Here is a 57,671-nt window from a genome sequence, read left to right as displayed (position 1 = left end):
GCTCCAGCGCATGCGTGGGCACGCACAGCACATGGCCGGCCTCGCCGGGTCGGTGTTTGGCGCGGCCGGCGCGCTGCAGCAGCCGCGCCACGCCCTTTGGACTGCCGATCTGCAGTACCTGGTCGACCGCGGGAAAATCCACGCCCAGGTCCAGGCTCGAGGTGGCGACCACGCAGCGCAGGCTGCCGTCGCGCAGGCCCTGTTCGGCGGCGCTACGCAGCGCCGGGTCCAGCGAGCCGTGGTGCAGGGCCAGCGTATGCGCGTCTTCCGGCCACACCGATTCCAGCGCCTGGTGCCACAGTTCGGCCTGCGCGCGGGTGTTGGTGAACAGCAGGCTGGTGCGCACCGCGAACAGTTTTTCCAGCACTCGCGGCAGTTGTGCCAGGCCGAGGTGGCCGGCCCAGGGGAAGCGCTCGCCGCTGGCCGGGGTCAGCGTTTCCAGGGTCAGCGTGCGCGGCTTGACCCCAGCCACGATCGGCGCATTCGGCACATGCGGCAGCAGCACGTCGCGCGCCTCGTCCAGGTTGCCGAGCGTGGCCGACAGCCCCCATGTGCGCAGCGCCGGCGCCCAGGCGCGCAGCCGCGCCAGGCACAGTTGCAGCAGCACGCCGCGCTTGTTGCCGAGCAGTTCGTGCCATTCGTCGACGATCACGCAACGCAGCGTCGCCAGCTGCGGCGCGGTGTCCGGATAGGACAGCAGCAGCGCCAGCGATTCGGGCGTGGTCACCAGCACGTCGAGCTTGCCGCTGCGCGCCAGGCGCTTGTCGCGCGCGCTGGCGTCGCCGGTGCGCAGGCCGATCTGCCAGTCCAGGCCGAGCGCTTCCGCCGGTTCGCGCAACGCGCGCAAGGTGTCGGCGGCGAGCGCGCGCAGCGGGGTGATCCACAGCACTTTCAGGTCGCGCTGCGCTTGGCGGCGCGACCTAGGTGTCGACACGGCCTTGTCGGCAGCGGCTGCCTTCGCGCGCCGCGGCCGCTTGTCTGCCGCCGCCTGCCACGCGGCTTGGTCGCGCAGGCCTTCCAGCAGCGGGCCGCCGAACGCGGCCAGGGTCTTGCCGCTGCCGGTGGGCGTGTGCAACAGGCCCGAGCCGCCGTCCAGGTAGTGCCGCCACAGGTCGCGCTGGAACGGCAGCGGTTGCCAGCCTTGCGCGGCGAACCATGCGTACAGCGGCGCATCGGCCGGGCGCTTGCGCGCCTGCGCCGTGGTCATCGCGCCAGCGCCTGCAGCGTGGTGAGTCGGTCGGCCTCGGCGAACGGCTTGTCGTGGCGCCAGCGCAGGATGCGCGGGAAACGTACCGCGATGCCGGACTTGTGCCGGCTGCTCTTGTTCACCGCTTCGAAGCCGAGTTCGAACACGTGGTACGGCGTCACCGCACGCACCGGGCCGAAGCGCTCGGTGGTGTGCGCGCGGATCCAGCGGTCCAGCGCCAGGATCTCGCTGTCGTCCAGGCCCGAATACGCCTTCGCCACCGGCACCAACTGCTCGCCGTCCCACAGCCCGAAGGTGTAGTCGGTGTACAGCGTGCTGCGGCGGCCGTGGCCGGCCTGTGCGTACAGCAGCACCGCGTCGATGGTCAGCGGTTCGATTTTCCACTTCCACCAGTCGCCGCGGCGGCGCCCGGATTGGTAGGGCGACGCGGCGCGCTTGAGCATCAGCCCTTCCACGCCGCGCTCGCGCGAATCCTCGCGCAGCGTCGCGGCCGCCTCCCACGACGCGGGCTGCACCAGTGGCGACAGCACGATGCGCGGATCGGCATGCGCGTCGAGCAGGGCCCGCAGTTGCGTGCGGCGCTGCGCCAGCGGCTGTTCGCGCAGGTCGATGCCGTCCAGTTCCAGCAGGTCGTAGGCGAGCACGCGCGCTGGCGTGTCGGCCAGTGTCTTGGCGCCGGGCTTGCGGCGCTGGATGCGGGTCTGCAGCGCGGTGAATGGCAGCGGCGCGATGTCGCCGTCGCGCCAGCCCAGCAGTTCGCCGTCGATCACCGCATCGCGCGGCAGCGTGGCCGCGGCGGTCTCGATCTCGGGGAAGCGGCCGTCCAGGCGTTCTTCGCCGCGCGACCACAGCGCCGTCTCGCCATCGCGGCGGATCAACTGCAGGCGGATGCCGTCCCACTTCCATTCCAGTTGCCAGTCGTCGATCGCGCCCAGCGTGGCCACGTCGTTTTCCAGCGGCGAGGCCAGGAAGAACGGGTAGGGCTGCTGGCGGTCGCTGGCCAGCACCTCGTGCGACAACAGGTCTTCCAAGGCGGCCGGAGTCGGCGACCACGCGCCGAGCATGCGCTGCGCGATGCGTGCGATGTCGATGCCCGACATCGCCGCCAGCGCCTGCTGCACCAACCGCTGCGACACGCCCACGCGCAGCGCGCCGGTGAGCAGCTTGTTGAACAGCAGGCGCTCGTCGAAGGCCAGGCTGCGCCAGCCGGCGAGCACCGCGGCGTGGCGCGCGGCCTCGTCCTGCGCGGCGACCGGCAACAGCCGTTCCTCGATCCAGTCGCGCAGCGGCGCCGGATCGGAGGCGGCGGCCGGATCGTCGAGCAGCAAGGTGAGGGTTTCGGCGAGGTCGCCAACGTGGTCGTAGCTGTCGTCGACCAGCCAGCCGGGCAGGCCGCTTTCCTGCGCAATCCACTCGCGCAGTTCGCGCGTGTTGGCGATGCGCCGCAGCTTGCCGCCGCTCAGCAGCCAGATCGCCCAGGCCGCGTCGGCCGGTGGCGCCTGCTCGAAATACGCGACCAACGCGGCGCGCTTGTCCAGCGTCGCGGTGCTCTGGTCCAGCTGCCGGTACAACGCGGCGAAGCGCTTCATTCCTCGGCACCGTAGTCGGTGCGGAACGTCTCGGCGGCGACGCCGCGTTCGTTCAAGGCGCGGATGATCGCGTCGGTGTTGCCATGCGTGGCGATGACCCGGCGCGCGCCGGTTTCCTCGATCGTGCGCAGCAGGTCCGGCCAATCGGCATGGTCGGAGACCACGAAGCCGCGGTCGTAGTTGCGGCGGCGACGGTTGCCGCGCAACCGCATCCAACCCGATGCGAAACCGAGTTGCGCATGGCGGAAGCGGCGCAGCCACGGGCTGCCCGCGGCCGACGGCGGCGCCAGCACCAGCTGCCCGGCATAGTCGGCGCGCTTGTCCATCTCGGCGACCGGGTGCGTGTCCAGCATCGCCACGCCGGCGTCGCGGTACACCGCCACGCCGGCGGCGACCGCGCCATGCAGCAGCGCCGGTTGGTCGTCCCACGGCTGCAGTTCGGCCAGCACCCGCTGCGCCTTGCCCAGCGCATAGCAGAACAGCACCGCGGCCTCGCCGCGCGCGGCGCATTCGTGGCGCCAGGCGACGATTTCGCGCGCCACTGCGGCGGTGTCCGGCCAGCGGTACACCGGCAGGCCGAAGGTGGCCTCGGTGATGAAGGTGTCGCAGCGCACCACTTCGAACGCCGCGCAGGTCGGGTCGGGCTGGCGTTTGTAGTCGCCCGACGCCACCCACACTTCGCCGTCCACTTCGATGCGCACCTGCGCCGAGCCGAGCACGTGCCCAGCTGGATGCAGCGATACCGTCGCTGCGCCCAGCGCGAAGCGTTCGCCGTAGTTGTAGGCGCGATAGGCCTGGTCGCCGAGGCGCCAGCGCAGGATCGGCAGGCCGGCGGCGGCGCAGTGGTATTCGCCCATGCCGGCACGGGCGTGGTCGCCGTGGCCATGGGTGATGACCGCGCGCGGCACCGGCCGCCAGGGATCGATGTGGAAGTCGCCGGCGGGGCAGTACAGCCCTTCCGGGCGCAGCACCACCAGGTCCTGGGAAGCGGGTTTCGGCATGCCCTCCACTGTGTCCAATGCGCTGTGCAGGAGATGAGAATCCACGCCGGGCGGTTCACCGCACGTATGCGGATCGGCCACAATGCGGCACGCACTTCTGGGAGGGAGATGCATGCAACGGGACCTGCCCGCCTTCGCCACGCACGTGGTCGACAACCAGCCGCCGCCGTTCGAGCCGCGCGACCTGTGGCGCGACGATGCGGTGCTGCGCGCCGCGGTCGCATGCGAGGGCGGCGAAGCGTTCGCCGCGCAGCTGGCGACGTATGGCGCGCTCGCCGGGGACACGCTGTACCGGCTCGGTTTCGATGCCAATCGCGACCGGCCGCGGCTGCGCACGCACGACCGCTACGGCCACCGCATCGACACGGTCGAATTCCATCCGGCCTATCACCAGCTGCTGGATGCGGCCAAGACCCACGGCGTGGCCGGCCTGTCCTGGCACACGCCGCAGCCGGGCGCGCATGTGGCGCGGGCGGCGCTGAGCTACCTGCATCACCAGGCCGAGGCCGGCACCAGCTGTCCGTTGACGATGACCCATGCCGCGGTCGCGGTGCTGCGCCAGGAACCGGCGCTGCGAGACTGGGCGGACAAGGCCGCCGCGCCGCACTACGACCCGCGCGACGTGCCGATCGCCGACAAGGCCGGCATCACCCTGGGCATGGGCATGACCGAGAAGCAGGGCGGCTCGGACGTACGCAGCAACGCCACCGTCGCCACGCCGCTGGGCGCCGACGGCGAGTACGCGCTGGTCGGGCACAAGTGGTTCTTCTCCGCGCCGATGTCCGATGGGTTCCTGGTGCTGGCGCAGGCGCCGGGCGGGCTGAGTTGCTTCCTGCTGCCACGGCGCCTGCCCGACGGCCGGCTCAACGCGCTGCGGCTGATGCGCTTGAAGGACAAGCTCGGCGACTGGTCGAACGCCTCCAGCGAAATCGAATTCGCCGGCGCCTGGGCGCAACGCATCGGCGCGGAAGGGCGCGGCGTGGCGCGCATCATCGGCATGGTGATGCTGACCCGGCTGGACTGCATGCTCGCCGCCGCTGCGCAGATGCGCATGGCGCTGGCGCAGGCGTTGCATCACGCGCGGCATCGCGTGGCGTTCGGCAAGCGCCTGGTCGAGCAGCCGCTGATGCGCAATGTGCTCGCCGACCTGGCGATCGAATCCGAGGCCGCCACCGCGTTCGCCATGCGCGTGGCGCGCGCGGTGGATGCGGCCGAGCGCGATCCGGCCGAGGCCGCATTCGCGCGTATCGCCACCGCGCTGGGAAAGTATTGGCTGTGCAAGCGCGCGCCGGCCTTCGTCAACGAAGCGCAGGAATGCCTGGGCGGTGCGGGTTATGTCGAGGAATCGATGTTGCCGCGACTGTACCGGCAGGCGCCGCTGAATTCGATCTGGGAAGGCAGCGGCAACATCCAGTGCCTGGACGTGCTGCGTGCGCTGGCGCGCGAGCCGGCCAGCGCGGCGGCGCTGCTGGCCGAGTTGGAGACCGCGGCGGGTGCGAACGCGGACTACGACAAGGCATTGGACGCGCTGCGCGCGCCGCTGGCCGGCAACGGCGAGGTGGACGAATACGCCGCGCGCCGCATCAGCGAGCGCATCGCGCTGGCGTTGCAGGCGGCGCTGCTGTTGCGCAGCGCCAGTCCTGCTGCCGAGGCATTCGTGCGCAGTCGCCTGGCCGGCGCGCACGGGCTGGCGTTCGGCACGCTGGACGCGGATGTGCCGGTGGAGGAGTTGTTGGCGCGGGTGTTGCCCTGACTGGTGGGTGAGACAGCGGGCGCCGTACCCTCACCCCAACCCCTCTCCCGGTGGGAGACGGGCTAGTCGGCTGTTCCTTCTCTCCTCAGGAGAAGGTGCCCCGAAGGGGCGGATGAGGGTACGGGCGCAGCCTCGTGCACCCAAACTCCGCGAGTCGCTTCGCGTCGTACCCTCACCCCAACCCCTCTCCCGGCGGGAGAGGGGCTAGTCGGCTGTTCCTTCTCCCCTCGGGAGAAGGTGCCCCGAAGGGGCGGATGAGGGTACGGGCGCAGCCTCGTGCACCCAATTCCGCGAGACGCTTCGCGCCGTACCCTCACCCCAACCCCTCTCCCGGCGGGAGAGGGGCTAGCCGCTGTTCCTTCTCCCGTCGGGAGAAGGTGCCCTGCAGGGGCGGATGAGGGTACCGCCAGCCAGTGCGGCTAATGCCGCGTCCCGCGCTTGCCGCCGCCCTTGGCCTGGGTCGCCTCCACCGACAGGGTGAAGCTGCGTTCCTCGCCGTCCAGCATCGCGCCGACGCCGACCAGTTGGCGCTTGATTTCCTCGCCGCGGCCGTTGCGGATCGTCACCACCACCGTGTACTCCCACGCGGTGCCGTCGGCAGGATGCTGGATGGTGCCCTGCACGCGCAGCGGCACCGTCGCGGTCGCCGCCGATTGCTGCAGCACCGCCGAGTCGAAGCGCAGGTGGTGCTTGCAGGCCGGGCAGACGCTGGCGCTTTCCAGGATCGTCGCCTTGCAGTGGGGACAGGTCCGGGTCGCCCCCGGGGTGCCGGGACGCGGCGTGCTCATGCGCCGGCGTCGGGCTCCGTGGTCGGCTTGCCGCCCTTGCGACCCTTGTCGTCTTCCCAGCCGAAGTCGGCCTGGCCGCGCATCCGCGCGCCGGAGGCCACGGTCAGCGAGCCGGCCTTGACGTCGCCGATCAGCGCGCCGGAGGCCAGCAACTCCACCTGCGAGGCCGATTCGATGTTGCCTTCCAGCTCGCCGGCGATGATCACCTTGTTGGCGCGCACGCCGCCGCTGAGCTTGGCCCCGGTCTCGATGGTCAGGTCGCCCTGCACGTTGACGTCGCCCTTGAACTTGCCGGCGATGCGGATGTGGCCGGTGCCTTCGATCTTGCCTTCGATGGTGATGTCGGCAGCGATCAGCGACTCCTTTGCCGCCGGCGCTGCGGCGCGTACGGGGAGGGGAGCGGCCGCGGCGACGCTGACCGCGGACTCGCCGAGCGCCGGTTCGGTGACCGGCCGTGGCTCGGGCACTGCGGTGCCGCCGGGCGTGCCAGGCAGCGGCAGGCCATCCTTGCGCGGGGTACCCTGATCTTTCCAGATGGACATGCGAAGACGTCTCCAGTCGGGGGAAAGCCGACTATCCCCGCTCTACCGCTCAGGTTTTGTGACAACCATCGCTAAAGCGCGCTTCGTACGCCGCGAGCGGATCCACGGCCTGCAGCGCGATCGAATGGGACGCTTTCCCTTATCCGGCGGTCTGGGCGGCAGGCACCCAGGCGCAGCGCGCCTTCCGCCTTCTCATTGGGACGCGATTGTCCTCAGCCCATACCGTCCAGCGCCGGATCGAACTGCTGCACCTGGTTGCGGCCGCTGCGCTTGGCCCGGTACAGCGCCGCATCGGCCTTGCGCAGCAGGGTGGTGGCGACCACGCCGTCGCGCGAATAGCTGGCCAGCCCGATCGAGAGCGTCACCCCCGGCAGCGCCTTGCCGTCCAGCGTGGTGCTCATCTGCTGCGCGGCGCTGCGGATCTGCTCGGCGATCGCCAGCGCCGCCTCCGCGCCGGTTTCCGGCAGGATCACGGTGAATTCCTCGCCGCCGTAGCGGCAGGCGATGTCCTCGCCGCGCAGCCGCGAGGCGAGCATCTGCCCGACCGCGGCGAGCAGGCTGTCGCCGCCGCCATGGCCGTGCAGGTCGTTGAAGTGCTTGAAGTGGTCCACGTCCAGCATCAGCAGCGACAGCGGCACCGAGCGGCGTGCGCAGCGCGCCAGTTCGTGGTTCAGCGACTCCTCCAGATAGCGGCGGTTGAACAGGCCGGTGAGCGGGTCGCGGATCGACTGCATGCGCAGCGATTCGCGCAGGCGCAGGTTGCTCAGCGCCAACGACAGCTGCTCGGCGGCCGCCTCGGCGATGGCGATGCGCGGCAGCGGCCCGGGGCCGGGACCGGCCAGGAACACGAAGCCCAGTTGCGTGCCCTGCGCGGACAGCGGAATGCAGGCGCTGCTGGCGCCGACCGCCTGCGGATCGTCGAGCAGATGCGCGCACGCCGAGTCGTGGCGCAGCGCGTGCACGAAGTGCGCCTTGTCGCGACGCAGCGCCCAGCATTCCTCCGGCGCCACCGCCGGTTCGCTGCGCACCGGCGCCTGGCCCCAGGCGACGATGGATTCGGCGCGATCGCGCGACGCGCGCAGCAGGTACACGCTGCCGCCGGCGTCGGGCATCAGCGCGGCGAGCATGCGCGCGGTCACCTCCAGCGCTTCCTTGGGGTCCACGCAGCTCTGCAGCAGACCGGTGTAGCGGCTGAGCGCGTTGAGATCGGCGCTGGTGCGCTCCAGGTCGCGGATACTGGCGGCCAGCTTTTCGTTGGCGACCGAGGCGGCCTGCTCGGCATTGCTGCGGCTGCGCAATTCGCGGAACAGCAACGCGTAGACCACGCCCACGCTGCCCAGGCCGAACGGAATCCCGGCCAGGGCCAGCGCGAGCAGAAGATCGGAACTGCGCTGGTTGGAACGGTCGCGGCTCTGCAGCAGCTGTTGCTCCAGCTCGGTCATCTGCTGCACGTGGTCGCGGATCGCGCTGGAATCCTTGAACACGCTCGGCGCCATCGCGCGTTGCAGCGCGTCCAATCCGTCGCGCTGGTAGATCTCGAGCATCTGCTGCATCTGCGTCAGCCGCGCCTGCACGATGCGTTGCAGGATGTCCAGGTTCGCGATCTGTACCGGGTTGTCGACCACCAGGCCGCGCAGCTGCGCCAGATGCCGCGGCACGCGTTCGGCGCTGTCGCGGTAGTTGCTGAGGTAGGCCTGGTTGCCGGTGAGTTCGTAGCCGCGCGCCGCGGTTTCGGCCAGCAGCAGGGTCGATTGCACTTCGTCGATGCTGCGCAGCACCTGGTGAGTGTGGGCCACGCGCGCCGCATCGGAGATCGAACGCTGTGCGCCGGAAAACACCCCGAACCCGATCGAGACGAAGACCAGGGCGGAAAACAGAAGCGCTAGGCGGGTTCTGATCCGCACGCGTTGGAACGTCGACATGGGGGAATTGTAACCAGGGACCGGATCGGCAGAACCCTCGCGTGCAAAAGGTGGCGTAGGTCACGCCACGGCGCGGCCGGGTTGCGACATCGGCGCAGCAACGCCGGTTTTACTGGGGACGTGGCGGCGCGGTTCGCGGCGCCGCCACGCTAGCCGCCGCACTCGTGCGCAATGCGCGAGTGCGGCGGGCGAATGCGATCAATGCTTCTCTTTGTCGCCGTTGTGCGGATCTTCGTTGGCGTTCTCGCGCGCCTTGTCGGCGAGCTTCTGCGCCGCGCTGGCGGTGGCCTCGCTGGCGTCGGCCGCGGCTTCCTTGGCAGCGGCCGAGGCATCCTGCACCGCCTCGGAGTTGGCGGCGCGGTGCGCCGCGTCGCGGGCGTCGGTGGCGATTTCGTGGCCGGTCTGCGCGGCCTGGTCGGCGGCTTCCTTGGCCGCTTCGCCGGTCTGCTCCGCAGCCACCTTGGCGTCGCGCTGCGCTTGCTGCGCTTCCGGGCCTTGGCAGGCGGCCAGCGCCAGGGCGCCCAGCAGGGCCACTGCCACGATCGGGGTCTTGTTCATGCGCGTTCTCCATTGCGGGTTGATGCGGCGCAGCCTAGGCGGGCGCGCATGCAGCCGGTGTCAATGCCGGCGATCGCCACCGGCTCGCGTTCAGGAACTTCGCCGGCGCAGCCGATGGTGGCGCAGCAGATCCCACGTCCACAAACCCAGCGCCAGTGCCGCGCTGAGCGGGACCGGGATCGACTGGGCCATGCTGGGGGTCAGGAAGGCCAGCCAGAGAATGGTGCTGTTCGGGCGGTAGGGGCGCCCGCTTCGCCGCCATAGCCGCACCATCGACAAGAACAACGCGATGGTGGCGATGACGCCGCCGGCCAGCTGCTGTCCGGGGATCTCGCTCACGCCCAGGCCGATACCGGCCAGCAGCGGAACGAACGACCAGCGTAGCCAGTGCGGTGCCGGCGAACGAGTGTCCGACTCCGCTTCGCCCTGCCAGCGCAGCAGCGTGCCGGCGAGCAGCCACGCGGCCCACAGCGCCAGGATCGCCAAGGCGGCCAGGCCGCTGCGCGCCAGCGCGAAGGTCATCGGCACCGGATCCGGCGACCAGGCGCTGGCGGCGCTCGCCAGCAGCACCACACTGGCCACCAGCAGCGCGGTGGCGGCGCAACGCAGCAGGCCGACCAACAGCCGCGCCCGGGTCAGGTAGCCGGCCTCGCTGGCGCTCATCCAGAAATCGATCTGTTGCGGGTCCACCGGTGCGGGCAGGGTGTGCAGACGGCCCTGATCCAGGCGCAGCAGCAATCGGCGCAGCGCCAGCGGCCGCCCCGGCATCAAGCTCGCCCATAGCGCCTGCGGCAGCGCAAACGGACGGGTCAGCTGGCGCATCAGCGCGGGCACCCGATATTCGTCGGCGGTGGCGGGATACACCCGCCGAGCCAGCGTCTCGGCGTTTGCCGGCTGCATTTCCCAGGCCAGGTGCAGGCGCTCCTGCAGCATCGGCAAGGCCTGCGCCGCAGGGCCGGCGGCGATGTCGTCCAGGCCGAAGAAGCCGAGCAGGATCGCGAAATTGTCGCGCTGGATCGGTGGCAGTCGCTGCTGCAATCGATGGCTCAACAGCCAGCCGACCTGCGCCTTGTCGCGTAGCGACCACAGCGTAGGTTGACCTTCCAGCCACTGCTGCAGCGCCTGCGGCTCGGCGCGCGTGGCCACGGCGAGGAGATCGTCGCACAGCGCTTCGGGGTCGCACGGCGGCGGCGTAGCCGCGTCGACCTGCGGCGCTGGCGTCGGCGGGTGCTGCGTCGGGTGTGGGGCCTCACCCTCGGTCTCGGGGCGTGGCCGGTGGCTGTCGAGGAAATCGCCGTGCGTGGCGGACGCCGCTGCCGGAGTCGACTGCGCGTCGCGCCGATCGTCGCCGTCGCCATCGTTGGCGGCAAGGTTGCCAGCAACGGTCGCGGTCTGCGCAGCTGCACGAGCAGTGTTGTCTTCAACCTCTTCGATATCCTCGTCGGCATCGGCATCGGCATCGGCATCGGCATCGGCATCGTCGCCGCGCGCTCGCGCCCAGGCCAGCGCGGCCTGGTAGGCCGCGTGCAGTTGCTGGAAACCTTCCGGGTCGGTGTCCGGGCGATGCTGGCGCAGCAGCTTGGCGTAGCTGCGCTTGATCGCGGTTTCGTCGGCATCCGGCGGCAGTTGCAGCCACCGCAACGCCCAGTTCAAGCGCGACGCTCCAATGCGTCCAGCGCCTCGCCGAGCTGTCGGCGATGATCGTCGATCAGGCGCAGGTCCTGGGTGTCGAGCGCGCCGCGGAAGGCGACGATCCAGGCCTGGATCTGTTCGCGCAGGTCCAGGCATTCCTCGTACATGCGTTCGGCGCGCGCCAGCAGGCTCAGGTTGTCCTGCTGTTCGCGCGGATGGATCTTCAGCGCCTGCAACGCGGCCAGCCGTTCGCGGATCTGTTCGGTGCCGAGCAGGCCGGGATTCTGTTCCAGGATCAGTTCGTGCTTGAGGCCGCTGTGGTGCTCGGTCACTTCCACCTGCAGCAGGCCGTTGTTGTCGTAGGTGAAGCGGGTGGTGACGCCTTTCTCGGCAGTGGGCAGGTGTTTGGGCAGCGGCACCCGCAGTTCGCCGAGCTTGATGTTCTTGGCCACCAGCGGACTCTCGCCCTGGTAGACATCGATCACCAGGTGTTCCTGCTCGTCGTGGACCGGGTAGAAGCTGTCCTCGCGGCTGATCGGCACGGTGCTGTTGCGCTGGATGATCGGATGGAACAGGCCGGTGCGCAGCTGGCCGTGCGCGTCGCGCGCGGCGACTTCGGTACCGAGCGTATACGGGCACACGTCGGTGAGGATCACTTCTTCCAGCGCGGCATCGCGCGCCTTCATCCCGGCCGCCACCGCCGCGCCCAGCGCCACCGCCTGGTCGGGATTGATGTGGCGCATCGGCAGCCGCCCGAACATGCGCGTGACCAGCTTGGCGACCAGCGGCATCCGCGTCGCGCCGCCGACCAGCACGATCTCGTCCAGCTGCGCCGGCTGCAGCCGCGCATCGCGCATCGCCCGTTCCAGTGGCGCGCGCATGCGCTGCACCAGCGGTTCGGCCAGGCGGTTGAAGCGTTCCTCGTGCAGCGTCCAGTGCAAGGCCTGGCCGGCCACGCCGATCTGTACGGTCGCTTCCTGGCCGCTGGACAGCGCGCGCTTGGCCGCTTCCAGCCGCCGCCGCAGCTGGCCGCTCTCCTGCACGCTCAGCGCCTGCGGCGCGAGCGCATGGTCGGCCAGGAAGGCCTGCAGCAGCAGTTCCAGGAAATCCTCGCCGCCGAGGAAGTTGTCGCCGGCGCTGGCGTGGACCTCGATGACGCCTTCGAACATCTCCAGGATCGACACGTCGAAGGTGCCGCCGCCCAGGTCCAGCACCAGGAAGCGGCCATGGCCCTGGCGTTCCTGCAGGCCGTAGGCGAGGGCAGCCGCGGTGGGTTCGTTGATCAGCCGCTCGACGCGGATGCCGGCCAGTTCGCCGGCCGCGCGGGTCGCCTTGCGCTGGGCATCGGAGAAATACGCGGGCACGCTGATGACGGCCTCGTGCACTTTTTCGCCGAGTGCGGCTTCGGCATCGGCCAGCAACGAGCGCAGCACCATCGCCGACAGTTCTTCCGGGCGGAAGCGATGCTCGCCCAGCACGGTTTCGCGGTCGCTGCCCATCCAGCGCTTGAACGCCGCCACGCTGCGCTGCGGATGGCTGACCAGGCGTTCGCGCGCGGCCTGGCCGACCAGGATGCCGCTGTCGTCGACGCTGACCACCGACGGGGTCAGCAACTCGCCGAGCGCGTTGGGAAACAAGCGGCTGCCTTGCTCGAAGTAGGCGCCGATCAGCGAATGGGTGGTGCCGAGGTCGATACCGACGATCATTGGCAAGTCCGTTGCGAAAGAAATTCGGCCTGGAGGTGACAGCGCCGATGGCGCCGGCCAAGCGCTCGCGCTCGCCAATGATAGCGTCGGCCGAAAGCCTGGCGCAGCGGGCAGCGCCGGTATCGCGCATGCGCTTGGGCGAATCGCGGGCAAAGAAAAAGCCGCTGGCGAACCAGCGGCTTCTTCAGACGTGCCTGAAGCGAGAAGTTATTACTTCTTGGCTTCTTCGGCAGCGTCCTTGGCCTTGTCGGCGGTGTCGTCAGCAGCCTTGGCGGTGTCGGCAGCCTTGTCGGCAGCGGCATCGGTCGGGGCAGCGGCGGCGGCCTGCGAAGCGTCGGCAGCGGTGTTGGCAGCGGTAGCGGCCGTGTCGGCAGCAGCCTGGGCGGAATCGGCGGTGGCGGCACCGGCGGCCGAAGCCTGGTCGGCAGCAGCCTGCGCGTCGGTGGCGGCTTCGTTAGCCGAAGCAGCGGCGTCCTGCGCCTGCTCCTGCTTCGAGCATGCGGCCAGGGCCAGGCCCAGGGCCATTGCGATCAGCAGCTTGTTGATGCTCATGTGTGTCTATCCTCGTCGTTTAGTTAGGCAACGCGCTATTGCGCGCCCTCAACATGATGACAAGCCAAAGTCGGCTGTCAAGCGCACGCGCATTCATTTTTGTGTTTTAAGGGTTAATTCCAATCAAATCAATTCGATGGCGACCGCTGTCGCCTCGCCACCGCCGATGCACAGGGTTGCGATTCCGCGGCGTCCGCCGCGCGTGCGCAACGCGTTTAGCAATGTCACCACCAGCCGCGCGCCGGATGCGCCGATCGGATGGCCGAGCGCGCAGGCGCCGCCGTTGACGTTGACCTTGGCCGGGTCCAGTCCCAGTTCCTTGATCGGCACCATCGGCACCACCGCGAAGGCTTCGTTGATTTCGAACAGGTCGACCTGGTCCAGGCTCCAGCCGACCTGCTCGAGCAGCTTCTTGATCGCGCCGACCGGAGCGGTGGTGAACCACTCCGGCGCCTGCGAGAACGTGGCGTGGCCGGCGATCCGCGCCAGCGGCACCACGCCGCGGCGGGCCGCGTCGTTGGCGCTGAGCAGTACCGTGGCGGCGGCGCCGTCGGAGATGCTGGAGGAGCTGGCGGCGGTGACCGTGCCATCCTTCTTGAACGCCGGTTTCAGCGTGGGGATCTTGGCGATGTCGGACTTGCCTGGTTGCTCGTCGCTGGCGAACACCGCCTCGCCCTTGCGGGTGGCCACGCGCACCGGAACGATCTCCGCGTCGAACGCGCCATCGCGCTGCGCGGCCTGCGCACGCGTCACCGACTCGATCGCGTAGGCGTCCTGGTCCTGGCGGCTGAAGCCGAACTTCTCCGCAGTGGCCTCGCCGAACACGCCCATGGCCTGGCCGTCGTCGGGGTTGGTCAGGCCGTCCCAGGCCATGTGGTCGACCGCCTGGAAGTTGCCGTAGCGGTTGCCGGTGCGCGAATTCGGCAGCAGGTGCGGGGCGTTGCTCATCGATTCCATGCCGCCGGCGACGACGATGCTGGCCGAGCCGGCCTTGATCAGGTCGTGGCCGAGCATGATCGCCTTCATGCCCGAGCCGCAGACCTTGTTGATCGTGGTGGCGCCGGTGGCGTCGGGCACGCCGGCGGCGCGCGCGGCCTGGCGCGCCGGCGCCTGGCCGAGGTTGGCCGGCAGCACACAGCCCATGATCACTTCCGACACGTCGGCGGCGGGGATGCCGGACTGCTCCAGCGCGGCGCGGATGGCCGTGGCGCCGAGTTCCGGCGTGGGCACGCCGTTGAACTGGCCCAGGAAGGCGCCGATGGCGGTGCGCTTGGCCGCGGCGATGACGATCTCGGTCATGGCAAACCTTTACGAAAGATTAGTCGCCGATTATCTGCCTCGGGGCGACTTCTGCCAATCGCGGCGCGTTGGCAGGATCGTGGCGGCGTAGATTGTCGATGTGGATTCCGGTGTAGATTCATGCCAATTCAGGCCGCCTGTTTGCGGCCGCTAACGCAACGTTGCCTGCCGACTTGGCCGGTGTGCTTATCTTCGGAGAGAGATCATGCGGAAGTTGATGGCCCGGTCGCTGCTGGCGACCGCACTGGCGATGGCGTTGACCTCGTGCGGCGGTGGCGGCGGTGGCGGGCTGACCCGCAGCGATCCGCCGCCGACCTCGCCGCCGCCGAGCTCACCCCCGCCGCCGCCGCCGCCGACCTCTCCCCCCACCTCGCCGCCGACCTCGCCGCCACCGCCGCAGCCGGCGTTCGACGCGCATCTGGCGCTGACCAACACGCTGGCCGCGCACAACGCCGGCTACGACGGCAGCGGCTATCGCATCGGCGTGGTCGACACCGGCGTGAACCGCAACCACCCGGCCCTGGCCGGACGCGTGGTGTCCAACCTGATCTATGTCGATCCGGCCAAGAACAACGTCAACGTCGACGATGTCGACGGCCACGGCACCACGGTCGCGCAGCTGGCCGCGGGCAAGGCGGTGGGCGCGTGGCCCGGCGGCATCGCGCCCGGCGCGCAGATCGTGTCGGCGCGCATCATCAGCGACACCTCGCCCGACGACGACGGCAGCGGCGAGGGCAACCAGACCAGCGGCGCGCTGGGCCTGGCCTCCGTCCACCAGGACCTGATCAATGCCGGGGTCAAGGTGATGAACAATTCCTGGGGCGGCATCTACTGGACCGATCCGACCGCGACCAACGCCATCGCCAACGAATACCGCCCGTTCGTGCTGAGCAATGGCGGGCTGGTGGTGTTCGCCGCCGGCAACGAAGCCAAGGCCGATCCGTCGGACGTCGCCGCGCTGCCCAGCCAGCCCGGCCCCGGCGGCAGCCGTCCGGCGGCGGACCTGGAGCGCGGCTGGCTGGTGGTGGCCGCGGTGGATGCGAGTACCGGGACCAAGCTGGAGTCGTATTCCAATGCCTGCGGCGTGGCCATGCATTACTGCCTGGTGGCGCCGGGCACGGAAGTGTTCGTCGATCCCAAGGCGACCACCGCCACCGCCAATCCTGACTACTACTACGGCAGCGGCACCTCGTACGCGGCGCCGTTGGTCTCCGGCGCCGCGGCGCTGGTGTGGCAGGCGTTTCCCTACTTCAGCAACGACCTGCTGCGGCAGACCCTGCTCGGCACCGCCACCGACCTGGGCACGCCCGGGGTGGATGCCACCTTCGGCTACGGTCTGCTCAACGTCGGCAAGGCGGTGCTGGGGCCGGCCAGGTTCGACTGGGGCGACGTCAGCGTGTCGTTCAGCGGCAGCTCGACCTGGGCCAACGACATCGCCGGCAGCGGCGGCCTGATCAAGCAGGGCAGCGGCACCTTGACCCTGAGCGGCACCCAGAACAGCTACAGCGGCACGACCCAGGTGCAGGCCGGTACGCTCAGCGCGGCCAGCCTGGGCGGCTCCAACGTGACGATCAGCAACGGCGCCACCTTCATCGGTACCGGGCCGCTGCGCGGCAACGTCAGCAATGCCGGCACCTTCCAGGTCGGTGCCGCGGCGCTGAGCCTGAGCGGCAACTACGTGCAGGACAGCAACGGCCGGTTGGCGCTGCTGGTCGGCGACAAGCTCTCGGTGACCGGTACGGCGACGCTGCAGGGCGGCTCGCTGTACGTGCTCGGCAAGCGCGACTACGTGGTCAACAACACCGCCTACAAGGTGCTCGAAACCAGCGGCGGACTCAGCGGCACGTTCGCCTCGGTGACCACGCCGTCGAACGTGTTCCTGACCTCGTCGCTGGCCTACGACAGCACCAGCGCCTCGATCACCGTGCAGGCGCTGAGCGTCACCGCCACGGCGGCGAGTTTCGGCAGCATCACCGCTGCCACGCTCGCCTCCGCCACGCGGGTGGATGCGGCGTTCGCGCAGCTTGATTCGCAACTGAGCCGGGATCCGGCGACGGTCGATGCGTCGCTGCTGAAGGCGGCCGGCGCGGTGCAGCAGTCGCCAAGCGCGGCCGCTGCGGCGGCGACGCTGCGCAGCCTGTCCGGCGAAGCGCATGCGGCCGCTACCGCGATGACCTTCGACAGCATCGACCTGCAGCGGCGCGCGCTGTCCGGCCGCTTCGACAGCCTGGTCGCGCAGCCGCGTGCGATCGGCGCGTGGAGCCAGCGCATGGGCGACACCGGGCAGGGCAGCTTCGCCGGCAGCCAGTTCCAGCTCGACGGCTGGATGATGGGCCAGGACCTGCGCCTGGGCGAGCACGGCGTGGCCGGTTTCGCCTTCGGCGAGAGCCGCGCCGACGGTGGCGGCGACGGCGGCCTGGACCACAGCCGCGACCGCCAGGTGCAGGGCCAGGCCTATCTCGGTGCGGTCGCCGGCAATGCCTACGCGCTGGCGCAGCTGGGCAGCGGGCAGTACCGGCGCCAGCTCGACCGCAGCCTGCTGCTCGGCGATAGCGTCGCCGATGCGTCCAGCCGCTACGCCGGACGCTTCCTGTCCAGCAGCGTCGAAGTCGGCTACCGCTTCGGGCGCGGCAAGGCGTCGCTGACCCCGTACGCCGGCGCCGACTACAGTCGCATCGACAGCGACGGCTTCCGCGAGCAGGGCGGCGACGGCTTCGGACTGATGGCCGCGGCCGCGTCCTCTTCGCGCAGCCAGGCGTTGGCCGGTCTGCGTGCTAGCTACGGCGGGCGCGGCTGGTCGCTGCAGGGCTATGCCGAATGGCAACAGACCCTGGCCGCGCAAGGACTGCAGCGCCAGGCCAGCTTCGTCGGCGTGGACGCCTGGGCGCCGCTGGTGGATCTGCAGCCGGCGCGTTCGGGCGGGCTGTTCGGCGCGAGCCTGGATCGGCGCTGGGGCAGCAGCGCGCTGGGCATCGGCTACGACCGGCGCTTCGGCCCGCGCGGCGACGATCATGCGATGTCGCTGCGGTATCGGTTGGGGTTCTGATGTAGCGCGGGCTTGGTGCGGCCCGCGCTTTATTCGCAGAGGAGGCTTCGGCCTTGACGCGCTGAGGTAGCGCCAGGTTTCCCGCTTCGCTTGTCGCGGCTGAAGCCGCTCCTACAGGGGCGCTTGGGCCAGGCGATGCGGTGCCGGCTTATCGTCGGCAGGCGCTCTTGATTCGTGGAGGAGGCTGCGGCTGACGCGCCGAGGCAGCGTCAGGTTCCCTCTTCGTTTGTCGCGGTTGAAGCCGCTCCTACAGGGGCATTCGGCTGCCGATGGCGTGCCGGCTCTTGTGGGAGGGACTTCAGTCCCGACGCGCTGCGCGTCGGGAGTTCTGTTGTTGGCTCGTCTACTCGCCGCGCAGATGCCCCATCGAGCGCGGGGCGGTGCGGCCCAGCGGCAGCTTGAGCTTGCCGATGGCGTGCATGCGCGCTTCGGCGATGCGGTCGGCGGCCTGCTGCGGCGGGATGTTGTCGCGCTCGGACAGGTCGAAGATCTTGCCGAGGTTGTGGTACAGGCTGCGGATCAGGCGCATCGCGCGTTCGCGGTTGTAGCCGTCGATCTCCAGCGACACGTTCATCACTCCGCCGGCGTTGACCGCGTAGTCCGGGGCGTAGAGGATGCCGCGGCGATGCAATTCTTCGCCCACTGCGGCGTTGGCCAGCTGGTTGTTGGCGGTGCCGCAGATGATCTTCGCCTTCAGCCGCGGCAGGGTGGCTTCGTCGATCGCGCTTTCCAGCGCGCACGGCGCCAGCACGTCGGCGGCCACGTCGTAGATCTCGTCCGGCTTGACCGCCTCGGCGCCGTATTCGGCGACCGCGCGTTCCACCAGCGCCTGGTCCAGGTCGGTGACGTACAGCTTGGCGCCGCGCTCCTTCAGCAGCTTCACCAGCTCCATGCCGATGTGGCCCAGGCCCTGCACGGCGATGCTGGTCTTGCCGATCTCCTCGTGGCCGAGCTTGCGCTGCAGCGAAGCCATCAGCGCCTGCAGCGCGCCATAGGCGGTGAACGGGGCCGGATCGCCGGAGCCGCCGTGCACCTGGTGCACGCCGGTGACGTATTCGGTCTCCAGGTAGATCTGTTCCATGTCGTTGACGTCGGTGCCGACGTCCTCGGCGGTGATGTAGCGCCCGCCCAGCGAATCCACGTAGCGGCCGAAGGCGCGGAACAGGGCCTCGGCCTTGTCGGCCTTGGGATCGCCGATGATCACCGCCTTGCCGCCGCCGATGTTCAGCCCGGCCAGCGCGTTCTTGTAGGTCATGGTGCGGCTGAGCCGCAGCGCGTCGTGCAGCGCGGCCTCGGTGTTGGGATAGGGGCGCATGCGCACGCCACCCAGCGCGGGGCCGAGCACGGTGTTGTGGATGGCGATGATCGCCTGCAGGCCCACGTCGCGGTTGTTGCAGAAGACGACTTGTTCGTGGCCGGTGGTGGCTAGCGTTTCGAAAAGCATGGGGGCTCCGCTGGCGTTGCAGGTGTAGGACACCTTGGTTCCAGGAACTTGCCTAGTGAGGGTGCGCAAAACGAAAAACGCGACGGGTTCCGGAACGGGTCCTGATCGTCGCGATAGGCGCATTTTAAAGCAATTGCCTGCGGACCGTGCACTCTGCGGGCGGACTCTGCAGACCCGCGCGGCATAGGCATCTCGGTGCCGGCTGCGACGCTCCGATGGCGCCGGGGCGCGGTGCGGAGGGCATCTTTCTCCACCCGGCGCCGATCGCTGCGCCGTTCAGCGCGTGGCGGTCTCGTCGGCGAAGAGGGTGCCGGCCGCTTGCGGTCCGAGCAGGCGTTCGCGCAGTGCGCGGGTCTGCTGCGCTTGCTGTTCCTGGTCGATGCCGTGCGGCGCGCCTGCCGCTTCGGCCTGCAGATATGCGGCGTAGCGATCGAACCAGGCAAGGATCTGACCCGCCTGCGCCGCGGGCATCGCGGCCAGGTCGCGTTCCAGGTCCTGGCGCTGCGTCGCCACGGCCTGTGCATCCACTGGCGTCAGATGGCGGTCCAGGTAGCGCCGCAATGCCGGATCCGGCAGCAGCTGGCCTTGCCGATCGAAGCTGGGTTCGTCGATGGTCGGGGAGGCGCTCGGCGCAGCCGGCGCGCTGGCGACGGGCGTGGCGATGCGTTTGCGCGCCGCGACGGTCTTCGCCGTGGCGTCGATGGCGTCGCCGAGTCCGCGGTGCGAGGCCGCATCGGTGGGACGTTCGCGCCATGCGGCGACGCTGGCGATCGCCACCGCCAGCACGGTGATGGCGATCGCATAGGTGCCTGGCGGAACGCGCGACGGCATCGCTAGGACGCCATGCGCAGACAGCCCGCGCCACGGAAGGCTGGCGCCGACGACGACGGCTGGAACGCACGCGACAGCGAATGCCTGGACATGCGTTATCTCGGGAACCGGCGGGTGCCGTGGTTCGCGCACTATCGCAAAGCGCGATGAAGACGGTCACGACGCCACGCAGCATTGTGGCGGCGCGGACCGTTGCCGCGCCGCCAGGCCGCGGCCTAGCGATGCACCCAATAGCCGCCGTGGAAGCGGTAGGCCGGGCCGCGATGCTCCCAGCGCGGGCCGACATAGACATAGCCCGGGCGTGCGGCCACGTAGCGGCCGGCGACCCAGACATGGCGGCGGCCGTTCCACTGCCAGTAGCCCGGCGCCCAGACGTAGCCCGGCCGCACCACCACGCGTTCGAAGCGCGGCGGCGGCGGCGCGGTCCGCACCGACAGTTCCACCACCGAGCGCGCCTGCGCGGGCGCGGCCAGCATGCCGCCGGCGAGCGCGCTGCCGAGCAGGGAGGCCAGCAACAAGGGACGAATGGACATGCGATTCTCCAGGGACATCGGCGGTGTGCCGACGTCAACGCAAACGCGGCAGGCGCCGCCGCTGTTGACGCATCGCGTTGCCGCATTCATGTCCCGGATAGCTACGCGCGCCACGGCATCCGGCGGCACGTCCATCGCCAGCGCGCCGGTCGCCGCATGTTGCAGCGCAACCTGCCCACGCTGCGCTGCGCGCCTAGAATTGCGGCATTCTCTTGCCGATGTCTTCCCGATGAGCATTCCCGCGTCCCGCGTGCCGCTGCCGCAAGCCGACACCAGCCCGCTGCGCTTCGTCACCGCTGCCAGCCTGTTCGACGGCCACGATGCGGCGATCAACATCATGCGCCGGCTGATCCAGGCGCAAGGCGCGGAGGTGATCCATCTTGGCCACAACCGCAGCGTCGAGGACGTGGTGCGCGCGGCATTGCAGGAGGACGCCGACGCGATCGCGCTGTCCTCCTACCAGGGCGGCCACGTCGAGTATTTCAAGTACATGGTGGACATGCTGCGCGAACGCGGCGCCGGCCACGTGCGGGTGTTCGGCGGCGGTGGCGGCACCATCACCCCGGAGGAGATCGCCGAGCTGCAGGCCTACGGCGTGGAGCGCATCTACCACCCCAACGACGGGATGAAGATGGGCCTGGTGGAGATGATCGAGGACGTGGTGGCGCGCGCTTCGCGCGCGCGGGACTCGGGATTTTCGCGGGACTCGGGACCCGGGACTCGGGACCCGGGGCAAGCCGGCGCCTCGCTGCCGCACATCGACGACGAGATCGGCATCGGCAAGGTGTTGTCGGCGATCGAGGATGGCGCGTTCTCCGAATCCGAGTTGGCCCTGCTGCGCAAGCAGTGGCAATCCGGCCTGCCAGGCACCTCCGAGTCCCGAGTCCCCAATTCCGAATCCCGCACCCGGCACGCAGCGCCGGTGCTGGGCCTGACCGGTACCGGCGGCGCCGGCAAGTCGTCGGTCACCGACGAATTGCTCAACCGCTTCCTGGCCGGCTTCCCGCAGATGCGCATCGCGGTGGTGTCGGTGGATCCGAGCCGGCGCCGCACCGGCGGCGCGCTGCTCGGCGACCGCATCCGCATGAACGCCTTGCGCAGCCCGCGCGTGTACATGCGCTCGATGGCCACGCGGCGCCAGCATGCGGCCACCAACCGGGTGCTGAAGGACTGCATCGCGTTCCTGAAAGGCATCGGCTACGACTTGGTGATCGTGGAGACCGCCGGCATCGGCCAGAGCGATTCGGAGATCGTCGACCTGGTCGATTTCCCGGTGTACGTGATGACCAGCGATTACGGCGCGCCGAGCCAGTTGGAGAAGATCGACATGCTCGACTTCGCCGAACTGGTGGTGCTGAACAAGTACGACCGGCGCGGCGCCGAGGACGCGCTGCGCGACGTGCGCAAGCAGTGGCGGCGCAACCGCGTCGCGTTCCAGCTCGAGGACGAGGCGGTGCCGGTGTATCCGACCATCGCCAGCCAGTTCAACGATCCCGGCATCAGCTGGATGTTCGTCAACCTGTGCCGGCTGTTGCGCGCGAAGCTGGGCCTGGAGGCATCCGGCCCCGGAGCCGAATCGACCGACGCTGCGCGCCACGCCGCGCCGTCGCCGCATTGCGATTTCCAGCCGCAACTGGACACCACGCTGAAGGAGCCGCGCGCCACCGTGCTGATCCCCGGCGCGCGCGTGCGTTACCTGGCCGAGATCGCCGAACAGGGCCGCGCGCTCAACGCCGGCATCGAGCGCCAGGCCGAGGCCGCGGATCGCGCGCAATCGTTCTGGCAGTCGTTGCAGGAACTGCAGGACCCGCAGTTGCCGAAGCAGCTGGAGCTTTATGCAGTCGAGGAATTGCAGCCATCCGCTCGCAGCGCGGACGCGCCCGCCATGGCCCGTGTGGCCGTCGATGCGACCTTGCTGCTGCTGCGCCAGCGCTACAACGATGCGCTGCAGACGCTGTCCAGCGAATCGCTGAAGTTGCTGCGCGAGTGGCCGCAGCGGCTGAAGTCGATCACCGACGAAGTCACCGAATACGAAGTGCGCGGCAAGGCGATCCGCGTGGAGAACTACCGCCAGTCGCTGAGCCACCAGCCGATCCCGAAGATCGCCGCGCCGCGTTACAAGAGCTGGGGCGAACTGCTGCGCTTCCTCGGCAAGGAGAACCTGCCCGGCAGCTATCCCTATACCGGCGGCGTCTATCCGTACCGGCGTGCCGGCGAAGACCCGATCCGCATGTTCGCCGGCGAGGGCACGCCGGAGCGCACCAACCGCCGCTTCCACTACCTGAGCGTGGGTCAGCCGGCCGCGCGCCTGTCCACAGCCTTCGACAGCGTCACCCTGTACGGCGAGGATCCGGCGCCGCGCCCGGACATCTACGGCAAGATCGGCAATTCCGGGGTGAATATTCCCACCCTGGACGACATGAAGAAGCTGTACTCCGGCTTCGACCTGTGCGCGCCGACCACCAGCGTGTCGATGACCATCAATGGCCCGGCGCCGATGATCCTGGCGATGTTCATGAACACCGCCATCGACCAGCAGGTGGAGAAATACCTCAAGGCCGATGCGCAGCGCTGGGCGCAGGCCGAGCAGACCCTGGAGACCTTGTTCGAGGGCCGGCAGCGGCCGCGCTATCACGGCGAACTGCCGCCCACCAACGACGGCCTGGGCCTGGCCCTGCTCGGGGTCGGCGGCGATCAATTGGTCGACGCGCAGACCTATGCGCAGATCAAGGCGCAGACCCTGTCCAGCGTGCGCGGCACGGTGCAGGCCGACATCCTCAAGGAGGACCAGGCGCAGAACACCTGCATCTTCAGCACCGAGTTCGCGCTGCGCATGATGGGCGACATCCAGCAGTATTTCGTCGAGCAGAAGGTGCGCAACTTCTATTCGGTGTCGATCTCCGGCTATCACATCGCCGAGGCCGGGGCGAACCCGATCAGCCAGCTCGCCTTCACCCTGAGCAACGGTTTCACCATCGTCGAGTACTACCTGGCGCGCGGCATGCGCATCGACGATTTCGCGCCCAACCTGAGCTTCTTCTTCAGCAACGGCATGGATCCGGAGTACACCGCGATCGGCCGCGTGGCGCGGCGCATCTGGGCGCGGGCCATGCGCGAGCGCTACGGCGGCAACGAACGCAGCCAGATGATGAAGTACCACATCCAGACGTCGGGCCGCTCGCTGCATGCGCAGGAGATCCAGTTCAACGACATCCGCACCACGCTGCAGGCGCTGTACGCGCTGTTCGACAACTGCAACAGCCTGCACACCAACGCCTACGACGAGGCGATTACCACCCCGACCGAGGAAAGCGTGCGCCGCGCGGTGGCGATCCAGATGATCATCAACAAGGAGCTGGGGCTGAACTTCTGCGAGAACCCGTGGCAGGGCAGCTTCATCGTCGAGCAACTCACCGACCTGGTGGAAGAGGCGGTGTACAGGGAATTCGAGGCGATCAGCGAGCGCGGCGGCGTGCTCGGCGCGATGGACACCATGTACCAGCGCGGCAAGATCCAGGAAGAGAGCCTGTACTACGAGCACAAGAAGCACGACGGTAGCCTGCCGCTGGTCGGGGTCAATACCTTCCTGCCCAAGCAGCACGCCGGCGAGACCGCGACCCAGATCGAGCTGATCCGCTCCACCGAGGAAGAAAAGGGCCAGCAGATCGCCAACGTGCGCGACTGGCAGCAGCGCCGCAACGGCATTGCGCCGGCGCAGCCGCTGCCAGCAGAACCGGGCGAAGTTGCAGGCGCGCCTGTTCCCGGCGATGCGGCCGGCCTCGGCTATCTGCAGCGTGCCGCGCGCGAGCGCCGCAACGTCTTCGCCGCGCTGATGCAGGCGGTAAAGACCCACAGCCTGGGGCAGATCAGCCACGTGCTGTACGAAGTGGGCGGGGAGTACCGGCGCAACATGTAGCCGCCGGCCAACGGCGGCTGCGGCGCGTGCGCTGAGGGTGCCTGCAGCCATCCATGTCTGCGTTTGCCGCCGCCCAGCCCACTGGCTGCGGCATGCGCCTGGCGCCATTGCGGGCGCGGCCTGGGGAGACGCATAGTTGCGCATCGACGACTAGGGGGTGCGGCGGATGAAGATTTGGGGATCGCTACTGCTGCTGGCTTGCGCGGTGACCGCGCGGGCCGCGGCGCCGGCCGAGGACGGCACTGCGGGGCCGCTGTTCGACACGGTCGCCGCGCTGGACCAGCGCCTGTTCGGCGCCTACAACCGCTGCGACATGGCGGCGTTCGAGCAACTGTTCGTGCCCGACGTGGAGTTCTATCACGACACCGGTGGGGCCAGCTGGGACCGCAAGACCGTGGTGGACAACACGCGCAAGTGGATCTGCGGCAAGGTGCGTCGCGAATTGGTGGACGGCACGCTGCGGGTCTACCCGGTCAAGGACTTCGGTGCGATCGAGGAAGGCGAGCACCGCTTCTGCGAACTGGCCAGCGGGCGTTGCGAGGGTATCGCCAAGTTCGTGATGGTGTGGCGCCAGGACCAGGACGGCTGGAAGCTGACGCGGGTGCTCAGCTACGGGCATCGCGCGGCGGCTGCGCCGGCGCCCTGAGCGTGCAGGGCGCCAGCGCCGCGCAGTCGCTGCGGCTTCGCGTGCAGGCCGGCGCCGCCGTTCAAGCAGGAATCTGCGCGCCATGCTTGAATGGCGTGGCGCGCCTGGCCAGGGCTGCGCTTCCAGCCGGGTGGGGGATCTGGCGACCTTGCGGATGCCGATGATGGTGCCGTCGATTTGGATTGCAGGCGTTGCCGTCGTGTTGCTGCTGGGCATCGGCGGCTGGATGTGGCGCCGTGGGCGCCCGCGTGGACCTGTGGTGCCGATCGCCGTTGCGCGAACAGCCGCGGCGTCTGCGCACCGTGCCGCCGCCGAAGACGCGGTCACGGACGCGGCGATCGCGGCGGAGCCGGAGCAGGGCTTGGCCGCAACTGCCGCCGAACTTTCCGCAGAGCAGGAATCCGCGCTGTTGCTGCGCCTGTACGCGCTGGCGTTCGCCGGCATGCCTGCGCCCGAACCGAGCGCGGCGTCGCGTGCCGGGCAGGCCGAGATCGCCGCGGCGGCCGTTGCGGTCCTGGCGCGCATCGATGCGCATCCGCGCTATACGCCGCGCCGCCCGCAGCTGTTGCCGCAGCTGACCCGCGCGATCAACGATCCCGATGCCGGCGCCCAGGCCATCGCCGCGATTCTCGGCCAGGATCCGGCGCTGGCCGGCAACCTGCTGCGCATCGCCAACAGCGCCGCGTACCGCCGCCACGCCGAGCCGATCGAGAACCTGGAGCGCGCGGTGGCCTTGCTCGGCACCGAGGGCCTGCGCCAGATCGTGCTGGCCGCGCTGCTGCAGCCGGTCATCGCCGACGACGGCAGCGCGTTCGGCCGCTGCGCGGCGCTGCTGTGGGAGCACACCTTGCTGTCGGCCAAGGCCACGGCCGGCGATGCAAAGGCAATGCAGCGCGATGATCCGAATGGGGTGCAGTTGCTGGCGCTGCTGTATGGACTGGCCGCGGTGGCTGTGGTGCAGGTGGTCCGCGATGCGCATGGCAAGCATCCTGGAGTGCGTCCGGATCCGCAGCTGATCGCCGGCCTCCTGGAAACCTGGTCTGCGCCCTGCGCGAAAGCCATCTCGGCCGATTGGGGGCTGCCTGCGCGGTTGCAACATGCGCTCGAGGAGCAGGGCGCTGCGGCCGCACTTCAGTCCGGAAATAGCTTGGCGCGGTCGCTGCGCCACAACCGCGCGTTGGCGGCCGCCGACATGCTGGCCGTGTACGAGGATCCCGCCGCGCGATGAAACAACAGAACAGGAGATGCAGGCGAGGCGTAGCGACGCTGCGACGGCAACACGCCATGCTCCAGACGCGCGCTCCGGCGCGGAACCACCGGTGCTCGCGCGAGCCGGCAAGATCGGATAGCTCCCGCTCCGCATATCGGCGCGGGCCATGAGCGCGATCGAGCCTGCGTCCGAGGCGTGGTCGCCTTCGCCGAACGCCAATCGGGTGTTGCAGTTTTTCCAGATGGTGCTGTTGGCCGTAGGAGTGGGCGCCATGCTGATCGGCTGCTCGGCGGTGGCCGGAGTGTGGATTCCGCGCTCGCTGGAGATCCTGGCGGTCTGCCTGCTCCCGGCCATGCTGCTGGCCACGCTCGCCGTGCACGAATACGGCCACCTGCTTGCCGCACGCGGCATGGGCATGACCGTGTACATGATGAAGATCGGCCCGCTGCAGATGCTTGCGCGCCGCCGCGGCTGGCGCGTGCGATGGCAACGCGGACGGTCCGGTTACGCCGGTTATGTGATGGCGCTGATCAATCCGTATGCCGCGCTGCGCCCGCAATACGCGGTGTTGAGCGCCGGAGGCCCTGCGGCGAATCTGCTGGTGGCGCTGCTGACGGGCGCGCTGGCGTTGCATCTGGGGGTCCAGGCGCGCATGGGTGCATTCTGCGTCGGTTTCGCGGTGCTCAACCTGGCAGTCGGATTGGCCAACTTGATACCGACGCGGACGGCGATCGGACCTAACGATGGTCTGTATCTGCTTGGGTTATCGCGCAGACTCGATGCGGACCGGCCCGAGCTGGTGCTGGCCCAACTCAATGGCTTGTCATGCAAGGGCATCACCGCGGATAACTTGCCCGCGGAGCGGGTGGCCTTGCTGGCGCAAGGCGACTGGTGGCTGTTCCATAGCTGGTTTGTGCTGAAGGCGGCGCAGAATCGCTGCCAATGGCGGCATGCCGCGGCGCTGGAGGTCGCCGTCGCCGATCAGATCGCGGCCTTGCCCGAGCACTCCGCGGCGCATTTTTCCCAGTTGATCGCAATCCTGCAGTGCGAATTGTCGTTCTCGCGTGCGATGGCAGGAGAGACCGACGCTGCGCCATTGGATGCAACCTTGACTGCTGAAATCGACTGGTCGATCCCCAGTTTGCGCATGCGCTGCCAAGCGCTGATGGCGGTGCAGCGCGGCGAGGATGCATCGGCGTTGCGGTTGCTGGATCAGGCGCAGGAGTGCGCTCAGGGCGAACTCGATCCGTCGTTGCGAATCAGCGAAGGCATTTTGTTGGAAGCAGTGCGGCAGCGCATTCGCAGTGATCCTTCGCGAAGCGCGCCGTAGCCGGTGCGACGACTGTGTAAGCCGCCGCACGGAGTTGACGAAGGATGCTCGCCATCCAGGCCTGTGCCAGAAACGGCGTCGCACCATGCAGCTCAGCGCAGCGGCACGTCCGCGACCTTGTCCTGGTAATCGCGCTTGGGGTCGATGCCGAACAGCACCTTGATGCCGGCCACCAGGCTGGAACCGTTGAGCCAGATCTGCGCGTGGTCCGGATCCAGGCGCAGCAGCGCCAGCTTGGGATCGTCCTTGCCTTGTTCGTACCAGGCGTCGATGAAGCCGTTCCACAGGCGCTCGATCACCGCCTGGTCGTTGTCCACGCTGAGCGTGCCGCTGATGCTGGCGAACAGGTCGTGGTCCTTGGCGCTGAACGCGGCGATGACCCGCTGGCTCTGAGTCAGCTTCTGCACCAGGGCGTTGTCCTTGGAGGTGAAGAACCAGATCGGACCGCCGCGGTCGCCTTCGAATTGCGCCGTCATCGGCCGTGCATGGCCGTCTTCCACGCCGTCCAGGCCGAGCATGACCGTGCGGTCGGATTTGAGCGCTTTCCAGAATTTCTCTTCCAGTTCCTGTGGGCTGGCCATGCGGGTCTCCGATAGGGCGTGAATGCCTGCCGGCACTGTGCATTGCCGCGCGCAGGCGGGTCGTGACGGAGGCGTCGACGGGGCGTGTAGGCGCCGTCCGTCGCCTGCGTCCGTGCAGCGTCCCGGCCACGCAAGTTGTTCCCTGGGGCACAGCTATGGACGCCGCTTCGGTGCCACACTGCAAGTCCTCTCGTTGGTCAAGGAGTGCGTCGCGATGGCATCGCTGGATCTATATCTACCGCAGTTGTTGCAGTTCGAAGGGGGCTTCGTCGACGATCCGGCCGATCCCGGCGGCGCTACCAACCGCGGCATCACCCTGGCGACGTTCGAGCGCTATGCGCAGCCGTTGCTCGGCGAGCAGCCGACGCTGGACGCACTGCGCGCACTGACCCCGGAGCAGGCCGGCGTCATCTATCGGACTGCCTACTGGGACAAGCTGGACGGCGATCAGATCGCCTCGCAACTGTTGGCCGAGATCCTGTTCGATTTCTACGTCAATGCCGGGACCGAGGCGGTGCTGCTGCTGCAGCGGGTCCTGCTGCAGCTGGGAGCGACAGGCCTGGCCACGGACGGGGAAATGGGGCCTGTCACGCTGGCGGCGCTGCAGGCGGCCGACCAGGCGCAGGTCTATGCGGCGTATCGCCAGGGCCGGATCGATTACTACGACCGGTTGGCGCAGGAGCGCCCGGCCGACGACAAATTCCTGAAGGGCTGGCTGGCACGCGCGGATTGGTTTCCGGCGACCTTACCTTCCACGTCCACCGCTGCCGCTCCGCCGGCCACCGGCGTCGCCTGAGTCGCAACAGGAGGCGATGGCGCCTGCCACTGCGCATGGCTGGCGACACTGCGGGCTGCGCGCAGTGGCGGGAGCCGGTACGCGACCGGTTCCGCCGGCGCCGCTCAGGTGCCGCTGTCGGGCGTCTTCGCTTCGGCGTCCGCTGCGGCCTTGGCCGCCTCGCGGGCTTCGCGCTTGCGCGCGTCCTTCTCGTCCTGCTGTTTCTTCTTGGCGATTTCGCGCTGACGTTTTTCGAAGGAATAGTTGGGCTTTGCCAAGTGGATGCCTGCCGTATGTGAGATGGGGCCCCCAGTGTAACCCCTGTGTGCCGGGGTGGTGGCGGGCCGTAGGGACAGGCCACGCGCGCGGCGTGGCCTGTCCGGGTCCGGGAGTAAGGCCCTCCCGGGCCTGGGCTTACGGACTCAGGTACGGCTGGATGCTGGAATACACGTCGGAAAGGCGCGAGTAGTAGTCCGGATCGCTGGGCGCGCTGCAGTAGGAGGTGCCGCCGTACAGGCCGCCGCGCAACTGGTAGGCGCCGCTGCTGTTGACGGTGAACAGGCCCGAGCCGGACGAACCGCCTTCGGTGACGCCGGTGTTCCAGACCACCTTGTACAGCGGCGACTTGCCGTCGATCGAGGACGACAGCGCGGTGACGCTGCCCAGCGAGTACTTCTTCACGTCGCCGGCGGGGTGGTGGATGCCCTCGATCGCGGTGCCGGTGGAACCGATCGCCGAACTGCTCCAGCCGGCATAGAAGGCGCCGCTGGGCGGGGCCGTCTTCAGTTCCAGCAGCGAGGTGTCGCGGGTGGTGTTGGCGTGGCGCAGGTAGGCGCCGCCGCTGAGCGTGGTGTAGGACGAGCTGACCGTGGAGCCGTTGCAGGTGGTGGCGTCGTAGAACCAGTAGGTCTGCAGGGTGTTGGCCACGGTCTGGGTGCTGATGCAGTGCGCCGCGGTCCAGAACAGGTACTTCTTCGGCGAGTTGCTGTTGTTGAGCAGGGTGCCGGTGCACAGGTAGGAGCCGCTGCTGGTGCTGAACACCATGCGCGCCACCGACTTGGCGGCCGAGGTGAAGCCGCTGCTGGGGCTGGCGCGGCAGACGATGTCGCGCTCGCACGAATCGCTCTCGCCGATCATCGGCCGCATCATTTCCTCGCTGGCGACGGGATTGATGTCCATGTGCGAGATCTGCGGGATCTTCAGCGCGAAGCCCTGCGGGTACTGGCCGGCCGGCAGTTCGATCTCCACCACCAGGCGCGAGCCGGACACCGCCGCGGACCAGCCCGGCTCGCTGCCGGCGAAATCGGCGCCGCTCTGTTCGAACACGCGGCCGTCGTCGCCGGCGAAGCGCAGCGTGGCCTTGCTCGGGTCGCCCGGCTGGGCGCCGCTGCCGCTGAGCTGCAATGCCGCGCGCAGCGCCGCCGCATCGGTGGAGACGATCTCGAAGCTGGTGACCTGCGCGCCGTTGGGCAGGCTTTGCCAGTTGAGCCGGCGCAGGTTGATCGCCGGCTTGGCGATGTCGCGCGAGAAGCCGATCTGCAGCGGCTGGCCATGCTTGACCTGCTGGCCGCGCAGTTGCTTCATCGTCGCGGCCTGGGCGCTGTCGGGAGCGCCGAGTTCGATGACCCGCGGCGCATGCGCGCTGCCGATGGCGAGGCTGCGCAGTTCGGCGCCGCCGAGCGCGGCGGCACTGGCGCTGGTTTCGACGGGAGCGGAGTCCATCTCGGCCGCGGGGGGATTGGCGGCCATGGCGACGGGGGAAAGGCCGGAGATGCCGGCGAGCAAGGCCAGATACAACGCGTGCTTGCGATTCATGGATCTTCCTTCTGCTAGAAGACGACAGGACCATCCGGCAGGGGACCGGATGCCGTTGCACCCACTTCCAAGGTGCATGCCGAGGCTACGGGCGCCGACTCGGCGATTGCGTGCGCGACGTCACGCGTACGTGGCCGATTTCGTAGACAGGTGCGTCGTTGCGATGCGCCGTCGCACGCATCTACAACCGGTGTCAGCGCTGGCGTGCGGGCGCCAAAGGCCGGCATCACAAGTGCGCAGCGTTGCGACCGCAGGCGCTGAGGTCATGTTGCGACGCAACGTGCGCCCTCTCTAATTGTCATATAAATATGAACATAGCTGGAAAACACTGCTTGCTGTCGCTGTAGTTGTCGCCATCACCGGCACGAACTTCGCTGTCCATCGCGCGCAGCTTCAAGGCCGATGTCGGTTTCGATACGCAGGTCAATTTCGTCAGTACCGGAGAGAGTTCGAATGACAAGCCGTGCGCCCTTCAAGCGTAAGTACCCGAAGCACAGGAATCCCCTCGCCAGCGCCCTGGGCCTGGCGATGCTGACGCCGGTCCTGGCGTGGGCACAGGCCACGCCCACCGCGCCTGCCGAGCAGGGCGGGCAGGATGCCGCTGCGCAGCCGGCCAGCGGCGACGTCAAGACGCTGGACAGCATCTCGGTCACCGGCGTGCGCGAAAGCCTGCGCTCGGCGCAGGCGATCAAGCAGGACGCGACACAGGTCGTGGATTCGGTGCAGGCCCAGGACATCGGCAAGCTGCCGGATGCGAACACGGTGGAAGCGCTGCAGCGCATCACCGGCGTGCAGATCCAGCGCCGTTACGGCGAAGGCGCCACCGATTTCGATCACCGCACGCAGCCGGCGGTCACCGTGCGCGGCCTGACCCAGGTGCGCAACTTCCTGGACGGGCGCGATACGTTTTCCGCTTCCGGCGGCCGCACCCTGGACCTGGAAGGCATTCCGCCGGAGCTGCTGTCCGGTATCGACGTCTACAAGAATCCGCCTGCGAACATCATCGAGGGCGGTGTCGGCGGCGTAGTGAACCTGCGCACCCGGCTGCCGTTCGATGCGCCCGGCCGGGTCCTCAGCGCCACCGTCAAAGGCAACTACTACGACCGCGCCGACAAGACCGGCGGATCGGCCTCGGGCCTGTACAGCGACCGCTTCGACACCGACGCCGGCGAGATCGGCGTGCTGTTCAACGTCGGCTATGGCCGCTCCAGCTATCGCCAGGACGGCATCCTGACCGGCCCGTTCGTGGCGGTGCCGGACGGCGTCATCGCCGGCGCGCCGAGCGGCGCGCAGATTCCCTCCGGCTTCCAGATCTACGACGACGGCGGCGACCGCAAGCGCCTGGGAACGGCGGCCGCGCTGCAGTGGAAGCCGTCCGATACGGTGCTGGTCACCGGGCAGTTCCTGCGCACGACCTACGACTTCTACCGGCAGGGCAAGTACTTCTATCAGGCCAACCGACGCGAGGCGGCGTCGCCGTTGGCGGGCGCGGACTTCACCTTCGACAAGAACGGCTACGCGACCTCGGGCGCGCTGGACAACCAGATGTTCGAGTCGGCGCGATACGACCAGGATCTCACCTCGACCAATACCAACTACAGCCTCAATCTGCGTTGGAATCCCAGCGACAAGCTGGCGGTGACGTTCGACGCGCAATACCTCACCTCGTCCTACGATGCCGACCGCAACGGCTTCGTCGTCTCGCTCTACGACCGCGCCTCGGAGGACAGCAGCAACGCGCTCAACCGCTCGATCGTCGACTTCGACCTGCGCGGCGGCAACCCGCGCTTCAACGTGCGCGATCCGGCGTTGCTGAGCGATCCCAACAACTATGCCGCCAGCTATATCGCCGATGCGCTGACCCGCAACGACGCCGACCAGCTGGCGCTGCAATCGGACCTGGAATATTTCACCGAAGGCGGTTTTTTCACCAAGCTCAGCGCCGGCGTGCGCTACGCCGACAGCAGCATCGACCTGCGCGGCACCTGGAACGCGGCCTGCCTGGGCGTGGACGGACCCGATCCCAACTGCGCCACGAGCCTGGTCTATCCGTCGGTCTCGGCGCATCCGGAACTGGTGCGCAATGGGCCGTCGCCGGACTTCTTCGACGGCAAGACCCTGACCGGCGGCGTGCTGTATCCGGAGTTCGCCAGCGGCGGCGGGCTGTTCGACCGCACCACGCGCACCGAGGCGCTGTTCGGCTTCGCGCCGCAGACCGCGTTCAAGCCGAGCGACCTCAACCACCAGACCGAAAAGACCTGGGCCGGCTATTTCGCCGCCGACTACGACACCGAGATCGCCGGGCTGCGCCTGGACGGCAACATCGGCGTGCGCCTGCTCAAGACCACCACCGGCTCTGACGGCGCGGTGTTCCTGGACGGCGGCGGCATTACCCCGCTGTCGGTCGAACGCACCTACAACGACGTGCTGCCCAGCTTCAACCTGCGCGCGCACCTGAGCGACACCCTGCAGGCGCGCCTGGCCTATTCGCAGCTGATCGCGCGGCCCAATTTCGACCAGATGTCGACCAACGTCTCGCTGGGCGCGTCGAGCCAGCTCAATCCGATCACCGGGCGGCCCGGCGGCTCCTCGGGCAATCCGTTCCTGCGCCCGGTCCAGTCGGACAACTACGATGCGACGCTGGAGTGGTACTTCGCTCCTGCCGGCTCGCTCACCGCCGGCCTGTTCTACAAGAAGGTGAATGGCTTCCTGGCCAGCGGCACCGTGGTGCGCAACTACAACGGCCTGGATTACGACATCAGCACTTCGCTCAACACCGGTAACGGCACCATCCGCGGCGCCGAATTCGCCTACCAGCAGTTCTACGATTTCCTGCCCGGTTGGCTGAGCGGCCTGGGGTTCCAGTTCAACTACACCTATGTGGACAGCAGCGTGTCCAATCCCTTCGCCACCGCCGGCTCCGACATCCCGGCCACGGTGCCGCTGGAGAAGTTGTCCAAGCACAGCTACAACGCAGTGGCCCTGTACGAGAAGGGCCCCATCACCGCGCGCCTGGCCTGGAGCTGGCGTGGCGAATATCTGGACACCACCCAGGGCAGCGGCGCCAACGGCATTCCGCAATACCAGAAGCCCTACGCATCGCTGGATGCCTCGGTCAGCTACAACGTCAACGAGCACGTCGCGCTGTCGTTCGACGCGGTGAACTTGAACAACCGCATGAACGAGATCTACATCGGCACGGCGAGCGCGCCGTTGCGGTACGAACTCAACGACCGGCGCTACGGCTTCTCGGCACGGGTCACGTACTGATGCGCTGGGGGTCCGCTTCGGCGATCGAAGCGGACCGCATCCGGCCCATGCCTGCATGGGCCGGGCACCTGCGATCGATGTCATGCAAGGGACCGATGAAGATGGGATCACGCTGGGTAGCGCAGCGGTGCCGGTGGCAACGGACGTGAGTGCCGGCGAGCCGTTGCGCCACATCGCGATCGTCGGCGGTGGCACGGCGGGCTGGATGGCCGCGGCGGCCCTGGTGCGCGTGCTCGGCGCAAGCGCCACGCGTATCACTCTGGTCGAGTCCGAGGCGATCGGCACGGTCGGGGTGGGCGAGGCGACGATTCCGCCGATCGCGCTGTTCAACGCCTTGCTCGGCATCGACGAAAACGCGTTCCTGCGCGCCACCCAGGGCAGTTTCAAGCTGGGCATCGAATTCGTCGACTGGCTGCAGCCGGGACAGCGCTATTTCCATCCATTCGGCACCTATGGCCTCGACTTCGGCACCGTGCCGTTCGACGGCCTGTGGCGGCGCATGCACCGCAGCGGCCAGGCCGCGCCGTTGGCGGCGTATTCGCTCAATACCCTGGCGGCGATGCGCGGGCGCTTCATGCGGCCGCAGCAAGGCGATGCCTTGCTGTCGCGGCTGGGCTACGCCTTCCATTTCGACGCCTCGCTGTATGCGCGTCTGTTGCGCGAGTACGCCGAGAGCCGCGGCGTGACGCGGCTGGAGGGCAAGGTCGAGCAGGTGCTGCGGCGTGCGCCCGACGGCGGCATCGCCGCGCTCGTGCTCGAGTCCGGCACGCGCATCGATGCCGATTTCTTCATCGACTGCTCCGGCTTTCGTAGCCTGCTGATCGCGGACGCGCCCGATGCCGGGTTCGTCGACTGGTCGCATTGGCTGTTCAACGACCGCGCGGTGGCGGTGCCATCGGAGCGCTCGCCGGCGTTCACGCCTTACACCCGATCGACCGCACGCGAGGCGGGCTGGCAATGGCGGATTCCGCTGCAGCATCGCACCGGCAACGGTTACGTCTATTCGAGCGAACATCTGTCCGACGATGCCGCCGCCGCGACGCTGCTGGCCAACCTGGACGGGAAGGCCCTGGCGGAGCCGCGCACGCTGCGCTTCCGTGCCGGCCGGCGCGAACGCTTCTGGTCCGGCAATTGCCTGGCGCTGGGGCTGGCGGCGGGGTTCCTGGAGCCGCTGGAATCGACCAGCATCCACCTGATCCAGGCCGGCATCGCCCGCTTCCTGGAGATGCTGCCCGACCGTGCCGGCAACCCGGCCGACATCCGCCGCTACAACCGGCTGATGGCGCAGGAATTCGACAGCATCCGCGACTTCATCATTCTGCACTTCCACGTCACCGCGCGGCCCGGCGCGTACTGGGAGCGTGCGCGCACGATGCCGATCCCCGACAGCCTGGCCGAACGCCTGCAGGTCTTCGCGCAATCGGGCCGGGTGTTCCGCGAGGCCGACGAACTCTTCAGCAAGACCAGCTGGCTGGCGGTGATGGAGGGGCAGGGCCTGCGCGTGCACGGATTCGATCCGCTGGCGGCGGCGATGCCGGCCGCGGAGGGCGCCGCGCGGCTGCAACGCGTCGCCGCGGCGGCGGCGATGGCGGTGGAGCGGATGCCGACGCACGCCGACTTCGTCCGCGCACACTGCGCCGCGACCTGAGCGTCTGCAGGCAACCACACCGACCCGACCCGGAGACAGCACGCACGCCATGCAGATGCCATCGACCAACAGCACCGCCCGCACGCGCGTCTGGCGCTGCCTGCGCGGCGGCGCGATCGCGCTGCTCCTGGCCCTGGTCCCGGCCATGGCGGTGCAGGCGCAGGACAGCCGTTTCGTCGTCGCCGCCGACGGCCGCCGCAGTTTCACCGTGGATGGCATGCCGTGGCTGCTGCTGGGCATGCAGCTCAACAACAGCAGCGGCACCCCGGCGCAATTGCGGCAGTTGCAGGCGGCGATCGTGCGCAGCCACTGCAACACGGTGATGGTCCCGGTGTCCTGGCAGGAACTGGAGCCGGTCGCCGGCCGCTACGACTTCAGCCTGGTCGACGGGCTGGTCGCCGAGGCGCGGCGGCAACAGGTGCGGCTGGCGCTGTTGTGGTTCGGCACCTGGAAGAACGGCGGCATGGCCTACGTCCCCGACTGGGTGAAACGCGACCCCGTGCGCTACCCGCGCGTCATCGACGCCGATGGCCGCCCGATCGACGCGCTGTCGCCGGTCGCCGCGGCCAGCCGCGACGCCGACGCGCGCGCCTTCGCGGCGCTGATGCGGCACCTGCGCGACATCGACGGCAAGCGCCGCACCGTGCTGATGGTGCAGGTCGAGAACGAGGCCGGCACGCTCGGCGCCGAGCGCGACCATTCCGCCGCCGCGCAGGCGCTGTTCGCCAGCCAGGTGCCGGCCGACATGCCCGGCGCTGCAGGCGGCGATTGGACCGCGGCATTCGGCGCGCGCGCACCGGAGGCGTTCATGGCCTACCACACCGCGCGCTACATCCAGGCGATCGCCGCGGCGGGCAAGGCCGCCTACGACCTGCCGCTGTACCTCAACGTCTGGCCGCGCGAGCAACCCGGCCTGCTGCGGCCCGGCCTGTCCTCGCCCAGCGGCGGCGCGGTGTCCTGGCTGTTGCCGATGTGGAAGGCGCTGGCGCCGGCGATCGACGTCGTCGGCGTGGACAACTACGACACCAACGTCGCGCCCTATACCGCCATCGCCGCGGCCTACGACCGCCCGGACAATCCCTTGTTCGTGCCGGAGACCGGCGGGTCGGCCGCGCATGCGCGGCACATGTTCCTGGTGCTGGCGCGGCCCTTCGCGGTGGGCATCGGCAAGTTCGGCATCGGTGAGGACTTCGCCCTGGATGCCGAGGGCCGCGAGACGCTGGATCCGGTCGCCGTCAACTTCCGGCTGCTGCGCGACGCGGCGCGGTTCCTGCTGCCGTTGCGCGATGCCGGGCGGGTGCAGGCCGCGGTGGAAGAGGAGGGCATCGCCAACGTGGCGCTGGCGTTCTCGCAGCTGGATGTCGCGGTGCGCTTCGGCGAGGTCCGTGACGGCTATGGCGGGCCGCGCGGGCAGGGCAACGCGGTGCCGAACGGCCGCGTGCTGGTCGCCGAAGTGGAGCCCGAACGGTTCCTGGTCACCGGCGCCAACGCCAACCTGGCGTTCGCCGCAAAGCTCGGTGCGCGCGGCACGGCGCAGCTGCTCACGGTGGAAGAGGGGCATTTCGACAACGGGCGCTGGGTGCGCGAGCGCCTGCTCAACGGCGACGAAACCTATTTCGGACTGCGTTTGCCCGAACGCGGCGGCAGCCTGATGGTGACGCTGATGCAGGCGGCGCATGAGTAGCGCCGTACTGCCTCGCCCGCGCATGCGGCGCACATGGACTGCGCGGCTGCGGTGCCGCTGGCTTGGCGGCATCGCGCTCGCGGCGCTGGCGCTGCCGTGTCTCGGCGCGCCGCTGTGCGACGCCGACGCGCCGGTCACCGTCGCCTTGCGCGCGGACCTGCAGTCGCCGCGGACCCGCTTCGAGGGCTTCGGCACGGCGCTGGCCTGGTTCGCCAGCGTGACCGGCGCCTATCCGGATCCGCTGCGCAACCGCCTGGCCGATCTGCTCTATGGCCGCGACGGCCTGGGCTGTGTGATCGCCCGCTACAACATCGGCGGCGGCAATGCGGCCGACACGCCGCCGTATCTGCGCCCCGGCGCGGCGATACCCGGATTCTGGCGGCAGCCGGCGGGCGCATCGGGCAAGGACTGGTGGCGTGCGGACGATCCAGCGATGTGGGACTGGTCGGCCGACCAGGGCCAGCGCTGGTGGCTGGACGCGATCCGTGCGAGGGTGCCCGCGGATCAGCGCATCTTCGAGGCGTTTTCCAACTCGCCGCCGTGGTTCATGACCGTGAGCGGGCGCGTCTCCGGTGCCGAGCATGGGCTGGACGACAATCTGCGGCCCGGCCAGGAGGCGGCGTTCGCGGCGTATCTGGCGCAGGTGGTGGACGAACTGCAGCGTCGCCACGGCATCGCCTTCCGCACGCTGTCGCCGGTCAACGAGCCGGGCACGCCCTACTGGTTCGCCGGCAATACCCAGGAAGGCGCGCACTGGAGCGTGCCGGCGCAGGAACGCATCCTCCAGGCCAGCGACCGCGCGCTGCGTGCGCGCGGCTTGCAGACCCGGGTCGCGGCGATGGACGAAACCAGCGCGCTGGGCTTCATCCACAACTGGTCCGGCTATGCGGACGCCACCAAGGCGGTGCTGGGCCAGCTCAACGTGCACAGCTACGACAGCACCGGGCAGACCGGCGTGCGCGATATCGCCGCCGCCAGCGGCATTCGCCTGTGGATGTCGGAAAACGACCTGTCGCCGCCCAACGTGGCCGAGGGCGTGGACGACGTGCGCCCGGCGTTGGCGCTGGCCGAGCACATGGTGCTGGACCTCAAGCGCCTGGAACCGTCGGCGTGGGTGTTCTGGCAGGCGATCGAAACGTCCGCGGCCGGCAAGCCCGGCTCCGGCCGCCATTGGGGCCTGATCCGGATGGACCTGAGCGCCGCGGCGGCGGCCGAGCATCCCTTCCAGGTCACCCGCAAGTACTGGGCCATGGCCAACTTTAGCCGCTATCTGCGACCGGGCATGCGCCTGCTGCAGGTGGACGACGCGGATACGGTGGCGGCGCTGTCGGCGGATGGGCGCGACCTGGTATTCGTGCACGTCAACGCCGGGCTGTCGACGCGGCGCCTGGCGATCGCGGCGCAGACGCTGGGGACTGGCGCGTGGACGCAGCAGGTGATCGTCACCTCGGCTTCGCAGCGCGCCGAAACCGCTTGCCGCCGCGCGGCCGCACCCGGTGCGCAAACGGCGCTGGCGCCGCCGCAGTCGGTGGTCACGGTGGTCCTGCGCAAGCAATGAGGCCGGCCCGCGCCCAGCTGCGTGGCCGTGCATGTTTACGCGTTGCAGTGCCGGCGCTGCATCCCGACGTCGGGAATCGCCGCTGCAGTGCGACCCGATTCGCTGTTTTGTACACGAGGGGCTTTCGATGAAACCGACAGTGCGACAACGACTCCTGGCCAACGCAAGCGTATTGCTGCTGCTCGGCCTGCACATGGCCACGACTTGGGCCGGCGCCGCCACGTTGCCCGAATGGGAGCGCCCGGAGGTCAACGAGATCGACCGGCTGCCGGCGCGGGCCACGTCCTTCCCGTACGAATCGGTGGAGCTGGCCAAGGCCGGCCGCATCGCCGATTCGCGTTACCACCTCGCGCTCAACGGCGACTGGCGCTTCATGTTCTCGCCCACGCCGGAGCAGCGCCCGGCGCAGTTCTACCGCGACGATTACGACGTGTCGGCGTGGAAGACCATTCCGGTGCCGTCCGACTGGCAGGCGCAGGGCTACGGGCAGCCGCTGTACAACAACATCCAGTACCCGTTCCCGGCCAACCAGCCGTTCATCCCGCACACGATCAACAGCGTCGGCTCCTATCGGCGCGAGTTCGAGGTGCCGCAAGGCTGGGACGGGCGCCGGGTGCTGCTGCACATCGGCGCGGCCGGCGCGGCCTACTACGTCTGGGTCAACGGACAGCGGGTCGGCTACAGCGAGGATTCCAAGCTGCCGGCCGAATTCGACGTGACCGCGCAGCTGCGCCCGGGCCGCAATTCGGTCGCCGTCGAGGTCTATCGCTGGTCCGACGGCAGCTATCTGGAGGACCAGGATTTCTGGCGGGTCAGCGGCATCGAACGCGATGTCTACCTGCTGGCCACGCCGCAGACCTGGCTGCGCGATTTCTTCGCGCGCGCCACGCTGGATGCGCGCTATGTCGGCGGCGCGCTGGATGTCGATGTCGGCCTGGTGCACGCGGCCAAGGGCACGCGGGTCACCGCCACGCTGCTCGACGGCGACACGCCGGTGCTGGTGCGGCAGGCGACGGTGACGGCGGCCCGTCAGGAGGCGGCGCTCACGCTGTCCGGGGCGATCGGCAAGGTGCGCCCGTGGAGTGCGGAAACGCCGAATCTGTACACCTTGCTGCTGGAGGTTCACGCCGCCGATGGGCGGCTGATCCAGGCCAGCGCCAGTCGCATCGGCTTCCGCACCGTCGAGGTCAAGGACGGACTGGTCAAGGTCAACGGCAAGCCGGTCAAGATTCGCGGCGTGAATCGGCACGAGCACGATCCGCAGACCTTCCACGTGATCTCCGAAGCCTCGATGCGGCGCGACATTGAGTTGATGAAGCAGAACAACATCAACGCCGTGCGCACCTCGCACTATCCGAACGCGGAGCTGTGGTACGCCCTGGCCGACGAATACGGCCTGTACGTGATGGACGAGGCGAACATCGAATCGCATGCCTACATGGAGGCCGGCAACGAGGGCATGCGCCCGCGCGAGAAGGTGCAGCTCGGCTACGACCCGACATGGGAGCTGGCGCACCTGCAGCGGGTGCAGCGGATGTTCGAACGCGACAAGAACCATCCGTCGATCATCTTCTGGTCGTTGGGCAACGAGGCCGGCATCGGCCCGAATTTCGAGAAGGCCGCCAACTGGCTGCACGCGCGCGACACCACCCGGCTGGTGAGCTACCTGGGCTGGGGCACGCTGTACGCGCAGCACGCGCCCAATGCCTATGCCGACATCTACGCGCCGATGTACGACTCGGTGGCGCGCATCGTCGATTACGCGACGAGCACCGAGTATGCGCAGAAGCCGCTGATCATGTGCGAGTACGCGCATGCGATGGGCAACAGCCTGGGCGACCTGAAAGCCTATTGGGACGCCATCTATGCGCACGACCGCCTGCAGGGCGGCTTCATCTGGGACTGGGTGGACCAGAGCACGCTGCTGAAGACCGCCGATGGCCGGCCGTACTGGGGCTATGGCGCCGACTACGGGCCGAACCCCTCGGGCCAGAGCGCGATCGAGTTCGGCGACGGCCTGCTGCAATCGGACCGCACCCCGAACCCGCACCTGCACGAGCTGGCCAAGGTCTACGGGCCGATCCAGTTCGAGGCCATCGACGCCGACCGCGGGCGTTTCCTGGTGCGCAACCGGCATGCCTTCATCGACCTGTCGGGATTTTCTTTCGACTGGCAGATCCGCCAGGACGGGCGGGTGGTGCAGGAGGGCCGCGCGCCGGACCTGGCGATCGCCGCCGGTGCGGCCGGCGAGTTGCAGCTGGACCTGCCCGCGTTGCACAAGCAGCCCGGCGCCGAGTACCTGATCAGCGTGCGCGCCCACGCGCGCGAAGGCACGATCCCGTTGGTGCCTGCCGGGCATGTGGTGTCCTGGGAGCAGTTCGCGCTGGCGTCGCCGCCGGCGGCGGCGGCGCCGCGTGCCGATGGCGCCGCGGTCGCGCTGCGCGACGCGCCGGACGAACTGAGCCTGCGCGCGGCGGGCGCGGAACTGCGCATCGACCGCGGCACCGGATTGGTCGCGCGTTATGCCTACCACGGCCAGGAACTGCTGCAGGGCGGTGCGCCCAACTTCTGGCGCGCACCGACCGACAACGACATCGGCACCGGCCTGTACGCGACCCACCTGGTGTGGAAGACCTTGTCGGAAACGCGCCGGGTGCGCTCCATCGTCGCCAGCAAGGCCGATGACGGCAGCGCCAGGATCGACGTCGGTTTCGATCTTGGCGGCGATGGCGCGACGGCCGACGTGCGCTACGACGTCGCCTACCTGATGGCGCGCGACGGCTCGGTGGAGGTCACCGCGCGCTTCGACCCGCGCTATCCCGGCCTGCCGGATCCGTTGCGCGTCGGCCTGGCGTTCACCATGCCCAGCCGCTTCGTCGACCTGGCCTGGTATGGCCGCGGTCCGCACGAGACCTATGCCGATCGCTACAGCAGCGGCGAGATCGCGCTCTATGCGGGCAAGATCGCCGAGCAGCACCACGACTACATCCGCCCGCAGGAAACCGGCAACAAGGTCGGCGTGCGCTGGCTGCGGCTGGCGCCGGAGCAGGGCGCGGCGCTGACCGTGAGCGGGTCCGCGCCGCTGTCGGTCAACGCGCTCGCGTTCCCGTATTCCGACCTGGAGCGCAGGCCGGTCGGCAGCGCGCACAGTTCCGATATCCGTGCCCATGGCCGGGTGTCGCTGCTGATCGACGATCGCCAGATCGGCGTGGGCGGCGACGACCAGTGGAGCAAGTGGGGCCAGCCGCACGCGGCGTATCGCATCGCGCTGCAGCCGGCGAGCTACCGGTTCCGCCTGCAGCCGAACGCGACGCCGGACAGCGTTGCCGAGCAGGCGGCGCCCGGGCGCGACGAGTGAGCGGTGGCAGGGCGGCGCAGCACGGCGAGGCGCGTGTTGCGCACCCAGCACCGCCCGCTGCGCGAGCGCTTGCGAACGGCTGCGGTGAGGCGCTTGCCGGCCGGCGGCACGCGTGCCCGCCCGGTGTCCGGGACGTGTCCGCGCATGTCCCGGGCCACCGGATTTGGCGTGAAAAAATCAAGACTTCCGTGCCGAAATCGCCGTGCTACTCTCGATCTTTCCTTGTAAAAACGGCTGCCTGCAATGAAATCCCACCATCTGGGAAGGGGGACGCGACAGTTCGGAAGCACGACGCTTAGCTCGCAATTGCTCGATGCGCTGGGGCGCGATGTCGTGGCCGGAATTTATGGTTTGCAGAGTTTCCCCACCGAGGCGGAGATCTCCTCGGCGTATGCCACCAGCCGCAGCGTGACCCGCGAGGCGATCAAGATGCTGACCGCCAAGGGCCTGCTGTCAGCGCGTCCGCGCAGCGGCATCGTGGTCCGGCCCGAACAGACCTGGAGCCTGCTGGATCCGGACGTGCTGCGCTGGATGCTGGAGCGCAAGTTCTCGCACGGCCTGCTGCGTTCGTTCACCGAAATGCGCCAGGGCATCGAGCCGATGGCGGCCAAGCTGGCCGCGCAGCAGGGCAATGCCGAGGCGATCGGCAAGATCGAGCACGCGCTGCAACGCATGATCGCGGCCGGCCGCGGCGAAGACGATCACCTGTCCTCGGACGTGGCCTTCCATGTCGCGATCCTCGACGCGACCGGCAATCCGTTCTACATGCAATTCCACGAGCTGGTGAACACCGCACTGAGTTTTTCGATCCAGTTCACCAACCGCATCCATGGGCACACGGCGAGCATCCCGGCGCACCGGCGGGTCCTGAACGCGATCAAGAGCGGCGACGGGGACAAGGCGCAGGCGGCGATGTTCACCATCATCCACGACGTGCGGTCGCTGATTGCCGGCGAAGAAAGCCGGGAAGCGAAAAAAAAGAAGCGCTCGTAAGGGCTGGCAGCTGGGCTGCGCGCCGATCGCCTGCGTGATGGAAGCGTCGCTGTCGCGCCGCCGGTGGCTGACCTTCGGCCTCGCAGCGGATGCATTGTCTACAAAAACAGTCCTCCTGCATGCGCAGGAGGACTGTCGGTGCGCACCTGTCTCGGGGACGCTGCCGCGCGATCAGTGACCGCGCGCGCTGGCCGGGACGAACTTGTACAGCTTGTGCACGCCGGTGCCGAAGTTGAAGCGGCTATAGCCCGCGCCCCAGTACACCGCACCGTCCACCACGGCCGGCGCGCTGGAGACCGAACCGCCGGCATCGAAGCTCCACAGGGTCTTGCCGGTCTCGGCGTCGAGCACGGTCATCGCGCCGGACATCGAGCCCGCGTAGACCAGTCCGGGCGAGGACGCGAGCGGGCCGCGGCCGCCGGCGCCGAACGTGGTCTGGATCGGATCGATGCCCGGCACCTTCACCTGCCACAGGATCTTGCCGCTGGCCGCGTCCAGCGCCGCCCATGCGCCGGCGTTCCAGGTCTCGGTGTTGCCGGGTGCGAGGGTGTAGCTGGTGTGGTTGTTGTTGTTGATGGCCACGTACACGCGCGACTTGAGCGGATCCACCGACGAGCCCCACTCGATGCCGCCGGCGGTGCCGCCCGGACCGACCTGGGTGGACCACACGGTGCGCCCGCTGTCGGCGTCGAACGCCCAGTACACGCCGCTCTTCTGCCCGGCGCCGACCAGGGCCTGGCGCTTGCCGTTGCGGATCGCGGTGAACAGGTTGGCGCCGCCGCCGCTGAAGTCGTAGTCCGGTCCCTGCGGTTCCTGGCACACGCCGGCAGTCGGCGCGACCAGGCACGATAGCGACCAGGCATCGGCGCCCTGCAGGCGGCGCGTCCACACCGGCTTGCCGCTGCGCATGTCCAGCGCCAGCACCGAGTCCACGTAGTTGTCCGGCGCCAGGCAGGCTAGTTGCGCGGTCTTGTCGCCATTGGCGTTCTTGACGCAGCTGGCCACGTCCAGCGGCACCGAGTAGTTGTTGCCGGTGGTGGCGTAGACGCGCTGCCGTTGCGGGTCGAGCGCCAACGTGCCCCACACCGAGGCGCCGGTGTAGCCCTCCGGCGCGGTGCGGAAGCTCCACAGCAGCTTGCCGGTCTTCAGGTCGAGCGCGGCCACGCTACCGCGGAACGAGAATTTGTAGCCGTGCGTCAGTCCGCCCCAGTCGCCGGAGGACACGCCGACGTAGACGCGATCGCCGTACACCACCGGCGAGGCGGTGATGCGTGCCTGCGCATTGGCTTCGACCACGGTCTTCCACAGCAGCTTGCCGGTGTTCTTGTCGATGGCGATGACGGTGCCGCTGGCCTGGTCGCCGACCAGCACGCTGTCGCGCGCGATCGCCGGGCTGTTGCGCGACAGCGAGGCGGCGTTGCCGGTGTAGTCGGACAGTTTCACCTGCCACACCGCCTTGCCCAGCGCGGTGTCGATGCGATACAGCTGGCCGCCCCAGTCGGGCACGTACAGCGCGCTGCCCTGCACGGTCGGCGTGGCGGACACGTCGCCTGCGGTGGTGAAGGTCCATGCGGTCTTCAGCCGCGGCGCGTTGAACGGAGTGATCTGCCATTCGGCCGGGGCGAAGCGGGTGTTGAGATAGCCGCCACCGGCGTTTTCCCAACTGCTGCGCGTGGCGTACGGCGCGCCGCCGCCGAACGCGGTGCCATAGCCAGCGATGGAACGCGAGCTTGCGGTGTCGCCGTCGCTGCCGCCCTGCGGGCTGGCGGACGCTGCGCCGTCGTTCGGCGCTTGCGCCGGCGCCGTGCTTGCGGACTGTGCCGACGCCGTCGCGGCGAGCATCAGTCCGGGAGCCAAGGCCAGCCACAGCAGAGAGAGTTTCCGTTGCGCGTAATGCCTGTTCATGCGGTGTCCTTCGGGGCTTGGAGTGGGGACCCCCCCTTCACTACCGGCGCAATGGTAGGAACCGAAAACGGCGCGTGTCATGTACGTACAAAAAAGTTAGGGCCGGCGAAAAGGTTGCATGGATAGCGAAAACCAATCGCCCGCGTGGCATCGCGTGGCAAACGTGTGCATGCCCGATGGCCGGCATGTGCGGCGTGTGCGCTTGGGCATTCACCGTTGTCCCTTGCCGGGCAACGGCTTGTGGTTCGGAATCCAGCATTCGGGCATTGGCTATCGCGCGACATGCGGGCCGATGCGGGGCAGTGATCGGCGCATGAGTGGCGACTGAATGCCGAGCGTGTGGCGCAGCGGCACGCCTGCGATTGGTCGGAGCGGAGGCTGCCGTATGGCGCTTTGGTGACAATCTGCGCGTCGCGTGCCTGGCGCATGCCGGGTTCGAGTGTCGGTCGTTGGCGGCTCGCCGTTGCGCATATCGCCGATTCCGCATCGGTACTGCCATGCGCCTTGTAGCCTCGGCGCCGCACAAAAATCGATCCGTTCAGAGGCTGCGCGAGCCGTCGCGCCCCGCGCAGCCGCGAGCCGCCGCGAAAACCGGGCTGTGGCGGCGACGCATGGCAGCGCTTTGCCCGATCCGGCAGGGTCCCGGCGTACGCATCCAACTGGGAATGTTTAAGCTGGCGCATCGACGCCGGGGGCTGACGCAATGGGGATGTTTTGCTTGGAAGGCCGCGCGGCGACGGCGGCGAGCGGCGCGGGGGCCATGCTCGCGGCGAATGGGCGCGCCTGGCAGCTACGGTGCGCTCGCCCGGGTGCGAGGGTGCCGGCATGAAGTTGGCCGATTTCATCGAGGCGAACATCAAGCCGCTGTGCAACGACTGGATCGCGTTCGCGCGTACCCGCGGTGCGGAAGGCGAGGCGATGAGCACATTCCAGCTGCGCGATCACGCCGCGCAACTGCTGGCCGAAATCGTCGCCGACATGCGCGCGCCGATGAGCGCGACGGAGCTGCGGCTCAGGTCGCTGGACGCCGGCTCGGAGCAATTCGAGACCGACGGCGCGGCGAGCCTGCATGCGCGGCAACGGATCAAGCACGGCTTCGGCATGATGCAGCTGGTGTCGGAATTCCGTGCGCTGCGCGCCAGCGTGATGCGCCTGTGGAGCCGATCCGAGCACATCCCGGGCGTGCAGGATCTGCCGGACATGAGCCGCTTCAACGAGGCGCTGGATCAGATCCTGGCCGATTCGGTGCGCGCCTTCATGGAGAGCGTGGAGCAGACCCAGCATCTGTTCATGGGCATCCTCGGCCACGACCTGCGTGGGCCGTTGTCGGCGGTGATGAGTTGCGCGGACCTGATGCTGGGGCAGGGCGAGGCGCAAGCGCCGCAGGCGCGCGTGCTACTGCGCAGCGCCATGCAGATGAAGGCGATCCTGGACGATTTGATGGACTTCACCAGCGACAAATTGGGCGTGTCCACGCCGGTGCGTCCGCAAGCGGCCAGCCTGGATGCGTTGGCCCAGGAGCTCGTCGACGAGATGGCCACGATCTATCCGAAACGGGCGATGCAGGTGATCACGGTCGGCGATCTGCACGGCAGCTGGGACGTGATGCGGCTGCGCCGGGTGATCGCGAACCTGCTGAACAACGCATTGAAGTACGGCAGTCGCGATCAGCAGATCACCATCGCATTGAACGGCCTGGCGGCGGACGAGGTGGGACTGAGCGTGCACAACCTGGGACCGCCGATTCCCGAGGCGATGCTGGCCTCGGTGTTCGAGCCGCTGACCACCACCGCGCACGCCGACGGCACCCCGCAAGTCGCCGGGGCGAATCTGGGCCTGGGCCTTTACATCGTCGACCGGATCGTCGCGGCGCATGGCGGGCGCATCGAGGTCAGCTCGTCGAAGCAGGATGGCACCCGTTTCCTGGCGACGCTGCCGCGGCAGGCGGCAGCCAGCGACTGAGCGAAGCCGGCGGCAGCGCGAATTCCACCGGAGCAAACAAAAGCCCCTCTCCCCACGGGAGAGGGGTTGGGGTGAGGGTACGGGCGCAGCATCGCCGAACCGAACTACGAGCGAACTCCGTGCGCAGAAACCGCGGACAACACCGCATCGGCAATGCCGCAAACGCCACCCAAGCCACCGACCCGCGCGCAGGCGCAAGATTTGGATTAGGGTGACGCGTTTCCCGAACTGGAGATGGATCGTGAAGCCTTTGTCGCGTGCCGCACTGCTGTCGCTATGCCTGAGTGCCGTCCATCCTGCGTTCGCGCAGACCGCCGCGCCTGCCGCCGGCGCGTTGCAGGGCAAGGTGGATGCGCTGTACACGCAAGCGCCGGACACGCTGCAGGCCAAGGACGTGGCCGAACTGCAGCAGCGCCTGCTGGACTGGGCGCAGCTCGATCGTTATCGCGCCGACAACGCCGCGCTGGCGCCGCCGGCCGCGGGCGAGCGGCGCGTGGTGTTCTACGGCGATTCGATCACCGACATGTGGGGGCGTAGCGAGGGCGCCACGTTCTTCCCCGGCAAGCCCTACGTCAATCGCGGCATTTCCGGGCAGACCACCGCGCAGATGCTGGTGCGCTTTCGCCAGGACGTCATCGACCTCAAGCCGGCGGCCGTGGTGATCCTGGCCGGCACCAACGACCTGGCCGGCAACACCGGCCTGTCCACCCAGCGCATGATCGAAGACAACCTGCGCTCGATGGCCGAACTGGCGCAGGCCAACCACATCAAGCTGGTGCTGGCGTCGGTGCTGCCGGTCAGCGACTACCCGTGGCGGCCGGGCCTGCAACCGGCGGAAAAGATCCGCGCGCTCAACGCCTGGATCGAGCAGTACGCACAAAGCCACGGCGCGGTGTACCTGGACTACCACAGCAAGATGCGCAATCGCCAGGGCGGCCTGGACAAGGCGCTGGCCACCGACGGCGTGCATCCCACCGCGGCCGGTTACGCGCTGATGGCGCCATTGGCGCAGCAGGCGGTGGAGCGCGCGTTGGCGCAGCCGTAGCGCGTTGCCGCATAGGCGCGCTCGACACGCTCGGATCGATCCCGATCCCGATCCCGGTCGCGCCGCGCCGCGCCGCAGCGCTACGGCGCGGTGCCGGCCGGCGGCGAGACCGCGGCCACTTCGCGGCGCAGCCAGGCGCTCACCGCCGCGTCGTCGTCCAGGCGCACGCGCGGCGCATAGGCCTGCATCGCGCCGCGCTGGCGCCCTTCCAGGCGCTGCATCGGCAACAGCAACGTCGCGCGTCCGCTCGGCAGCGGCACGCTTTCCACTTCGGTGTAGAGCGTGTCGGCGCCGGTCGGCTGGCCGACCTGCTCCACGCCGGGACCTTCCAGCAGCCGGTCCATGAAATCCAGGCAGGCACTGATGCAGGCGCCATCGGTGATGGCGACGATGCGTGCCGGGCCGCCGCGCGGCGCGGTGCCGGCGGCCGCGCTCGGCAGCGGATCGCGATACAGCGCCTCTCCCTGGCGCTGCGCCGCGCGCAGGCCGTCCAGCAAGCGGTCGAAGCCGGGCAGTTCCTGCGGGTAGCGCGCGGCGATGCGCGTGCGGCGCGTCTGCAGGTTTTCGATGACCCCGTCGGAGACCCGCCACAGCGAGGCGCTGGCGCGGCGGCGGTCCAGCGCGGGCAGCGCCTGCTCGCCCCAGATCGCGGCCAGCACCGCATCGCCGGGCGCCGCGGCGCCGCCGCCGTTGCCGCGCAGGTCCAGGACCAGCAGTGTGGGCGTGTGCTGGCGCAGCGCGTCCGCCGCCGCGGCGATCGCGCTCATCGTCGACTCGAAGCCGGGATCGCCGGCATAGAAGGTCGGCAGGGTCAGTTTCCAGGCCGCTGGCGTGAGGCGTTCGAATGCGCCCTGCGCGGCGCTGGCGGGCGCGGGCGGTGTCGTGCTCGCGGCGCCGGTGTCGGTGTCGGGCGAGGCCAGTTCGATCGCGACATGCGGATCGCCGAACGCGGCGGCATAGGCCTGCATGACCTGGGCATAGCCGGCACGATCGACGATGCGCCGCGCCTGGGCCTGCGCCGCGCTCGCCGCCTGCCGCGCCTGCGCGGCCAGCCCCGGATCCTCGCCGGGGACCAGTCCCGGATGATCGGCGGCGATGCGCGCGGCGGCGAACTGCAGGTCGGCTTGCGCCACCGCGGCGTCGGTCGGCGCCAAGGCCAGTGCCGCTGCCAGCATCGTTGCGATCATGTCCGTCCCCTTGTGCCCGCGGCGAGTGTCGGCCGCCAGCCGCGACGCGCGCAATAGGCCGCAAGGCAGGGGGACTTCGCGCCGGAAGGCTCAAGCGTGCGCGACGGCACGGTGGCAAGCGCCGTGCGTCGGCGCGCCACCGGTCGCGACCGCCGCCGCTCAGAAACGCTCGCCGCCCGGCAGATAACGCCATTCGCCCGCTGCCAGCTTGCCCAGCGGGATGCGGCCCACACGCAGGCGCCGCAGGCTGATCGCTTCCAGCCCGACCTCGGCGCACATGTGCTGCAGCTGCCCGGGCTGCACGTGCTTGATCGCGAAGCGCAGGCGGTCCTCGTTCTGCCAGCTGACCTTGCACGGCGGCAGGCTGCGCTGCCGGTACACCAGGCCGTGCGCCAGCCGCAGCATGCCGTAAGGCTTCAGTTCGCCGCGCACCTCGACCACGAATTCCTGTTCGATCGAGGTCGCGTCCTCGGTCAGGCGGCGCAGCACGCGGCCGTCCTGGCTCAGCACCAGCAGGCCGCTGGCGGCGTCTTCCAGCGGCATTGGCGCGTTCAGACGCAGGAAGTGGCGCTTCAGCACGCGCACCTTGGCCATGTCCAGCGCGCTGCGCGTGTCCGGCCTGACCAGGGCCAGGGCGGCGTCCAGATCCAGCCCGGCCGGCTTGTGCAGCAGCAGGGTGGCCGGTTCGACCGCGCCCAGTTGCGCGTCGGCGGCCAGGGTCACCTGCTGCGTGGTCACCGCCGCCTGCGGTTCCTCGACCACCACGCCGTCCACGCTGACCCAGCCGCCCTCGATGTACTGCTGCGCTTCGCTGCGCGAGCACGGCAGCATGGCGGCCACGTATTTGTCGAGGCGGGTAGGGACGGACATCGAATGGCTCGGCGATCAGGGCAGGGCAGTGTACGTGCAGCCGTCGCCGCCCTGCCATGCGCGGCGCCGCTCAGCGGTCCGCGGTACCGGCGAGATCGAGCTGGGTCAGGTACAGGCGCAGATCGAATTCCAGTTGGTGGTAGTCCGGCGCCATGTGCGTGCACAGCTGGTAGAACGGCTTGTTGTGCGCGCTTTCCTTCAGGTGCGCCAGTTCGTGCGCCACGATCATCTGCAGGAACGCCGCCGGCGCGTCGCGGAATACGCCGGCGATGCGGATCTCGCGGCTGGCCTTGAGCTTGCTGCCCTGCACCCGCGAGACGCTGGTGTGGGTGCCGAGCGCGTGTTTCACCGCCTGCAGCCGGTTGTCGTAGATGACCTTGTGCAGCGGATCGGAGCTGCGCATGTGACGGTCCTTCAACGCCAGCGTGTAGTCGTACAGCTGGCGGTCGTTGCGCACCGGATTGGGCGTGTCGTAGCGCTTGCGCAGCCATTCGCCGAGGCGATCGCGCGCGATCAGCTCGCGGACCTGATCCTGCACATGCGGCGGATAGCCGACGAGGTATTTCAGCGTTTGCATGGCGCCACGATAGCGCGCCAAGGCCGCCGGCACGAGCCGTGGCCGCCGCCGCACGGGCGCGGCCAGGGGGCGGGCGCAGCGGGTAAGATAGGGTCCAACGTCTTGGATCGACTGGATTTTCCCGATGCGCAATCCCCTGCAGGAACAGCTGCTCAAGGCCGGCCTGGTGAAGAAGAACCAGGTGGCGCAGGTCGCGCGCGAGCAGGCCAAGGCACGCCACGGCAAGGCGCCGCCGCTGCCCAGCGCCGAGCAGCTGGAGAGCGAGCGGCTGCGGCTGGAACGGGTGGAGCGCGACCGCGCGCTGGCCGCCGAGCGCAACGCGCAGGCGCGTGCGCAGGAGCAGCGCGCACAGGCGCGGCAGATCGTCGACAGCAACAAGCTCAAGGCCGATGGCGAGATCGACTACCACTTCACCGATGCCGGCAAGATCCAGCGCTTGCGGGTCGACGCCGCCTTGCGCGCGCAGCTGATCAGCGGTGCGGCGGTGATCGCGCGGCTGGATGCCGGCTATGCGCCGATCCCGCGCGCGGTGGTGGAAAAGGTGGCCAGCCGCGATCCCGCGGCGATCGTGCTCGACACCACCCAGGCCGCGCCGGCGGCCGGCGACGAGGACGACGCGTACTACAGCCGCTTCCAGGTGCCGGACGACCTGATCTGGTAGCCGGCGGCGCGCGGCCTTTCGGCCGCTCGCTGCGCAGTGGCGGCTGCATCGGTACTACGCGCCGGCAGCGATCGCACTCTGGCGCAACGCAACCTGCTGGAGAACCGATGACCCGCCCTGGCGGGCAGCGCACAGCGCACGCCGTGCATGAACATGCCGGCGAATGTGAAACCGGCGTGCATTGCAATCGCCGGCTGCGGCCGCATCATCGGGACGTAGCGAATCCTTGGAGACGATCATGGCCACAGGGTGGGCAGGCGACGGCGCGGTGCAGGACCAGATCGACGCCACCGTCGAAGATGCGATCAAGCGTGCGCGCAGCCAGCTGCCGCAGGGCCCGAGCCTGGAGCAGTGCGAGGCCTGCGATGCGCCGATTCCCGAGGCGCGGCGCAAGGCGGTGCCGGGCGTGCGCCTGTGCGTGGCCTGCCAGGAAGCGCACGACCACGAACAGCACGAGCACAGCGGCTACAACCGCCGCGGCAGCAAGGACAGCCAGCTGCGCTAGGGCGTGTCTTCCATTCCCGAGTAGGTCGCGTTGGGCCTGACAGGCCCACCCGCAGGGCCGCTGTTGCGCGTGCGCGCTGTCGTGTCAGCGCGCGGGCGTGGCCACGGGTTCGTTCAATCCAACGCGTAGCGGTGCGATCTGCTTGGGAATGGATGGCGCGCCCTGGACGACTCAGTCGTCGTTGGCGGCGGTGCCGACCGGCGGGACCGGCCGCGAGTGCAGGGCGATGTTGAGTTGATCGACCACCATCGCCCAGTCGGCGTCGTCGATGCGCTCCTCGCGCAGCAGCTGCGCCTGTGCCGGCGTCCAGAACGGCGCTTCCTCCAGCCGCATCGTGTCCGGCAGCGGCGAATGGCGGCCGATGAACTGGCGGATCTCGGTTTCGCTGTTGGGCAGGCCCAACTGGGCGAACAGATCGGCGAACGGGTGGACGGGTAGTTCCATGGGGCACCTTGTCGATGGGGGCGCGCGCCGCGAGGCGGCGCACAGACCAGCCACGATAGCGTTGGTGCGATCAGTGTCTTGTTAGGACGTGCGCTTGCGCGCTAGCCGAGTCCCGGCGGCACCGGATGGCCGCGCCAGCGCCGCGTGCTGCGCTGGAAGAACAGGCTGTTGGGAATCTGCAGCACGCTGTCGCCTTCGTCGCCGCGGTTCTCGCGCAGCGTGGTGTAGATCAGGTTGATATCCACCACCTGGCCCTTGAGTCCGGGCTTTTCGCCGTTCTCGAGCAGTTCGATGTGGTCGTGCAGGCGGAACGGCCGCGTGGCGAAGATCAGCAGCGTGCAGAAGATGTTCGACAGCACGCTCCAGGCCGCGAAGAACGCCACCGCCGCCACGGCGGCGAAGCCGGTGAATGCGGTCCACAGCACCGTGCCGGACACGCCGAGCCGATCCAGGATCAGCAGCAGCGCCGTGGTGTAGATCACGAAGCCGCTGCCGCGGCGCGCCAGCATGGTCAGTTCGGGTGGCAACGCGTGGTGCTCGCTCAGGCGCCGTACCAGCCGCCGCAGCAGAGTGCGCAACAGCCATGCGCCGAGCACGATCAGCGCGATATGCGCGCCCGGCACGATCAGGTCCAGCCAGCGGTGGACCGAGGGTGGCAGCATGGTGTGGAGCGAGGACATCGGCGGGTTCGGCATGGCGGGGGAGGCGCGATGGTCGCAATCGTCGCCGCATCGGGCAAGTGCGGATGGCGCCCGGCCCGCGCCATCGCTGCCGCCCCGACGCTGCAGCGCATGCGCGCTGCCGGGCGTCGCTCAGGCGGCCTGTTCCAGGCTGGCCCAGCGTTCGGCGGGAATCTCCGGCAACGCCTCCAGCGCCGGCATCGCGAACAGGAAACCCTGGTACAGGTCGATGCCCAACGCGCGCAGCGCGCGGTATTCGGCGGGCGTTTCCACGCCCTCGGCAAGCACCCGGCAGCCCAGTGCCGCGGCCATGCCGACGATGCCGGCGACGATATGCTGGCGCGGTACGCTGCTATCGATGTCGCGGATCAGGGCCATGTCCAGCTTGAGCAGATGCGGTTGGAAACTGGCGAGCAGGTTGAGTCCGGAGTGGCCGGCGCCGAAATCGTCGATCGCGGTCAGGAATCCGCGCTGCGCGTAGTCGCGCAGGATCCGCACCACCTTGGGCAGGTCGCGGATGCGCTCGGACTCGCTCATCTCGAAGATCAGATCGCCGGTCGGCACGCCGTAGTGCTCGGCCGCGGCCAGGGTCAGGCGGATGCAGGTCGCCGGTTCGTACACCGCATTGGGAATGAAATTGATCGACAGCCGGGTGCGCAGACCCAGCCGCGCCGCGGTGGCGATCGCCTGCACTCGGCAGGTCTGGTCGAAGCGGTACAGCTGCTGCGGCCGCACCCGCGCCAATACCGCGGCCGCGCCGCTGCCGTCCTCGCCGCGGACCAGCGCCTCGTACGCGTAGATCGTGCGCGCCTGCGCATCGACGATCGGCTGGAACGCCATGCGGATGCCGAAGTCGAGCGGTTCGCCATCGCGGCAATTGCCGCAGGCCGGCTGGCCCAGTTCAGCGGAGAGGGAGCGCAGGAGCATGCCGTGCGTCTGTCACAGCGAAGAGATCTGGATTATCGGCCGGCGCCGTGAAGACGGCGCCGACATCGCCTGCGGCGGGGCCGCAGTGCGCGTGCTCAGCCGGCTTCGGCTTCGTCGACTTTCTTCAGCACGCGGGTGGTGCCGAGCACTTCGACGCGGCCGCCGGCCTTGCGGAACGCGGCCATGTCGGCCTCGATACGCTCGCGGCTGAGGCCCTTCTGCGCCTTGTCGCCGCTGCTGCTGCGTGCGGTCTTGGCGGTCGGGGGCGGGGTCTTGCTGGTGGGACGTGCCATGGTGAATCTCCTGGAGTCAGTACATCGTCAGGGGAATGCCGCGCGCCAACTGATCGTTGTGGATGCGGCGGATGTCGCGGCAATACGGGCCGGCCATCGTGAATTTGCGGCAGATCGCCGGGCGCTGTTCGTAGATCGAGCAGCACATGCGCTTGCTGTCCACCGCCACGCACCAGCCGTCCTCGTCGCGGGCCATCACGTGCAGGCCTTCGGCGGTGTGCTCGGTGTAGTGCTCGGGCACCTTGTCGTCGGGCATCAGCAGCACGGTCAGGCGGCAGCAGATCGCGTCGCAGCGATCGCAGGTGACGGATTTTTCGGCCGCGGCGCGCGGCGTTGCCTGTTGCGCGCTCACGCGTTGCCACCGGTTGGCAGGGCATCGCGGCTGAAGCGCAACACGCGGCCGCGGTAGGGCGGCAGATCGTCCGGCCCCAACGGCATTTCGCGCTGTTCGCTGAGCGCGTAGCCCTGCGTGGCCAGCGCGCGGGTCAGTGCGGCGCTGTTGCCGCGGCCCGGATCGGCGATCAGCACTTCCGCGCTCGCCGTCGCATGCCGCGCCAGCAATTCGGCCAGCAGCGCCGGATGCTGGTGTTCGTACAGCACATCGCTGCCGATAATCACGTCGAAACGGCCCAGCTCGAGGTTGGGCTGGTCCCAGTCGAGGCGGCGGTACGGCACCGCGGGCATTTCGTTGAGCGCGGCGTTGTAGGCCAGGAACACTTCGGTCAGCGGATGCCGGTCGCTGGCGACGATGTCGGCGCCGCGGCGGCGCAGCACCAGGCTGGCCAGGCCGAGGCCGCAGCCGATCTCGAGGATGCGCTTGTCGCCGAAGTCGTACAGCGCCATCGCTTCGGCGAGCAGCCGGCCGGCCGGCCACACGTTGCCGAACAGGCTCCATTGCGCCGAGGAAATGCCGGCCGCTTCGGCCTGCGCGTCGGGATCGGAGAACTGTTGGGTATCGAGCAGCGAACGGATGCGATAGTCCTGGCCGCCCAGGTTGAGCGTGTTGATCTGGGTGGCGTAGCCGGACACAGGCGCTCCCGTTGGGTCCGGCCCGAAGCGGGACGGAGGCTGGCGCGAGAAGAGGGGCGAGTCGGGCGACAGAAACGGCCGGACGAGACGCGTGTAGAAACGTGACGCTGAAGCGTGACCGCGCATATTACGCCAGTCGCGCCCCTTGCGTATGAACGGAAGCTGCGCTAGCGACTTGGGCACGCGCGGCCATGCCGGCGCGCGCTGCGGCGAGGTTGGCGAGGCGTTGCGGCCTGCGTCGGTCAGCGCTGCGCGGCGGCCAGGGCCAGACCCTGGACCACGCCGAACGAGGGGTCGCCGTGCACCAGGCGCGCTTGCGGGAACGCGGCGGCGACCACCTGCTGGATGTAGCCGGCGCGCGACATGCCGCCGGTCAGGAACACCGCGGCCGGATCGCAGCCGATGTCGCTGCGGACCTGCGCGAGCAGCTCGCCCAGCGCCTCCAGATAGCTGCGCGCGGCATGGGTCAGTTCGTCGGCCCGCACCTGCACCTGCAGCCCGGCTTCGATGTACTCCAGCGCCTCCGCGTGCTGCGCGCTGTCGCTGAGGCGGATCTTGCTGCGCTCCACCGCGCGGTACAGGCGCGCGGTGTTGCCGGTGTCCTGTAGCGCCTGCAGCCGCGTGTCGTAAGGGTGCGGCACTTCGTCGTAGCGATGCTGGCGGAAATCGCGCTGGCGGGTGGTGTCCTGCACCATCGCCGCCTCGACGTAATGGTGCGCCGGCACGCGGGTGCTGCCGCGGCCGAACAGCGGCATGTAGCTGGCCAGGCTCAGCGCCAGGTCGATGTCGGTGCCGCCACGGGCAATGCCCCAGGCGCGATGCACCTGCGGCGCGCCGTCGCCGCCGACGCTGGCGTGGGCGATGTCGGTGGTGCCGCCGCCGATGTCCACCACCACTGCGTCGTGGCGTTCGTCGCTGCCGGCGTGGTAGTGCATCGCCGCGGCGGCGGGTTCTTCCAGGAACGCGATGTCGTCGAAGCCGGCGGCGATCGCGGCGCTGTGCAGGATCTGCAGCGCCTGCGCGTTGCCGGCCTCGCCGATCGAACTGCGGAACTGCACCGGGCGCCCGAGCAGCGCGCTGCGCACCTGCAGGCCGAGTTGCTGCGAGGCGGTCAGGCGGATGTGCTCGAGGATATGGGTGGCGATGCCGGTGATGGTCTGCTTGGCGCGCGGATGCAGGTTGTAGCCGAGCATCGATTTCGGGCTCTGCACCAGGCTGCCTTCGCCTTCGATGAAATACGCATCCAGCGCCGCGTCGCCGTACACCGCGTTCTGCAGCAACGCCGCGGAACTGCGCGGCTCGCGCATCTGCGCTTCCATCCATTGCCGGCGCACCACCCGGATCGCATCGCGGCGCAACTCGTCGCGGCTGCGCTCGCGGCCGGCGGCGGCCGCATCGCGGCGCCCGGCCTCGATCAGCTCGTCCACCTGCCGTTCCAGCACCGGAGTCAGCTCGAAATCGGCCGGGTCGCGCATCACTTCCGGGAAGTACACGGTGGTGCGGAACTGGTGCTGGTCGCCGAAGCCGATCGGCACCACGCGGCCATCGATCACCGCGGCGGCGGCGGAGTTGCTGGTGCCGAAATCGATGCCGAGTCTCATGTCGCTGCGGGGCCGGGCAGGGGGCCGCGCACTGTGCGGCAAGCCGCAGCGCGGCGCAAGCCGGCGGCGGCCGCTGCAGGGGCGTGGCCGCGCCTGTCGCTGCCGCCTCCGCACAATGCACGAGGCCCGCGATTGCGGGCCTCGTGCGGTGCAGCCGGGATGCGGACGGTTACAGCGCCGCGCCCGCGTGGCCCTGGTTCTTTTCCTGCTCGGTGGCATCGCGCACGCCGGCCACTTCCACCGCGAAATGCAGCACCTGCCCGGCCAGCGGATGGTTGCCGTCGATGGTCACCAGTTCCGCGCCGACCTCGGTGACCGTGACCAGCAGCGGGCCCTGGTCGGTCTGCGCCTGGAACTGCATGCCGGGCTGCAGGCCTTCGGCATCCGGGAACGAGCTGCGCGGCACCTGCTGTTGCAGCTGCTCGTGGCGCGGACCGTAGCCTTCGGCCGGAATCACGTCGACCTGCACGCGTTCGCCGGGGCGCTTGCCGGTCAGCGCCTTTTCCAGCCCCGGCACGATGTTGCCGGCGCCGTGCAGATAGCTCAGCGGATTGTCCGGCGCGGATTGATCGATCACCTCGCCGGCATCGTCGGTCAGGGTGTAGTGGATGGTGGCGACAAGGCCATTGGCGATCTCCATGGGAAACCTCATTCAGTAGGAAGTGGGATACGCCGGCACAGTCACAGCGCGATGGGAGGTGCTACCCGAATACCCTAACGAAAAGCGGCGGCGGATCGCAAGTCGGCGCGGCGGATTACGCGTTCAGGCTGGCGGCGGCGCGCGCAACGCGCTGCGCC

47 protein-coding genes (2 of these 47 cut by a window edge) are annotated in these 57,671 nt (G+C 69.1%); 17 read left to right on the top strand and 30 right to left on the bottom strand.

Annotated features, from left to right (window positions below; all coding sequences use genetic code 11):
• The 3 genes in view from HEP75_RS14610 to HEP75_RS14600 are tightly spaced (each overlapping or abutting the next) and all read right to left on the bottom strand, a layout consistent with a single transcriptional unit that may run on beyond the window.
• Positions 1-1,207, bottom strand: the 5' end (the start) of a protein-coding gene (locus HEP75_RS14610; RefSeq protein ID WP_185824005.1) for a ligase-associated DNA damage response DEXH box helicase. The gene continues 1,334 nt to the left of window position 1, outside the view; only the first 1,207 of its 2,541 coding nucleotides appear in the window; its start codon is at positions 1,205-1,207; its stop codon lies beyond the left edge, outside the window.
• Positions 1,204-2,796 (bottom strand): ATP-dependent DNA ligase, encoded by a 1,593-nt coding sequence (locus HEP75_RS14605; protein WP_185824004.1) that lies wholly within the window; start codon positions 2,794-2,796, stop codon positions 1,204-1,206. The genes HEP75_RS14610 and HEP75_RS14605 overlap by 4 nt, the downstream gene beginning before the upstream one ends.
• Positions 2,793-3,797, bottom strand: coding sequence for a ligase-associated DNA damage response exonuclease (locus HEP75_RS14600; protein ID WP_185824003.1), 1,005 nt, complete (start codon positions 3,795-3,797; stop codon positions 2,793-2,795). Before HEP75_RS14600 ends, HEP75_RS14605 begins: the two co-directional genes overlap by 4 nt.
• 112 nt (positions 3,798-3,909) lie before the next feature.
• Between HEP75_RS14600 and HEP75_RS14595 the strand changes: the two genes are divergently transcribed.
• Positions 3,910-5,550: an acyl-CoA dehydrogenase family protein gene (locus HEP75_RS14595; protein WP_185824002.1), complete on the top strand. Its 1,641-nt coding sequence runs from the start codon at positions 3,910-3,912 to the stop codon at positions 5,548-5,550.
• A 419-nt stretch (positions 5,551-5,969) separates the two neighbouring features.
• Here the strand turns inward: HEP75_RS14595 and HEP75_RS14590 are convergent, their stop codons facing one another.
• The 8 genes from HEP75_RS14590 to HEP75_RS14555 all read right to left on the bottom strand — a co-directional run bounded on the left by HEP75_RS14590 (position 5,970) and on the right by HEP75_RS14555 (position 14,549).
• Entirely contained in the window at positions 5,970-6,338 is a 369-nt protein-coding gene (locus tag HEP75_RS14590) for a hypothetical protein (RefSeq protein WP_184411379.1), read from the bottom strand.
• Positions 6,335-6,880, bottom strand: coding sequence for a polymer-forming cytoskeletal protein (locus tag HEP75_RS14585; RefSeq protein ID WP_185824001.1), 546 nt, complete (start codon positions 6,878-6,880; stop codon positions 6,335-6,337). The genes HEP75_RS14590 and HEP75_RS14585 overlap by 4 nt, the downstream gene beginning before the upstream one ends.
• A gap of 212 nt (positions 6,881-7,092) precedes the next feature.
• Positions 7,093-8,802 carry a diguanylate cyclase gene (locus HEP75_RS14580; RefSeq protein WP_185824000.1) on the bottom strand — a complete coding sequence of 570 codons (1,710 nt, stop codon included), beginning with the start codon at positions 8,800-8,802 and terminating at the stop codon, positions 7,093-7,095.
• 198 nt (positions 8,803-9,000) lie between these two features.
• Positions 9,001-9,360, bottom strand: a complete 360-nt coding sequence (locus tag HEP75_RS14575; RefSeq protein WP_185813420.1) for a hypothetical protein — start codon at positions 9,358-9,360, stop codon at positions 9,001-9,003.
• A gap of 90 nt (positions 9,361-9,450) precedes the next feature.
• On the bottom strand, positions 9,451-11,013 hold the full coding sequence (locus HEP75_RS14570) for a J domain-containing protein (RefSeq protein ID WP_185823999.1): 1,563 nt from the start codon (positions 11,011-11,013) through the stop codon (positions 9,451-9,453).
• Positions 11,010-12,698: a molecular chaperone HscC gene (locus tag HEP75_RS14565; protein WP_185823998.1), complete on the bottom strand. Its 1,689-nt coding sequence runs from the start codon at positions 12,696-12,698 to the stop codon at positions 11,010-11,012. The genes HEP75_RS14570 and HEP75_RS14565 overlap by 4 nt, the downstream gene beginning before the upstream one ends.
• Positions 12,699-12,908: 210 nt before the next feature.
• Positions 12,909-13,250, bottom strand: a complete 342-nt coding sequence (locus tag HEP75_RS14560) for a hypothetical protein (protein WP_145701049.1) — start codon at positions 13,248-13,250, stop codon at positions 12,909-12,911.
• 123 nt (positions 13,251-13,373) lie between these two features.
• Positions 13,374-14,549 (bottom strand): thiolase family protein, encoded by a 1,176-nt coding sequence (locus HEP75_RS14555; RefSeq protein WP_185823997.1) that lies wholly within the window; start codon positions 14,547-14,549, stop codon positions 13,374-13,376.
• Between the two features lie 202 nt (positions 14,550-14,751).
• Between HEP75_RS14555 and HEP75_RS14550 the strand changes: the two genes are divergently transcribed.
• On the top strand, positions 14,752-17,595 hold the full coding sequence (locus HEP75_RS14550) for an autotransporter serine protease (RefSeq protein ID WP_185826617.1): 2,844 nt from the start codon (positions 14,752-14,754) through the stop codon (positions 17,593-17,595).
• A gap of 343 nt (positions 17,596-17,938) precedes the next feature.
• Here HEP75_RS14550 and HEP75_RS14545 read toward each other — a convergent pair whose 3' ends face one another.
• The 3 genes from HEP75_RS14545 to HEP75_RS14535 all read right to left on the bottom strand — a co-directional run bounded on the left by HEP75_RS14545 (position 17,939) and on the right by HEP75_RS14535 (position 20,403).
• Positions 17,939-19,039 (bottom strand): Glu/Leu/Phe/Val dehydrogenase, encoded by a 1,101-nt coding sequence (locus tag HEP75_RS14545; protein WP_185823996.1) that lies wholly within the window; start codon positions 19,037-19,039, stop codon positions 17,939-17,941.
• Between the two features lie 276 nt (positions 19,040-19,315).
• On the bottom strand, positions 19,316-19,870 hold the full coding sequence (locus HEP75_RS14540) for a hypothetical protein (RefSeq protein WP_185823995.1): 555 nt from the start codon (positions 19,868-19,870) through the stop codon (positions 19,316-19,318).
• A 215-nt stretch (positions 19,871-20,085) separates the two neighbouring features.
• A complete protein-coding gene (locus tag HEP75_RS14535; protein WP_185813414.1) occupies positions 20,086-20,403 on the bottom strand; it encodes a YXWGXW repeat-containing protein in 318 nt (105 codons plus the stop codon).
• 229 nt (positions 20,404-20,632) lie between these two features.
• Here HEP75_RS14535 and HEP75_RS14530 point away from each other — a divergent pair, with 229 nt between their 5' ends.
• The 4 genes from HEP75_RS14530 (at position 20,633) to HEP75_RS14515 (ending at position 27,505) form a co-directional block, all read left to right on the top strand.
• The gene (locus tag HEP75_RS14530; protein WP_185823994.1) at positions 20,633-24,319 is read left to right on the top strand and encodes a methylmalonyl-CoA mutase family protein; all 3,687 of its coding nucleotides are present in this window, start codon (positions 20,633-20,635) and stop codon (positions 24,317-24,319) included.
• Between the two features lie 166 nt (positions 24,320-24,485).
• On the top strand, positions 24,486-24,965 hold the full coding sequence (locus HEP75_RS14525) for a nuclear transport factor 2 family protein (RefSeq protein ID WP_185823993.1): 480 nt from the start codon (positions 24,486-24,488) through the stop codon (positions 24,963-24,965).
• A gap of 361 nt (positions 24,966-25,326) precedes the next feature.
• On the top strand, positions 25,327-26,193 hold the full coding sequence (locus HEP75_RS14520; RefSeq protein ID WP_255423867.1) for an HDOD domain-containing protein: 867 nt from the start codon (positions 25,327-25,329) through the stop codon (positions 26,191-26,193).
• A 148-nt stretch (positions 26,194-26,341) separates the two neighbouring features.
• Positions 26,342-27,505 (top strand): M50 family metallopeptidase, encoded by a 1,164-nt coding sequence (locus HEP75_RS14515; protein ID WP_185823992.1) that lies wholly within the window; start codon positions 26,342-26,344, stop codon positions 27,503-27,505.
• 92 nt (positions 27,506-27,597) lie between these two features.
• Here the strand turns inward: HEP75_RS14515 and HEP75_RS14510 are convergent, their stop codons facing one another.
• Complete coding sequence (locus HEP75_RS14510) at positions 27,598-28,086, bottom strand: pyridoxamine 5'-phosphate oxidase family protein (protein WP_179563712.1); 489 nt, start codon at positions 28,084-28,086, stop codon at positions 27,598-27,600.
• 214 nt (positions 28,087-28,300) lie between these two features.
• Here HEP75_RS14510 and HEP75_RS14505 point away from each other — a divergent pair, with 214 nt between their 5' ends.
• Entirely contained in the window at positions 28,301-28,882 is a 582-nt protein-coding gene (locus HEP75_RS14505) for a glycosyl hydrolase 108 family protein (RefSeq protein ID WP_185823991.1), read from the top strand.
• A gap of 104 nt (positions 28,883-28,986) precedes the next feature.
• Here the strand turns inward: HEP75_RS14505 and HEP75_RS14500 are convergent, their stop codons facing one another.
• A complete protein-coding gene (locus tag HEP75_RS14500) occupies positions 28,987-29,139 on the bottom strand; it encodes a hypothetical protein (RefSeq protein ID WP_179563714.1) in 153 nt (50 codons plus the stop codon).
• 136 nt (positions 29,140-29,275) lie between these two features.
• Positions 29,276-30,676: a serine protease gene (locus tag HEP75_RS14495; RefSeq protein ID WP_185823990.1), complete on the bottom strand. Its 1,401-nt coding sequence runs from the start codon at positions 30,674-30,676 to the stop codon at positions 29,276-29,278.
• 528 nt (positions 30,677-31,204) lie between these two features.
• Between HEP75_RS14495 and HEP75_RS14490 the strand changes: the two genes are divergently transcribed.
• The 6 genes from HEP75_RS14490 (at position 31,205) to HEP75_RS14465 (ending at position 43,187) form a co-directional block, all read left to right on the top strand.
• Entirely contained in the window at positions 31,205-33,946 is a 2,742-nt protein-coding gene (locus tag HEP75_RS14490) for a TonB-dependent receptor (protein ID WP_255423866.1), read from the top strand.
• A 205-nt stretch (positions 33,947-34,151) separates the two neighbouring features.
• On the top strand, positions 34,152-35,594 hold the full coding sequence (locus HEP75_RS14485) for a tryptophan halogenase family protein (RefSeq protein ID WP_255424108.1): 1,443 nt from the start codon (positions 34,152-34,154) through the stop codon (positions 35,592-35,594).
• A gap of 49 nt (positions 35,595-35,643) precedes the next feature.
• Positions 35,644-37,278 (top strand): DUF5597 domain-containing protein, encoded by a 1,635-nt coding sequence (locus tag HEP75_RS14480; protein ID WP_221899267.1) that lies wholly within the window; start codon positions 35,644-35,646, stop codon positions 37,276-37,278.
• On the top strand, positions 37,271-38,836 hold the full coding sequence (locus HEP75_RS14475; RefSeq protein ID WP_255423865.1) for a glycoside hydrolase: 1,566 nt from the start codon (positions 37,271-37,273) through the stop codon (positions 38,834-38,836). The genes HEP75_RS14480 and HEP75_RS14475 overlap by 8 nt, the downstream gene beginning before the upstream one ends.
• A 139-nt stretch (positions 38,837-38,975) precedes the next feature.
• On the top strand, positions 38,976-42,194 hold the full coding sequence (locus HEP75_RS14470; protein ID WP_255423864.1) for a glycoside hydrolase family 2 TIM barrel-domain containing protein: 3,219 nt from the start codon (positions 38,976-38,978) through the stop codon (positions 42,192-42,194).
• Positions 42,195-42,437: 243 nt separating this feature from the next.
• The gene (locus HEP75_RS14465; protein WP_185820574.1) at positions 42,438-43,187 is read left to right on the top strand and encodes a FadR/GntR family transcriptional regulator; all 750 of its coding nucleotides are present in this window, start codon (positions 42,438-42,440) and stop codon (positions 43,185-43,187) included.
• A gap of 171 nt (positions 43,188-43,358) precedes the next feature.
• Here the strand turns inward: HEP75_RS14465 and HEP75_RS14460 are convergent, their stop codons facing one another.
• On the bottom strand, positions 43,359-45,092 hold the full coding sequence (locus HEP75_RS14460) for a PQQ-binding-like beta-propeller repeat protein (RefSeq protein ID WP_185823987.1): 1,734 nt from the start codon (positions 45,090-45,092) through the stop codon (positions 43,359-43,361).
• Between the two features lie 825 nt (positions 45,093-45,917).
• Between HEP75_RS14460 and HEP75_RS14455 the strand changes: the two genes are divergently transcribed.
• Both HEP75_RS14455 and HEP75_RS14450 read left to right on the top strand, forming a co-directional pair.
• Positions 45,918-47,054 (top strand): HAMP domain-containing sensor histidine kinase, encoded by a 1,137-nt coding sequence (locus tag HEP75_RS14455; protein ID WP_185823986.1) that lies wholly within the window; start codon positions 45,918-45,920, stop codon positions 47,052-47,054.
• 241 nt (positions 47,055-47,295) lie between these two features.
• A complete protein-coding gene (locus tag HEP75_RS14450; RefSeq protein ID WP_185823985.1) occupies positions 47,296-48,099 on the top strand; it encodes an SGNH/GDSL hydrolase family protein in 804 nt (267 codons plus the stop codon).
• An 80-nt stretch (positions 48,100-48,179) separates the two neighbouring features.
• On the opposite strand, the gene HEP75_RS14445 is transcribed toward HEP75_RS14450, so the two are convergent.
• The 3 genes from HEP75_RS14445 to HEP75_RS14435 form a co-directional block, all read right to left on the bottom strand.
• Positions 48,180-49,286: a S41 family peptidase gene (locus HEP75_RS14445; RefSeq protein ID WP_185823984.1), complete on the bottom strand. Its 1,107-nt coding sequence runs from the start codon at positions 49,284-49,286 to the stop codon at positions 48,180-48,182.
• A 159-nt stretch (positions 49,287-49,445) separates the two neighbouring features.
• A complete protein-coding gene (locus tag HEP75_RS14440; RefSeq protein ID WP_185820569.1) occupies positions 49,446-50,156 on the bottom strand; it encodes an rRNA pseudouridine synthase in 711 nt (236 codons plus the stop codon).
• 70 nt (positions 50,157-50,226) lie between these two features.
• Positions 50,227-50,733 carry a YgjP-like metallopeptidase domain-containing protein gene (locus HEP75_RS14435; RefSeq protein ID WP_185823983.1) on the bottom strand — a complete coding sequence of 169 codons (507 nt, stop codon included), beginning with the start codon at positions 50,731-50,733 and terminating at the stop codon, positions 50,227-50,229.
• Between the two features lie 124 nt (positions 50,734-50,857).
• On the opposite strand from HEP75_RS14435, the gene HEP75_RS14430 reads away from it, so the two are divergent.
• Both HEP75_RS14430 and HEP75_RS14425 read left to right on the top strand, forming a co-directional pair.
• Positions 50,858-51,394 (top strand): DUF2058 domain-containing protein, encoded by a 537-nt coding sequence (locus HEP75_RS14430; protein ID WP_185823982.1) that lies wholly within the window; start codon positions 50,858-50,860, stop codon positions 51,392-51,394.
• A gap of 238 nt (positions 51,395-51,632) precedes the next feature.
• Positions 51,633-51,899 (top strand): DksA/TraR family C4-type zinc finger protein, encoded by a 267-nt coding sequence (locus HEP75_RS14425; protein ID WP_185813399.1) that lies wholly within the window; start codon positions 51,633-51,635, stop codon positions 51,897-51,899.
• A 171-nt stretch (positions 51,900-52,070) separates the two neighbouring features.
• Here HEP75_RS14425 and HEP75_RS14420 read toward each other — a convergent pair whose 3' ends face one another.
• The 9 genes from HEP75_RS14420 to HEP75_RS14380 form a co-directional block, all read right to left on the bottom strand.
• The gene (locus HEP75_RS14420; protein WP_185823981.1) at positions 52,071-52,343 is read right to left on the bottom strand and encodes a DUF2789 domain-containing protein; all 273 of its coding nucleotides are present in this window, start codon (positions 52,341-52,343) and stop codon (positions 52,071-52,073) included.
• A gap of 101 nt (positions 52,344-52,444) precedes the next feature.
• The gene (locus tag HEP75_RS14415) at positions 52,445-53,005 is read right to left on the bottom strand and encodes a mechanosensitive ion channel family protein (protein ID WP_255424107.1); all 561 of its coding nucleotides are present in this window, start codon (positions 53,003-53,005) and stop codon (positions 52,445-52,447) included.
• 150 nt (positions 53,006-53,155) lie between these two features.
• Entirely contained in the window at positions 53,156-53,950 is a 795-nt protein-coding gene (locus HEP75_RS14410; RefSeq protein WP_185823979.1) for an EAL domain-containing protein, read from the bottom strand.
• Positions 53,951-54,045: 95 nt separating this feature from the next.
• A complete protein-coding gene (locus HEP75_RS14405; protein ID WP_185813395.1) occupies positions 54,046-54,243 on the bottom strand; it encodes a hypothetical protein in 198 nt (65 codons plus the stop codon).
• Between the two features lie 16 nt (positions 54,244-54,259).
• A complete protein-coding gene (locus tag HEP75_RS14400; protein ID WP_185813394.1) occupies positions 54,260-54,595 on the bottom strand; it encodes a YkgJ family cysteine cluster protein in 336 nt (111 codons plus the stop codon).
• Positions 54,592-55,272: a methyltransferase domain-containing protein gene (locus tag HEP75_RS14395; RefSeq protein ID WP_185813393.1), complete on the bottom strand. Its 681-nt coding sequence runs from the start codon at positions 55,270-55,272 to the stop codon at positions 54,592-54,594. The genes HEP75_RS14400 and HEP75_RS14395 overlap by 4 nt, the downstream gene beginning before the upstream one ends.
• 242 nt (positions 55,273-55,514) lie before the next feature.
• Positions 55,515-56,873, bottom strand: coding sequence for an Hsp70 family protein (locus HEP75_RS14390; protein WP_185823978.1), 1,359 nt, complete (start codon positions 56,871-56,873; stop codon positions 55,515-55,517).
• A 169-nt stretch (positions 56,874-57,042) separates the two neighbouring features.
• Entirely contained in the window at positions 57,043-57,513 is a 471-nt protein-coding gene (locus tag HEP75_RS14385; protein ID WP_179563736.1) for a peptidylprolyl isomerase, read from the bottom strand.
• Between the two features lie 123 nt (positions 57,514-57,636).
• A protein-coding gene (locus tag HEP75_RS14380; RefSeq protein ID WP_185813391.1) for a cation diffusion facilitator family transporter crosses the window boundary here: on the bottom strand, positions 57,637-57,671 show its 3' portion. The gene runs 922 nt beyond the window's last position; 35 of the gene's 957 nt are visible here — the last part of the coding sequence; its start codon lies off the right edge, out of view — the gene reads right to left on this strand; its stop codon occupies positions 57,637-57,639.

Origin of the sequence: Xanthomonas sp. SI (genome assembly GCF_014236855.1) — a bacterium.
Classification (GTDB): Bacteria; Pseudomonadota; Gammaproteobacteria; order Xanthomonadales; family Xanthomonadaceae; genus Xanthomonas_A.
Note: the sequence above shows the minus strand (reverse complement) of the source record. Positions and strands in the feature narration are given on the sequence as shown.

Coding starts and splice junctions, on each gene's coding strand:
- HEP75_RS14390 (WP_185823978.1), bottom strand. CDS start 56,873: ATGAGACTCGGCATCGATTTCGGCACCAGCAACTCCGCCGCCGCCGCG.
- HEP75_RS14580 (WP_185824000.1), bottom strand. CDS start 8,802: ATGTCGACGTTCCAACGCGTGCGGATCAGAACCCGCCTAGCGCTTCTG.
- HEP75_RS14485 (WP_255424108.1), top strand. CDS start 34,152: ATGGCCGCGGCGGCCCTGGTGCGCGTGCTCGGCGCAAGCGCCACGCGT.
- HEP75_RS14490 (WP_255423866.1), top strand. CDS start 31,205: ATGCTGACGCCGGTCCTGGCGTGGGCACAGGCCACGCCCACCGCGCCT.
- HEP75_RS14540 (WP_185823995.1), bottom strand. CDS start 19,870: ATGCCGTCGCGCGTTCCGCCAGGCACCTATGCGATCGCCATCACCGTG.
- HEP75_RS14590 (WP_184411379.1), bottom strand. CDS start 6,338: ATGAGCACGCCGCGTCCCGGCACCCCGGGGGCGACCCGGACCTGTCCC.
- HEP75_RS14575 (WP_185813420.1), bottom strand. CDS start 9,360: ATGAACAAGACCCCGATCGTGGCAGTGGCCCTGCTGGGCGCCCTGGCG.
- HEP75_RS14600 (WP_185824003.1), bottom strand. CDS start 3,797: ATGCCGAAACCCGCTTCCCAGGACCTGGTGGTGCTGCGCCCGGAAGGG.
- HEP75_RS14535 (WP_185813414.1), bottom strand. CDS start 20,403: ATGTCCATTCGTCCCTTGTTGCTGGCCTCCCTGCTCGGCAGCGCGCTC.
- HEP75_RS14545 (WP_185823996.1), bottom strand. CDS start 19,039: ATGCTTTTCGAAACGCTAGCCACCACCGGCCACGAACAAGTCGTCTTC.
- HEP75_RS14495 (WP_185823990.1), bottom strand. CDS start 30,676: ATGAATCGCAAGCACGCGTTGTATCTGGCCTTGCTCGCCGGCATCTCC.
- HEP75_RS14435 (WP_185823983.1), bottom strand. CDS start 50,733: ATGCAAACGCTGAAATACCTCGTCGGCTATCCGCCGCATGTGCAGGAT.
- HEP75_RS14425 (WP_185813399.1), top strand. CDS start 51,633: ATGGCCACAGGGTGGGCAGGCGACGGCGCGGTGCAGGACCAGATCGAC.
- HEP75_RS14515 (WP_185823992.1), top strand. CDS start 26,342: ATGAGCGCGATCGAGCCTGCGTCCGAGGCGTGGTCGCCTTCGCCGAAC.
- HEP75_RS14405 (WP_185813395.1), bottom strand. CDS start 54,243: ATGGCACGTCCCACCAGCAAGACCCCGCCCCCGACCGCCAAGACCGCA.
- HEP75_RS14415 (WP_255424107.1), bottom strand. CDS start 53,005: ATGCTGCCACCCTCGGTCCACCGCTGGCTGGACCTGATCGTGCCGGGC.
- HEP75_RS14475 (WP_255423865.1), top strand. CDS start 37,271: ATGAGTAGCGCCGTACTGCCTCGCCCGCGCATGCGGCGCACATGGACT.
- HEP75_RS14410 (WP_185823979.1), bottom strand. CDS start 53,950: ATGCTCCTGCGCTCCCTCTCCGCTGAACTGGGCCAGCCGGCCTGCGGC.
- HEP75_RS14440 (WP_185820569.1), bottom strand. CDS start 50,156: ATGTCCGTCCCTACCCGCCTCGACAAATACGTGGCCGCCATGCTGCCG.
- HEP75_RS14555 (WP_185823997.1), bottom strand. CDS start 14,549: ATGACCGAGATCGTCATCGCCGCGGCCAAGCGCACCGCCATCGGCGCC.
- HEP75_RS14560 (WP_145701049.1), bottom strand. CDS start 13,250: ATGAGCATCAACAAGCTGCTGATCGCAATGGCCCTGGGCCTGGCCCTG.
- HEP75_RS14460 (WP_185823987.1), bottom strand. CDS start 45,092: ATGAACAGGCATTACGCGCAACGGAAACTCTCTCTGCTGTGGCTGGCC.
- HEP75_RS14505 (WP_185823991.1), top strand. CDS start 28,301: ATGGCATCGCTGGATCTATATCTACCGCAGTTGTTGCAGTTCGAAGGG.
- HEP75_RS14420 (WP_185823981.1), bottom strand. CDS start 52,343: ATGGAACTACCCGTCCACCCGTTCGCCGATCTGTTCGCCCAGTTGGGC.
- HEP75_RS14385 (WP_179563736.1), bottom strand. CDS start 57,513: ATGGAGATCGCCAATGGCCTTGTCGCCACCATCCACTACACCCTGACC.
- HEP75_RS14465 (WP_185820574.1), top strand. CDS start 42,438: ATGAAATCCCACCATCTGGGAAGGGGGACGCGACAGTTCGGAAGCACG.
- HEP75_RS14530 (WP_185823994.1), top strand. CDS start 20,633: ATGAGCATTCCCGCGTCCCGCGTGCCGCTGCCGCAAGCCGACACCAGC.
- HEP75_RS14455 (WP_185823986.1), top strand. CDS start 45,918: ATGAAGTTGGCCGATTTCATCGAGGCGAACATCAAGCCGCTGTGCAAC.
- HEP75_RS14605 (WP_185824004.1), bottom strand. CDS start 2,796: ATGAAGCGCTTCGCCGCGTTGTACCGGCAGCTGGACCAGAGCACCGCG.
- HEP75_RS14430 (WP_185823982.1), top strand. CDS start 50,858: ATGCGCAATCCCCTGCAGGAACAGCTGCTCAAGGCCGGCCTGGTGAAG.
- HEP75_RS14445 (WP_185823984.1), bottom strand. CDS start 49,286: ATGATCGCAACGATGCTGGCAGCGGCACTGGCCTTGGCGCCGACCGAC.
- HEP75_RS14525 (WP_185823993.1), top strand. CDS start 24,486: ATGAAGATTTGGGGATCGCTACTGCTGCTGGCTTGCGCGGTGACCGCG.
- HEP75_RS14595 (WP_185824002.1), top strand. CDS start 3,910: ATGCAACGGGACCTGCCCGCCTTCGCCACGCACGTGGTCGACAACCAG.
- HEP75_RS14585 (WP_185824001.1), bottom strand. CDS start 6,880: ATGTCCATCTGGAAAGATCAGGGTACCCCGCGCAAGGATGGCCTGCCG.
- HEP75_RS14480 (WP_221899267.1), top strand. CDS start 35,644: ATGCAGATGCCATCGACCAACAGCACCGCCCGCACGCGCGTCTGGCGC.
- HEP75_RS14510 (WP_179563712.1), bottom strand. CDS start 28,086: ATGGCCAGCCCACAGGAACTGGAAGAGAAATTCTGGAAAGCGCTCAAA.
- HEP75_RS14565 (WP_185823998.1), bottom strand. CDS start 12,698: ATGATCGTCGGTATCGACCTCGGCACCACCCATTCGCTGATCGGCGCC.